General features: G+C 71.5%; 52 protein-coding genes, 4 tRNA genes and 3 pseudogenes. 29 read left to right on the forward strand and 30 right to left on the reverse strand.

Annotated elements, in window-relative coordinates:
- Positions 1-415: 415 nt before the first annotated feature.
- The 10 genes from ABGA99_RS33090 to ABGA99_RS33135 form a co-directional block, all read right to left on the reverse strand.
- Positions 416-1,255: a hypothetical protein gene (locus tag ABGA99_RS33090; RefSeq protein WP_347581170.1), complete on the reverse strand. Its 840-nt coding sequence runs from the start codon at positions 1,253-1,255 to the stop codon at positions 416-418.
- Positions 1,256-1,288: 33 nt separating this feature from the next.
- Positions 1,289-2,428, reverse strand: a complete 1,140-nt coding sequence (locus ABGA99_RS33095; RefSeq protein WP_347584087.1) for a family 43 glycosylhydrolase — start codon at positions 2,426-2,428, stop codon at positions 1,289-1,291.
- 89 nt (positions 2,429-2,517) lie between these two features.
- The gene (locus ABGA99_RS33100) at positions 2,518-2,937 is read right to left on the reverse strand and encodes a YccF domain-containing protein (protein WP_347581168.1); all 420 of its coding nucleotides are present in this window, start codon (positions 2,935-2,937) and stop codon (positions 2,518-2,520) included.
- Between the two features lie 159 nt (positions 2,938-3,096).
- Entirely contained in the window at positions 3,097-4,554 is a 1,458-nt protein-coding gene (locus ABGA99_RS33105) for a DHA2 family efflux MFS transporter permease subunit (RefSeq protein ID WP_347581167.1), read from the reverse strand.
- A 74-nt stretch (positions 4,555-4,628) separates the two neighbouring features.
- A complete protein-coding gene (locus ABGA99_RS33110) occupies positions 4,629-5,177 on the reverse strand; it encodes a helix-turn-helix domain-containing protein (RefSeq protein ID WP_347581175.1) in 549 nt (182 codons plus the stop codon).
- Positions 5,178-5,258: 81 nt separating this feature from the next.
- A complete protein-coding gene (locus tag ABGA99_RS33115) occupies positions 5,259-5,693 on the reverse strand; it encodes a MaoC family dehydratase (RefSeq protein WP_047017514.1) in 435 nt (144 codons plus the stop codon).
- A 6-nt stretch (positions 5,694-5,699) separates the two neighbouring features.
- Positions 5,700-6,152 (reverse strand): MaoC family dehydratase N-terminal domain-containing protein, encoded by a 453-nt coding sequence (locus ABGA99_RS33120; RefSeq protein WP_347581165.1) that lies wholly within the window; start codon positions 6,150-6,152, stop codon positions 5,700-5,702.
- A 139-nt stretch (positions 6,153-6,291) separates the two neighbouring features.
- Positions 6,292-6,456, reverse strand: a complete 165-nt coding sequence (gene rpmG, locus ABGA99_RS33125) for a 50S ribosomal protein L33 (RefSeq protein ID WP_003948671.1) — start codon at positions 6,454-6,456, stop codon at positions 6,292-6,294.
- A gap of 91 nt (positions 6,457-6,547) precedes the next feature.
- Positions 6,548-6,620: transfer RNA gene (locus tag ABGA99_RS33130), tRNA-Met, on the reverse strand.
- 46 nt (positions 6,621-6,666) lie between these two features.
- Positions 6,667-6,739, reverse strand: a tRNA-Thr gene (locus ABGA99_RS33135).
- Positions 6,740-7,038: 299 nt separating this feature from the next.
- Here ABGA99_RS33135 and ABGA99_RS33140 point away from each other — a divergent pair.
- From ABGA99_RS33140 to ABGA99_RS33155, 4 genes and pseudogenes are all read left to right on the forward strand, one after another.
- A complete protein-coding gene (locus ABGA99_RS33140) occupies positions 7,039-8,343 on the forward strand; it encodes an amidohydrolase family protein (protein WP_347584088.1) in 1,305 nt (434 codons plus the stop codon).
- A gap of 276 nt (positions 8,344-8,619) precedes the next feature.
- The gene (locus tag ABGA99_RS33145; protein ID WP_347581163.1) at positions 8,620-9,291 is read left to right on the forward strand and encodes an SDR family oxidoreductase; all 672 of its coding nucleotides are present in this window, start codon (positions 8,620-8,622) and stop codon (positions 9,289-9,291) included.
- A gap of 275 nt (positions 9,292-9,566) precedes the next feature.
- Complete coding sequence (locus ABGA99_RS33150; RefSeq protein ID WP_347584089.1) at positions 9,567-9,728, forward strand: hypothetical protein; 162 nt, start codon at positions 9,567-9,569, stop codon at positions 9,726-9,728.
- 69 nt (positions 9,729-9,797) lie between these two features.
- Positions 9,798-10,295 (forward strand): annotated as a pseudogene (locus ABGA99_RS33155) (amidase family protein); the annotation flags it as partial.
- Positions 10,296-10,334: 39 nt separating this feature from the next.
- Here ABGA99_RS33155 and ABGA99_RS33160 read toward each other — a convergent pair.
- The 7 genes and pseudogenes from ABGA99_RS33160 to ABGA99_RS33190 all read right to left on the reverse strand — a co-directional run.
- The gene (locus ABGA99_RS33160) at positions 10,335-10,808 is read right to left on the reverse strand and encodes an SRPBCC domain-containing protein (protein WP_347584090.1); all 474 of its coding nucleotides are present in this window, start codon (positions 10,806-10,808) and stop codon (positions 10,335-10,337) included.
- Positions 10,805-11,221 (reverse strand): metalloregulator ArsR/SmtB family transcription factor, encoded by a 417-nt coding sequence (locus ABGA99_RS33165; RefSeq protein WP_347584091.1) that lies wholly within the window; start codon positions 11,219-11,221, stop codon positions 10,805-10,807. The genes ABGA99_RS33160 and ABGA99_RS33165 overlap by 4 nt, the downstream gene beginning before the upstream one ends.
- A gap of 26 nt (positions 11,222-11,247) precedes the next feature.
- Complete coding sequence (locus ABGA99_RS33170) at positions 11,248-11,610, reverse strand: VOC family protein (protein ID WP_347581160.1); 363 nt, start codon at positions 11,608-11,610, stop codon at positions 11,248-11,250.
- A 33-nt stretch (positions 11,611-11,643) separates the two neighbouring features.
- Positions 11,644-12,141 (reverse strand): hypothetical protein, encoded by a 498-nt coding sequence (locus ABGA99_RS33175; protein WP_347584092.1) that lies wholly within the window; start codon positions 12,139-12,141, stop codon positions 11,644-11,646.
- Between the two features lie 175 nt (positions 12,142-12,316).
- Positions 12,317-13,516: an MFS transporter gene (locus tag ABGA99_RS33180; RefSeq protein WP_347581158.1), complete on the reverse strand. Its 1,200-nt coding sequence runs from the start codon at positions 13,514-13,516 to the stop codon at positions 12,317-12,319.
- 69 nt (positions 13,517-13,585) lie between these two features.
- Positions 13,586-14,065 carry an Rrf2 family transcriptional regulator gene (locus ABGA99_RS33185; protein ID WP_347581157.1) on the reverse strand — a complete coding sequence of 160 codons (480 nt, stop codon included), beginning with the start codon at positions 14,063-14,065 and terminating at the stop codon, positions 13,586-13,588.
- Positions 14,066-14,114: 49 nt separating this feature from the next.
- Positions 14,115-14,294 (reverse strand): annotated as a pseudogene (locus ABGA99_RS33190) (nucleoside deaminase); the annotation flags it as partial.
- A 178-nt stretch (positions 14,295-14,472) separates the two neighbouring features.
- Between ABGA99_RS33190 and ABGA99_RS33195 the strand changes: the two are divergent.
- Positions 14,473-15,426 carry an ATP-binding cassette domain-containing protein gene (locus ABGA99_RS33195; protein WP_347581156.1) on the forward strand — a complete coding sequence of 318 codons (954 nt, stop codon included), beginning with the start codon at positions 14,473-14,475 and terminating at the stop codon, positions 15,424-15,426.
- Positions 15,423-16,214 (forward strand): ABC transporter permease, encoded by a 792-nt coding sequence (locus ABGA99_RS33200; RefSeq protein WP_347581155.1) that lies wholly within the window; start codon positions 15,423-15,425, stop codon positions 16,212-16,214. Before ABGA99_RS33195 ends, ABGA99_RS33200 begins: the two co-directional genes overlap by 4 nt.
- Here ABGA99_RS33200 and ABGA99_RS33205 read toward each other — a convergent pair.
- From ABGA99_RS33205 to ABGA99_RS33225, 5 genes and pseudogenes are all read right to left on the reverse strand, one after another.
- On the reverse strand, positions 16,195-19,422 hold the full coding sequence (locus tag ABGA99_RS33205) for a BTAD domain-containing putative transcriptional regulator (protein WP_347581154.1): 3,228 nt from the start codon (positions 19,420-19,422) through the stop codon (positions 16,195-16,197). The two genes, ABGA99_RS33200 and ABGA99_RS33205, sit on opposite strands and share 20 nt — an antisense overlap.
- Entirely contained in the window at positions 19,419-19,541 is a 123-nt protein-coding gene (locus ABGA99_RS33210; protein WP_347581153.1) for a hypothetical protein, read from the reverse strand. The genes ABGA99_RS33205 and ABGA99_RS33210 overlap by 4 nt, the downstream gene beginning before the upstream one ends.
- 37 nt (positions 19,542-19,578) lie before the next feature.
- Positions 19,579-20,157, reverse strand: a pseudogene (locus ABGA99_RS33215) (SAM-dependent methyltransferase); the annotation flags it as partial.
- Positions 20,158-20,188: 31 nt separating this feature from the next.
- Positions 20,189-20,569, reverse strand: coding sequence for a DUF2255 family protein (locus ABGA99_RS33220; RefSeq protein ID WP_347581152.1), 381 nt, complete (start codon positions 20,567-20,569; stop codon positions 20,189-20,191).
- Between the two features lie 320 nt (positions 20,570-20,889).
- A tRNA-Tyr gene (locus tag ABGA99_RS33225) sits at positions 20,890-20,971 on the reverse strand.
- A gap of 185 nt (positions 20,972-21,156) precedes the next feature.
- Between ABGA99_RS33225 and ABGA99_RS33230 the strand changes: the two genes are divergently transcribed.
- Positions 21,157-21,645 carry a YajQ family cyclic di-GMP-binding protein gene (locus ABGA99_RS33230; protein ID WP_347581132.1) on the forward strand — a complete coding sequence of 163 codons (489 nt, stop codon included), beginning with the start codon at positions 21,157-21,159 and terminating at the stop codon, positions 21,643-21,645.
- A gap of 138 nt (positions 21,646-21,783) precedes the next feature.
- Here ABGA99_RS33230 and ABGA99_RS33235 read toward each other — a convergent pair whose 3' ends face one another.
- From ABGA99_RS33235 to ABGA99_RS33250, 4 genes are all read right to left on the reverse strand, one after another.
- A complete protein-coding gene (locus ABGA99_RS33235) occupies positions 21,784-22,863 on the reverse strand; it encodes an esterase-like activity of phytase family protein (protein ID WP_347581131.1) in 1,080 nt (359 codons plus the stop codon).
- Positions 22,864-22,888: 25 nt separating this feature from the next.
- Entirely contained in the window at positions 22,889-25,000 is a 2,112-nt protein-coding gene (locus ABGA99_RS33240; RefSeq protein ID WP_347581130.1) for an esterase-like activity of phytase family protein, read from the reverse strand.
- A gap of 147 nt (positions 25,001-25,147) precedes the next feature.
- Positions 25,148-25,783, reverse strand: a complete 636-nt coding sequence (locus tag ABGA99_RS33245) for a response regulator transcription factor (protein WP_347581174.1) — start codon at positions 25,781-25,783, stop codon at positions 25,148-25,150.
- On the reverse strand, positions 25,783-26,937 hold the full coding sequence (locus ABGA99_RS33250; protein WP_347581129.1) for a sensor histidine kinase: 1,155 nt from the start codon (positions 26,935-26,937) through the stop codon (positions 25,783-25,785). Before ABGA99_RS33250 ends, ABGA99_RS33245 begins: the two co-directional genes overlap by 1 nt.
- Before the next feature lie 225 nt (positions 26,938-27,162).
- Between ABGA99_RS33250 and ABGA99_RS33255 the strand changes: the two genes are divergently transcribed.
- The gene (locus tag ABGA99_RS33255; protein ID WP_347581173.1) at positions 27,163-27,765 is read left to right on the forward strand and encodes a DedA family protein; all 603 of its coding nucleotides are present in this window, start codon (positions 27,163-27,165) and stop codon (positions 27,763-27,765) included.
- A 25-nt stretch (positions 27,766-27,790) separates the two neighbouring features.
- On the opposite strand, the gene ABGA99_RS33260 is transcribed toward ABGA99_RS33255, so the two are convergent.
- Positions 27,791-28,252 (reverse strand): MarR family winged helix-turn-helix transcriptional regulator, encoded by a 462-nt coding sequence (locus ABGA99_RS33260; RefSeq protein ID WP_347581128.1) that lies wholly within the window; start codon positions 28,250-28,252, stop codon positions 27,791-27,793.
- Between the two features lie 107 nt (positions 28,253-28,359).
- Here ABGA99_RS33260 and ABGA99_RS33265 point away from each other — a divergent pair, with 107 nt between their 5' ends.
- Together ABGA99_RS33265 and ABGA99_RS33270 are read left to right on the forward strand one after the other, a co-directional pair.
- Positions 28,360-29,328 carry a nitroreductase/quinone reductase family protein gene (locus tag ABGA99_RS33265; protein ID WP_347581127.1) on the forward strand — a complete coding sequence of 323 codons (969 nt, stop codon included), beginning with the start codon at positions 28,360-28,362 and terminating at the stop codon, positions 29,326-29,328.
- A gap of 10 nt (positions 29,329-29,338) precedes the next feature.
- On the forward strand, positions 29,339-30,394 hold the full coding sequence (locus ABGA99_RS33270) for a UDP-N-acetylmuramate dehydrogenase (RefSeq protein WP_347581126.1): 1,056 nt from the start codon (positions 29,339-29,341) through the stop codon (positions 30,392-30,394).
- A 15-nt stretch (positions 30,395-30,409) separates the two neighbouring features.
- Here ABGA99_RS33270 and ABGA99_RS33275 read toward each other — a convergent pair whose 3' ends face one another.
- Positions 30,410-31,153 (reverse strand): NAD(P)H-binding protein, encoded by a 744-nt coding sequence (locus ABGA99_RS33275; protein WP_347581125.1) that lies wholly within the window; start codon positions 31,151-31,153, stop codon positions 30,410-30,412.
- A gap of 49 nt (positions 31,154-31,202) precedes the next feature.
- Between ABGA99_RS33275 and ABGA99_RS33280 the strand changes: the two genes are divergently transcribed.
- Positions 31,203-31,853 (forward strand): TetR/AcrR family transcriptional regulator, encoded by a 651-nt coding sequence (locus ABGA99_RS33280; protein ID WP_347581124.1) that lies wholly within the window; start codon positions 31,203-31,205, stop codon positions 31,851-31,853.
- Here the strand turns inward: ABGA99_RS33280 and ABGA99_RS33285 are convergent.
- Positions 31,748-32,902 carry an adenosine deaminase gene (locus ABGA99_RS33285; protein WP_347581123.1) on the reverse strand — a complete coding sequence of 385 codons (1,155 nt, stop codon included), beginning with the start codon at positions 32,900-32,902 and terminating at the stop codon, positions 31,748-31,750. The genes ABGA99_RS33280 and ABGA99_RS33285 overlap by 106 nt on opposite strands.
- 104 nt (positions 32,903-33,006) lie before the next feature.
- Complete coding sequence (locus tag ABGA99_RS33290) at positions 33,007-34,242, reverse strand: pyridoxal phosphate-dependent aminotransferase (protein ID WP_347584093.1); 1,236 nt, start codon at positions 34,240-34,242, stop codon at positions 33,007-33,009.
- Positions 34,243-34,431: 189 nt separating this feature from the next.
- Here ABGA99_RS33290 and ABGA99_RS33295 point away from each other — a divergent pair.
- The 18 genes from ABGA99_RS33295 to ABGA99_RS33380 all read left to right on the forward strand — a co-directional run bounded on the left by ABGA99_RS33295 (position 34,432) and on the right by ABGA99_RS33380 (position 56,332).
- Positions 34,432-34,504: transfer RNA gene (locus tag ABGA99_RS33295), tRNA-Trp, on the forward strand.
- Between the two features lie 105 nt (positions 34,505-34,609).
- Complete coding sequence (secE, locus tag ABGA99_RS33300; protein WP_347581121.1) at positions 34,610-34,882, forward strand: preprotein translocase subunit SecE; 273 nt, start codon at positions 34,610-34,612, stop codon at positions 34,880-34,882.
- 87 nt (positions 34,883-34,969) lie between these two features.
- Complete coding sequence (gene nusG, locus ABGA99_RS33305) at positions 34,970-35,875, forward strand: transcription termination/antitermination protein NusG (protein WP_347584094.1); 906 nt, start codon at positions 34,970-34,972, stop codon at positions 35,873-35,875.
- 177 nt (positions 35,876-36,052) lie between these two features.
- Entirely contained in the window at positions 36,053-36,487 is a 435-nt protein-coding gene (gene rplK / locus ABGA99_RS33310) for a 50S ribosomal protein L11 (protein ID WP_018834878.1), read from the forward strand.
- Between the two features lie 85 nt (positions 36,488-36,572).
- On the forward strand, positions 36,573-37,289 hold the full coding sequence (rplA, locus tag ABGA99_RS33315) for a 50S ribosomal protein L1 (RefSeq protein ID WP_347581119.1): 717 nt from the start codon (positions 36,573-36,575) through the stop codon (positions 37,287-37,289).
- A gap of 168 nt (positions 37,290-37,457) precedes the next feature.
- Entirely contained in the window at positions 37,458-38,357 is a 900-nt protein-coding gene (locus tag ABGA99_RS33320; RefSeq protein ID WP_347581118.1) for a hypothetical protein, read from the forward strand.
- Between the two features lie 80 nt (positions 38,358-38,437).
- On the forward strand, positions 38,438-39,334 hold the full coding sequence (locus tag ABGA99_RS33325; RefSeq protein WP_347584095.1) for a DUF1396 domain-containing protein: 897 nt from the start codon (positions 38,438-38,440) through the stop codon (positions 39,332-39,334).
- A 317-nt stretch (positions 39,335-39,651) separates the two neighbouring features.
- On the forward strand, positions 39,652-40,206 hold the full coding sequence (gene rplJ, locus ABGA99_RS33330; RefSeq protein WP_347581116.1) for a 50S ribosomal protein L10: 555 nt from the start codon (positions 39,652-39,654) through the stop codon (positions 40,204-40,206).
- 99 nt (positions 40,207-40,305) lie between these two features.
- Positions 40,306-40,692 (forward strand): 50S ribosomal protein L7/L12, encoded by a 387-nt coding sequence (gene rplL / locus ABGA99_RS33335; protein ID WP_347581115.1) that lies wholly within the window; start codon positions 40,306-40,308, stop codon positions 40,690-40,692.
- A 613-nt stretch (positions 40,693-41,305) separates the two neighbouring features.
- Positions 41,306-44,791: a DNA-directed RNA polymerase subunit beta gene (gene rpoB / locus ABGA99_RS33340; protein WP_347584096.1), complete on the forward strand. Its 3,486-nt coding sequence runs from the start codon at positions 41,306-41,308 to the stop codon at positions 44,789-44,791.
- A 126-nt stretch (positions 44,792-44,917) separates the two neighbouring features.
- Positions 44,918-48,826 (forward strand): DNA-directed RNA polymerase subunit beta', encoded by a 3,909-nt coding sequence (locus ABGA99_RS33345; protein ID WP_347581172.1) that lies wholly within the window; start codon positions 44,918-44,920, stop codon positions 48,824-48,826.
- 344 nt (positions 48,827-49,170) lie between these two features.
- Positions 49,171-49,644: a DUF1707 and DUF4190 domain-containing protein gene (locus tag ABGA99_RS33350; RefSeq protein ID WP_347581113.1), complete on the forward strand. Its 474-nt coding sequence runs from the start codon at positions 49,171-49,173 to the stop codon at positions 49,642-49,644.
- 290 nt (positions 49,645-49,934) lie between these two features.
- On the forward strand, positions 49,935-50,306 hold the full coding sequence (gene rpsL, locus ABGA99_RS33355; RefSeq protein ID WP_003948652.1) for a 30S ribosomal protein S12: 372 nt from the start codon (positions 49,935-49,937) through the stop codon (positions 50,304-50,306).
- 2 nt (positions 50,307-50,308) lie between these two features.
- Positions 50,309-50,779 (forward strand): 30S ribosomal protein S7, encoded by a 471-nt coding sequence (gene rpsG / locus ABGA99_RS33360; protein WP_101422300.1) that lies wholly within the window; start codon positions 50,309-50,311, stop codon positions 50,777-50,779.
- Positions 50,780-50,818: 39 nt separating this feature from the next.
- Positions 50,819-52,939 carry an elongation factor G gene (gene fusA, locus ABGA99_RS33365; protein WP_347581112.1) on the forward strand — a complete coding sequence of 707 codons (2,121 nt, stop codon included), beginning with the start codon at positions 50,819-50,821 and terminating at the stop codon, positions 52,937-52,939.
- A 198-nt stretch (positions 52,940-53,137) separates the two neighbouring features.
- Positions 53,138-54,331 carry an elongation factor Tu gene (gene tuf / locus ABGA99_RS33370; protein ID WP_347581111.1) on the forward strand — a complete coding sequence of 398 codons (1,194 nt, stop codon included), beginning with the start codon at positions 53,138-53,140 and terminating at the stop codon, positions 54,329-54,331.
- A 262-nt stretch (positions 54,332-54,593) separates the two neighbouring features.
- Positions 54,594-55,253 carry a hypothetical protein gene (locus tag ABGA99_RS33375; protein ID WP_347584097.1) on the forward strand — a complete coding sequence of 220 codons (660 nt, stop codon included), beginning with the start codon at positions 54,594-54,596 and terminating at the stop codon, positions 55,251-55,253.
- A 242-nt stretch (positions 55,254-55,495) separates the two neighbouring features.
- Complete coding sequence (locus ABGA99_RS33380) at positions 55,496-56,332, forward strand: hypothetical protein (RefSeq protein WP_347584098.1); 837 nt, start codon at positions 55,496-55,498, stop codon at positions 56,330-56,332.
- The last annotated feature ends 11 nt before the right edge of the window (positions 56,333-56,343 follow it).

The raw sequence follows: 56,343 nt of genomic DNA on the forward strand, positions 1-56,343 counted from the left end.
GCCCCCACCCCCGCTACTCGTGCCCCCCGGCCCGTCCCCCCGCCACCGCCTCCCCCGCCGCAGCGCCTCCGCCTCCGCTCCCAGGCCCTCCCGGATCCGCCCGTGCGCCCTGTTCACGTCCCCCCGTTCCGCCGGCGGCAGCGGCGCTCCCGAGGCGCGGCGGGTCGCCGTCGCGGCGCCCAGGAGTCCGCCAGGGAGGACCCACACGCGCCCCAAGCAGCCAACGCCTTCCGCACCTGCCCCGAGCCTGCCCCACACCTCCGATGCCGCCTCCACTGCCACACCATCACCTCGCCCTGCACGGAGTCGGACTCGTGACGCGCAGGTAATGCGGCGCCTGTCGAGGGCGACCGCAAGGATGAGAACGGCGGGGTCAGGATCGGGGAGGCTTCGGGGGTGCTCTTGGCCCGAGGTCTCAGACTCGGCGTATCTGCATGACCGCCACCCTGGCGTCATGCCCGTCCACGTGCATGGGCACCACCTTCGTCCAGCGCAGCCGCAGTTGGGTGCCGTTCGTGCCCGGGGCCCACCCGATCTGGTCGATCCCGCGGCCGAAGGCGCGCTTCTCGTGGGCGGGCAGGAGCAGCGGCATCGGGCTGCGGTTCACGTCGCCGGTCCAGATCACCGGGAAGCTGCGGGCGCGCCAGTGCCCCAGCACCTCGTCGCGGTGCTTGCGGAAGTGCCGCCTCCACATGTCGTCCCGCCATGCCTCGTGCGGGTCCTGCGTGCCGTTGAATGCACCCGCCACATAGTGGGTGTTGGCGAAGACGAACCTCGACCGGGGATCGTCCGCCCGCGCCAGCACGGCCTCGGTGATCACCCGGTGCGGTGAGACGCCCGCCTTGCCGCCGTGGACGAAGGTGACCCTGCGGTCGACGATGTCGTACGCCTTGGGGATGGACATCGGCACCCGGTGGGCGCTGCTGTCGTACTCGAAGACGTTCCGGTAGGCGGTGCCGAAGTACTGGTTGATCCACCGGGGTTCCTGGTTGTCGCTCCCGTCCCCCTCGCCGATCTCCTGCCAGCCCACCAGCGGTCTGGCCAGTTGTCCGTCGATCGTCACCGCGTGCCGGACGTCCCGGATGGCGCGTTCCCGCTGTCCCATGTTCGTGCGCCCGATGTTGGCGGTGACGACGACGAGCCGCTGCCAGCCGTCGGCCGCGTCGGCGCTGTCGGCCGCGGCCAGTGCACCGGCGGTGCCGACGACGGCCGCGCCGCCGAGCCCGAGAGCGCGCCTCCTGGTGATCCCTTCCACGACTTCTCCCTCCGCGAGCTTCGAGCGCTGTCCCTACTGGACGTAGTAGCCGTCCGCGTTCAGGCGCAGCGCGCCGTTCATCGGGTAGCGGGGGCCGCCGTCCCACCAGTGCCACACCACCCGGAGGCTGCCGTCGGGCACGGCGAAGACGTCCATGCCGCCCGGCCCCCGGTGGTTGCCCGGCAGGCCGCGGTACGGGCCGAGGCCGCCGGAGCCGGTGTAGCCGAAGTACGGGCGTTCCGCGCCGCGGCGGAGGGGTTTGCAGCGGGACGAGGGGAGCGGCGTGGTGCCGCACTCGGCGATGCCCGTGGCGTAGCGGGCGCTGTCCCAGTTGTTGCCGGAGTACATCAGGTACCAGGTGCCGTCGGCCCGCCGCCACATGGCCGGGTTCTCGACGACGTGGGTGCCGCCGCTGGTCCCGCGGGTGTCCCAGGTGATGTCGGTGCTCTTGAGCACGTCCCGGCGGGTGCTCCAGACGGCCCGGCCCTCGCCGTCGGTGCGTACGGTCGAGATGCCGGTCTCGGCGCCGGCCGCGATCGCGTCGTCCCGGTAGGTGACGTACATGGTGCCGCCGCTGACGAAGGGGTTCGCGTCGATCGCCCACCGCCCGCCCGGCGGGCAGGCCCACTCGCCCGCGCTACGGAACGGGCCGCGGGCGGACGTCGCGACGGCCCGGCCGATGCACTTCTGCCCGGAGCCCTTGCGTGAGGCGGTGTAGTACATGAAGTAGCGGTCGCCGTAACGGGCCACCCCGGGGGCCCAGATGGCGCCGCCCGGCTCGGCCCAGGCGCCCGGTCCGCCGGGCAGTGCGTCGCCCGAGGCGCAGTCGGTCATGCCGACCGTGTTACCGGAGCCGTGGACGAGTACCGGGACGGAGAGCCGCCCGGTGGCGCCATCGCAGCGCGTTCCGCGGCCGGCGGGCACCGTGGTGCCGTAGGTGACGTACCGGCCGTCCTTCGCCCGCACGGTGTCCGGATCGGCAAGTGGGAAGGACGACGGGTTCGCCGCGGGGGAGAACGCCCCGTCGGCGGCAGGAGCCGGCGGTGCCTGCGGAGCCGGCGGTGCCTGCGGAGCCGACGGGGCCGGCGGGGCCGCGTCGGCGATCGGCGCCGCGACGGCCAGGGCTGTGGCCGTGCCCGTCACGGCGAGCAGTCGGCGGATACGGGTGCGCACGATTCCCCCCTGTCGTCGGTGTCACCGCCGATTCAAGGGGGTGCGCATACAAAGCAGATACACGCCGCCGGGGCGCCGGGAGCCCGCTGTCACCGCGGGGCGGGCGGCCGGGCGTAGCCGAAGCGTTCGTCCGTGGAGACGATCTCGCGGCCCAGGGGCATCAGGGAGATCGGGATGAGCTTGAGGTTCGCCCAGCCGAAGGGGATGCCGATGATCGACAGGAAGAGCGGGATGCTCGTGAGCAGGTGGCCGAGGGCCAGCCACCAGCCGGCGAAGATCACCCAGATCACGTTGCCGACGACCGAGGGCGTGCCCGCGTCCGGCCGTTCCACCGCCGTGCGGCCGAATGGCCACAGGACGTAGCCGGCGATGCGCAGGGAGGCGATGCCGAACGGGATCGTGATGATCAGGATGAAGCACACCAGCGCGGCGACCGTGTAGGCGATCGCCATCCAGATTCCGCAGAAGATCAGCCACAGGACGTTCAAGAGGAGGTTCAAGGGCTTCATGATCGGCACCTCTCCTGCACACTCGTATGGACCTGGTCCGTCCCCCTCAATTATCGGCACGCCGGCCGCCCGGACGGAAACGCAGCGCGTACGGGACCACCCCGCGCCCTGTGACGCGGGGCGGTCCCGTGGGGCGGGAGCCGGGGGCCGGGAGCCGGGTCAGACCCCCACCGGGGTGGCGTCCCGGTCCTTCTCCGGTCCGGACGACGCGACCCGCGTCTCCGGCCCCCGGTGCTTGTGGATCAGCAGGGCCAGCACCGCGCCCAGCGCCACTCCCGCCGCGCCGACCCACAGCGCCGGCGTCAGGCCGTCGACGAAGCTCTGCCCCGTCTCGTAGCCGCCCTGGGCGGAGAAGACCGCCGCCAGCAGGGCGATGCCCAGCGCGCCGCCCAGCTCGCGCAGCGCGTTGTTCGCGCCCGAGGCGATGCCCTGCTCCTCCGGGGCGACGCTGGACAGGACGACGTTCGCGGAGGGCGCGAAGTACATCGCCATGCCCACGCCGCTCACCGTCAGGGCCGGCAGGATCGCCCCGTAGGAGAAGCCCACCTCGACCGCCACCGCCCAGAGCACCAGCCCCAGCGCCTGCAGCGCGAGCCCGGCGGCGATGATCGGCCGGCCGCCGATGCGGTCGGAGAGCGCGCCGGCGATCGGGGTGACGATCAGCGGCATCGCGGTCCACGGCAGCATGCGCAGTCCGGCCTCCAGCGGCGAGTAGCCGCCGACGCCCTGGAGGAACTGGCTGAGCAGGAAGATCGAGCCGAACATTCCGACGAACATCAGCACGCTCGCCGCGTTGACGGCGCTGAAGCTGCGGTTGCGGAAGAGGCGCATGGGCAGCATGGGGTTCGCGGCGCGCAGCTCGTACGCGACGAAGGCGGCCAGCAGCACCGGCGCCGCGATCAGCCCGGCGAGGACGGGGGCGGCGGTCCAGCCGTCGGCGTTGCCGCGGACCAGGGCGTAGATGAGCCCGAAGAGGGCGGTGCTGGCGAGCACGGTGCCGGGGATGTCGAGGCGGTCGTTGGGGCCGTGGCTCTCGGCCAGCTTCAGCCGGACCAGCGGGATGAGGGCGATGCCGACGGGCACGTTCAGCCAGAAGATCCAGTGCCACGAGATGTGCTCGGTCAGCGCCCCGCCGACCAGCGGCCCGGACGCGACGGCCAGCCCCTGCACCGCGCCCCACACGCCGAGTGCCATCCCGCGGCGGGCGGCGGGTACGGCGGCGGAGAGCAGGGTCAGCGACAGCGGCATCAGCAGCGCGGCGCCGACGCCCTGGACGGCGCGGGCGGCGACGAGGCCGTCGATGCCGGTGGAGAGCGCGGCGGCGGCGGAGGAGGCGGTGAAGATGCCGATGCCGACGGCGAACATCCGGCGGCGGCCGAAGCGGTCGCCGAGCGAGGCGCCGAGCATCAGCAGGACGGCGAAGGTGAGCGTGTACGCGCTGACCGTCCACTCCAGGTCCTCCATGCCGCCGCCGAGGTCGTCGCGGATGGCGGGGAGGGCGGTGGTGACGACGAGATTGTCGAGCGCGCCCATGAAGCTGGCGAGGCTGGTGAGAAGCAGGGCCCAGAAAGTGGGGCCGAGGCGGCGGCGGTCGCCGGTGTGGGCTGGGGCGGACATGGTTCCCTCCGGATTAGTTATCAGTCAATAACTTTCGCGGGCATGCGTGGGCCGGGTGAGGGCCGGGTGCGGGGCTAGGTGCGGGGCAGGGTCTCGGGCCAGAAGCCGTCCCACACCCGCTCCCGCGGCGCGTAGCCGAGGGCGACGAAGGTGTTGATCAGCATCCCGTACGCGAGGAATCGGGCCGCCGTGTCGGCGTCCCCGTCGAACGTCAGCAGCGTGAAGTCGTAGAGCTGGTCGGACCAGGCGGCCCGGATCGGCTTGCCGAACTCGTGGTCGCCGGACGACTCGGCCGTGGCCACCGCGACGTACATCTGCATCTGCATCATCAGCCGGTCGCGGTCCTCGATCAGCCGCTGGTACGCCACGGCCATCGCCTTCTCCTCCTCGCCCGCGGGCGCCTCCTCGGCGGCGGCGCGGAGCACGGCCGCGGTCTCCTCGATGCAGCGCAGGGAGGCGGCGAGGAAGATGGCGCGCTTGTTGGGGAAGAGCCGGAAGAGGTACGGCTGCGAGACGCCGACCCGCTTGGCGATCGACTCGGTGGACGTGCCGTGGTAGCCACCCCGGCCGAACTCCGTGATCGCCGCGCGGATGACGCTCTCGCGTCGCTCTTCTGCGCTCATCCTTGCCATGACGGGTAAGTTATTGGCTACTCACTAACCTGTCAAGCCGGGAGCCCACGCACGGATCCGGCCCCGGTTCCGCTACGCCAGCCGGACCACGGCCCGCGACATCCCCAGCACCTTCTGCCCGGCGCTCGTCGCCGTCAGATCCACCCGGACCGTCCGCGCCTCGTCGTCCAGCTTCTGCGCGACCTTGCCCGAGACCTCGATCACCGCGCCCACGCCGTCGTCCGGCACGACCACCGGCTTGGTGAACCGCACCCCGTAGTCCACCACCGCGCCCGGGTCGCCGACCCAGTCCGTGACCACCCGGATCGCCTCGGCCATGGTGAACATGCCGTGCGCGATCACGTCCGGCAGCCCGACCTCCTTGGCGAACCGCTCGTTCCAGTGGATCGGGTTGAAGTCCCCGGACGCGCCCGCGTAGCGCACCAGCGTCTCGCGGGTCACCGGGAACGACTGCGCCGGCAGCTCCGTACCGGCCTCGACGGCGTCGTACGCCACCTTCGCCACCATCGGCCCTCAGCCCTCCCCGGCGGCGCGGGCCACCAGCTTGATGATCGTCGTCACCACGTGCTCGCCCGCCTCGTCACGGATCTCGCCGCGCACGTCCATGATGTCGTTCCCGGCCATCGACCTGATCGACTCGATCGTCGACGTCACCGAGAGCCGGTCCCCGGCCCGTACCGGACGGCTGTACGCGAACTTCTGGTCCCCGTGCACCACGCGGCTGTAGTCCAGCCCCAACTGCGGGTCCTCGATCACCTGTCCCGCAGCCCGGAACGCGATCGCGAACACGAACGTCGGCGGCGCGATCACATCGGGGTGGCCCAGGGCCTTCGCGGCGTCCGGGTCGGTGTACACGGGGTTCGCGTCGCCGACCGCCTCCGCGAACTCGCGGATCTTCTCCCGGCCCACCTCGTAGGGGGCGGTGGGCGGATAGCTCCGGCCCACGAAGGACTGATCGAGCGGCATGAACCCTCCTGTCGCGCGGGCGGGGGCGGGGTGGGGCGTGGCGAAGGGGTGGGCACGGCCGGGGAGGCGGCGCCGGGTGCGGAGTGAAGCGCGGCGAACCCCTCGCCCCGGAGGGGACGAGGGGTTCGATGGCCTGCGTTCAGCGAGTCTCGCGGTGCGCCGTGTGGGCGTTGCAGCGAGGACAGTGCTTCTTCATCTCAAGACGGTCCGGGTTGTTGCGCCGGTTCTTCTTGGTGATGTAGTTCCGCTCCTTGCACTCCACGCAGGCCAGCGTGATCTTCGGGCGGACGTCTGTGGCAGCCACGTGAGTGCTCCTTGACGAACGGACAACTTCTTCAACGCAGAAAGAGTAGCCGATCGAAGGTCCGAGCCTGCAATCGGCTACTTGAGGTGAGTAGCGGTGACCGGACTTGAACCGGTGACACAGCGATTATGAGCCGCTTGCTCTACCGACTGAGCTACACCGCTGCGATGCTCTGCTCCTCCCAGGATAGCGAGGTGCAAACCACATCAGAGCCCCAAAACGGAATCGAACCGTTGACCTTCTCCTTACCATGGAGACGCTCTGCCGACTGAGCTATTGGGGCGAGCGATGAAGACACTACACGCTGAGCGGCCGAAGGTGAAATCAGTAACCCGCCCTTGATCGCGCCCGCTCGTACGCGACGATCACCGCCGGTGGGCGGACCTGCGCCGCCGCCGGGTGGGCCTGCCGGTTGCCACGCCGGTACGACTTATCGCTCCTCTTGTCCCTCCTCCACGGCGGGCGCGTCCGCCCCACCTAGGCTCGTTCGCGCCGTCTGGTGCAGTCTGATGCTTTCTGATCATGTCTGTGCGAGTTTGCTCACATCGGCGATGTTTACCCTGACCTGCACGCAGGAGTCACATGCCCGCCAGCAGCCCTCCGCAGCAGCCTCGGCACGGATCCGCCCCGGGGGGTGACGGAACACCTGTGCTGTGCGACGCGCGGCTCGCGGACGGCAGGACGGTGGACGTACGCCTCGGGGGCGGCCGGATCCTGGCGGTGGGGACGGCGGGCAGCCTGGCGGGGCAGGCGGGCGGGTGCGGGGCGCGGGTGGATCTCGGGGGGTATGTGCTGCTGCCGGCGCCGGTGGAGGCGCATACGCACCTGGACACGGCGCTGACGGGGGTGGGGGGTGCGGGACCTGCGGGGGGTTTCCGGGGCGCGGAGGGTGTCGCTGCCGGAGTGCAGCGGCGGGCCGTCGAGGCGGTACTCCTCCAACTCGGGCACGGCGCCACCGCCTTGCGCACGCACGTACGGGTCGGCGGCGGCGCCGGGCTCGACGACCTCCGCGCCGTGCTCGCCGCCCGGGCCTCGCTGCGGGGGCTCGCCGACGTCGCGGTGGTGGCCGCGGCCCCGGTGCTGACCGGCGTCGCGGGGGCCGGGGGGCGGGCGCTGCTCCACGACGCCGTCGCGATGGGCGCGACGGCGCTCGGCGGTTGCCCGGACCTGGACCCGGACCCGGCGGGGTATGCGGAGGCGGTGCTGCGGGTGGCGGCGGAGTACGGATGTGCGGTCGATCTGCACTGCGACGGTACGGACCCCGCACGGCTCGACCGGGTGGCGGCGGTGGCGGGGGAGCTGCGCTGCGGGGTGGCCGTCGGGCCGTGCGGCGGGCTGGCGCGGGTGCCGTACGAGACGGCGGCGGGGGTGGCGGAGCGGCTGGCGGGCGCGGGGGTGGCGGTGGTGTGTCTGCCGCAGGGGGACTGCGGTGCGGTGAGGGGGGTGGGGAGCGGGTCGCCTCGCGGCGCGCGGCCGTTTGCGTACGCCCCCGTGCGGTTGCTGCGCGCCGCCGGCGTGCGCGTCGCGGCGGGGACCGGATCCGTACGCGACACCGCGAACCCCGTGGGGCGCGGCGATCCGCTGCTGTCCGCGTACCTCCTCGCCTCGGCGGGCGAGGCCGACCCGGCGGCGGCGTACGCGGCGGTGGCCGGGCAGGCGCGCGCGGTGCTCGGCCTGCCGGAGGTGCGGGTGGAGGCGGGCTTTCCGGCGGAGCTGCTGGCGGTACGGGGCGACTCCGTCGCGGGTGCGCTGTCCCTGGGGTACAGCCGGATCGTGATCCACCGCGGCCGGGTGGTGGCCCGTACGAGCGCCGTACGGGAGTACTGCGACTCGGGCGCCGCGGACCTGGACCTGCCCCGCCAGGGCCTGCGGCCCACGGCGGGCTGAGGGGCCCGCCTTCGCGCGACATGGACGGGGGCGGCCCCGGGCTCGCCTGCACCGGCGTTGTCAGAGGAGCCGCATACCCTTGGGCGGGCGTGAGGGAGAAGGCGTGCGGGTGCGTGCGCGCTGATGAGGGCGCGCGGGCCAGGGCATGAGGGCGCGGCCACGGTGTGAGGGCGCGCGCCACGGTGTGAGGGCGCGCGGGGGATGTGAGGTTGTCCCCGGTCTGCCGGGGTGCTACGCGCCGCGCGTTGCGGGCGGTCAGGCGTTACCGTCGGAGCCATGCGCATCGTCATCGCTGGAGGACACGGTCAGATCGCCCTGCGGCTGGAGCGGTTGCTCGCCGCCCGGGGCGACGAAGTCGCCGGAATCATCCGCCGCCCGGAGCAAGCCGACGACCTGCGGGCCGCCGGTGCCGAACCCGTCGTCTGCGACCTGGAGTCCGCGGGTGTCGACGAGGTCGCCCGGCATCTCCAAGGCGCCGACGCCGCGGTGTTCGCCGCCGGCGCCGGACCCGGCAGCGGTGAGGCGCGCAAGGACACCGTCGACCGCGGTGCCGCCGTGCTCTTCGCCGACGCCGCGGTGGCCGCCGGTGTGCGGCGCTTCGTCGTCGTCTCGTCCATGGGCGCCGGCAGCGAGCCGCCGGCCGGCCGGGACGAGGTGTTCGCCGCGTACCTGCGGGCGAAGACCGCCGCGGACGCGTACGTGCAGGCCCGGGACGGCCTGGACTGGACGATCCTGCGCCCCGGCATGCTGCGCAACGACGCCGGCACCGGCCTGGTCAACCTCGCCGCGAAGACGGGCCGTTCGGCGGTTCCACGCGACGACGTGGCAGCGGTGCTGGTCGCACTGCTGGACGAGCCCGGGACGGTGGGCCTGACGCTGGAACTGGTCGAGGGCGACACCCCGGTGCTGGACGCGGTCGCGGCCGTGGCGGGCAAGGCGCAGGGGTAGCCGGGGGGCCGGCGGGTCCACATACAGGCGCCGGTACGCGTGGGACGCACCGCGCGTCGTGCCCGTGCCGCCGGCGTCCCGCGGCGTACACAAGCAGACCGGTCCCACGGGAAGGCCCTCGCGCGGCCTGCGCCGCGTACGGGAGCGCCGCCCCGCCGTACGCGCCCCCCTCGGCCCGGCCCTCGCGGCACCGGCCCCGGGGCACCCCCCTCACCCTCCGCCCATACCGCCGTGCGCCCTTGTGCTCCCCCCGGGGCTGTAGTGCGCTGTGGCCCATGGGGAACAGGAGCACCGCCACACTCGTCGCCGTCCTCGCCGCCGGGACCCTCCTCGCCGGGCCCGGCGGCCTGCCCGGCCCGTCCGCCGCCCAGGCGGCCCCCGCCGTCGACCCCCGGCTCGACTCCGTCCTCCGCACCGACCCCACCGCCCTCCGCTGACCGAGTTCCACCGGGACATCGACGCCTACCTCGCCACCCGCGAGGGTCCGGCGGACCTCGCCGAGCGGCGACGCCTACCTCGCCACCCGCGAGGGTCCGGCGGACCTCGCCGAGCTGATCGAGTTCACCCGTACGCATCCCGAGGAACAGAGCTGCTTCGCCGGCCAGGAGCTGTTCGAGGAGGCGCTCGCCGCGCCGCCGCCCACCGACCCGGCGTACCGGGCGATGCGCGCCGAACTGAACGACCTGTCGAGGCGCTCCCTCGACGAGACGATGGCCGCCCACCGCCTCGACGCCGTCGCCGCGCCCACCAACCCGCCCGCCTGGACCACGGACTGCGCGCGCGGTGACAACGACGTGATCCCGTCGTCCACGCCCGCCGCGGTGTCGGGGTATCCGTCGCTGTCGGTGCCTGCCGGGTTCGTGGGCGAACTGCCGGTCGGGCTGCTGCTGATGGCCGGCGACCGCCAGGACGGCGCGCTGCTGACGCTGGGGGCGGCGGTGGAGGGGCGGTTGGACGCGTGGCGGGCGCCGCGGTATCTGCCGTCGGTGGGCGCGGGGGAGTGAGTACGGGCCCGGGGCCGGGCCGCGGCTCCGGGCCCCGGGTCATCCCTCGCCCAGCACCTCCGCGAGTGCCGGGAGCACCTGAGAGGACCAGCCGCCGCCCATGATCCGGTGGGCCCGGCGCTGGAGCGGGTCGTCGGGGTCGAAGCCGGCGTGGACGAGGAAGAGGCGGGTGCCGCGGCCCTCGGGGGCGAGGGTCCAGGTGATCGTCCAGTCGGCCGTCCCGCCCTCGGCGCCGGGCTCCGCGTCGGTCCAGCGGACGCGGAGCATCCGCTCCGGTTCGTACGCGAGGACCTCCTCCGCCACCGTGCCCGAGAAGCCGGTGCCGGGGCGGGGGAGTGCCCGCATCGTGGTGCGGTGGCCGACTTCGAGGCGGAAGTCGCCGGGCATGAGCCAGCGGGCGCGGAGCCCGGGCTCGGTGAGGGCCCGCCACACCTTGCGGGGCGGGTGGGGGAGGAAGGCGTCGAGCCGGATCTCGGTGGGGTCCTGGGGCCCGGGGAAGGCGGGGACGCTCATGTCCCGGCCCCGGAGCCGTCCGTACGGTCCGTGCCGTCCGTACGGTCCGTGCCGTCCGTACGGTCCGTGCCGTCCGTCTCCGGCAGGTCGTCCAGCAGCTCCGCCAGGCCCGCCAGCTTCGTCCGCCAGAACCGCTCGTACGGTCCCAGCCAGTCCCGCACCTCCGTCAGCGGCTCCGCCTCCAGCCGGTAGATCCGCTGCCGCCCCGCCCGCTCCTCGCTGACGAGCCCGGCCTCCCGCAGCACCTTCAGATGCTCCGAGAGGCTGGGCCGCCGCATGTCGAAGTGCGCCGCCAACTGCTGTACGGGCTGGGGGCCCTCGTCGCGCAGCAGCCGCAGCACCTCGCGCCGGACGGGACTGGACAGCGCGCCGAAGACGCGGTCCTCGCCGCGGGTCTCCTGTGTCGCAGGCACGTCCGCCGTCTCCTCTCTCCCGGGCGTCAGCCCTCCGCGGAGAGCAGGAACCGGTTGCCGTCGGGGTCCTCCAGGGTCGCCTGACGGCCCCACGGCTGGTCGTCCGGGCCCTCGACCTTAGCGCCCGCGGCGCGCAGAGCAGCGCAATCGCCGTCGAGGTCGGCGCTGACGAGCGCCGTGCCGTGGCCGCTGCCGGGGGTGAAGCCCTGTTCCGCGGCGGCGAGCACGAAGTGGGTCTGCGCGCCCTTGGGCGCGACGGCGAGCCAGCGGACGGGGCCCGTCTGCCGGTCGGCGACGACGTCGAAGCCGAGGGCGTCGGTGTAGAAGGTCTTGGCCCGGTCCTGGTCGGCGACGGGCAGGGTCACGAACTGCGCATGGGTGATGTTCATGCGGCAGATGATACGTAGGAAATTTCCTACGTATCAAGCCGGGCCGGGTACGGCGGGCGGCGGCGGGCCCGGCGGCCGGGGGTTCTCGTCGCCGTCGTACGCCGCGAGCGCCGTCTGCCGCAGCTCGAACAGCCCGGCCAGATCCGCCGCGCCGATCCGCTCCCGCGCCAGCAGCACGGCCGCCCGCGCCTCCACCGCGCCCCACGCCTGCCGCGAGCACTTGTTCGCCAGCCGCCGCCGCTCGCTCCGCAGGAACGCCGCCCCCGCCGCGAACCCCGCCGAGACCAGCGTGCCCAGCGCCGCCGGCACCCGCGCATCCGCGGACGCCAGCGCGGCGGCGCCGGAGACGGCGGCGAGGAGGGCGGCGGGGAAGCCGAGGGCGATGTCGGTCCTGGCCCAGAACTCGGCCCTGCGGTGGGCGAGTTTCCGCTGCCGTGTCGCGTCCTCGCGTAACCGCTCCACTTCGGTACGCAGCCGGTGCGCGGGCTCGTCCGGGGTGGCCGGTGGGGTGCCGCCGGTGGTCGTGGCCATAGTCGATTGCAGCACGAGAGGCGCCGCCGCGGCGGTGCGCCGGGGTGACAGTCCTCGGCGCGTCCGGTCGTCGGCTTCCGCCAACGGCGCCCGCGCGCGGGGGAGTCGGGCCCCGCAGGGTGCGGAGGCCCTTGCCCGGCGGGCGCGGCGTCCGGGCCTCCCGCCGGGCCCTCGCTCACCGGTACCGGCGCGTGCCCGCCAGCCACGCCCCCGCCGCCACCGCGAGCGTCGCCCCCGCCGTCGCGGCCTCCGCCGTGCCGAGCGGCAGCAGTACCCCGCCGAGCAGGGTGCCGAGGCCGATGCCGGTGTAGATCGCCGAGGCGTTGAGCCCGACCACGAGCGCCGTCTCCTGCGGTGCGGCGGAGATGAGCCGGTGCTGCTGCGGCGGGGTTTGGCACCAACTGCTCGCGCCCCACGCCACCATCGCCGCCGCCGTCAGCGGCAGGAAGCGCAGCCCCGCCGCGGCGGACAGCGCGATCACGCCGAGTCCCGCCGCCATCAGCGCGTAGCCGGCGGCCAGCACCCGCACCGCCCCCCAGCGGTCGGTGGCCAGGCCGGCGGCGAAGTTGCCGCCGATCGCCCCGACTCCGTACAGGCACAGCATCCACACCGCGCCCGAGCCGCCGATGCCGACGTCCGCCAGGACGGGCACGGTGTACGCGTAGACGGTGTACCCCGCGCCCATGCCGAGCGCGGTGAGCGGCAGCACGGCGAGCACCCCGGGCCTGCGCAGCGCGCGCAGCCGCGCCCGCAGCGGCACCGGCGGTCCGCCGGGCAGCGGGGGCATGACGGCGTAGACCCCGAGCGCGCACACCGCGCAGAGCGCGGCGACGAGCCCGAGGGCCGTACGCCAGTCCACCGCCCGCTCGGCGAGCGTGCCCAGCGGCACGCCCAGCGCGGTGGCCATGGTCAGCCCGCCGATGACGACCGCCAGCGCCCGCGCCCGCCGCTCGGGCGGCGCGAGCGCGGCGGCGACGGCACCGGCGCCGGGCGTGAACGCCGCCGCCCCGGCGGCGGCGAGGACGCGACTGGCCAGCAGCGCGGGGAAGTTCGGGGCGAGCGCGGAGCCGAGGTTGGCGGCGGCGAGCACGAGCAGGGCGCCGACGAGCAGCGTCCGCCGCGGGACGCGGGCGCAGACGGTGGCGAGTACGGGGGAGAGGACGGCGTACGCGGCGGCGAAGACGGTGACGGACTGCCCGGCGGCGGACTCGGAGACGTCGAGTGAACCGGCCATGGCGGGGAGGAAGCCGGCGACGACGAAGGCGTCGGTGCCGACGGCGAAGGTGCCGAGGGCGAGGACGGGGGTGGCAAAGAGCCCGCGCGCCGGGGCGGCTCCGGCCGGTCCCGCGGATAGCTTGACCGGGATATCTGGCATCCCCATTCCTCTCGTGCGTCGCGTACGGGATACGGCGTAAGGGAGGCGGCGTCGCGGGGTGCGGCCCGCTCAGCCCGCCAGCCGGGCGTACTGCCGCCGCGTGCGCTCCGCGCTCGCCTTCGGCGCGGCGGCCATCAGATCCGCGACCGTCTGCCCCGCCAGCTCACGCCGCCAGGCCAGCTCCGCGCGGCGCATCGCGGTGGCCACCCCGCACGGCCTGGCGAACTCCCGCCCCGCGCCCTGCCCTCCGTGCCCCTGCTGCCGGATCTCGGTGCAGACGAACGGTTCGAGCGGGCCCTCCAGGGCGGTCACGACGTCCATGAGCGTGATCCGCTCGGGCGCCCGCGCGAGCGAGAACCCGCCGCGCGCGCCGGGCGTGGAGTCGAGGATCCCGGCGCGGGCGAGGGCCTGGAGGCGCTTCTTCAGATACTCCTGCGGCAGGTCGAACCAGACGGCCAGCTTGCGGACGGGCACCGGCCCCGCGTCCCGCAGCCAGGCCAGGGTCAGACAACTGTGCAGCCCCCACTCGACGCCTTCGCCCATGTTCATAAAGGGATGCTACACATCCCGATTATCTGCAGGTGCGGCCACCGCCTACGAGCTTCAGCTCGGGGTGCGCGGTGATGTCGTCGTCCGTGACGGCGGTGTTCCGGTCCTCCGCCGGCACCTCCCCGCCGGGCCCCACCAGCAGCGAGCCGAACGGCCCGTTCCCTGCGCCCCGCGCCTCCACGGCCAGCTCGAACGCCCGCCGCAAAAACCGCTCCTCACCCCGCTCCACCGTCACCGCTCCTTCGCGTCCGCCCGCGCCGACCCAGGGGATTCAACCCGAAGCCGCCGCTCCGCGACACCCGCCGCGCCCGCCGTGACCTGCGGATTTCATCGGCTTTCAGGCCCCCGCCGGATGTGGAAACGGCGCTGAAAGGCCGTTGAGCGCCGTGCCCCGCAAGCTTCGGGGCATGACGACGACCACCGACACACCCGCCATCGCCGCCACCGGGCTGCGCAAGTCGTACGGCGACAAGACCGTCCTCGACGGCATCGACCTGCACGTGCCGGAGGGCACCGTCTTCGCCCTCCTCGGCCCGAACGGCGCCGGCAAGACCACCGCCGTGAAGATCCTCTCCACCCTCATCACCGCCGACGCCGGCGCCATCCGCGTCGCCGGCCACGACCCGGCCGCCCACGCCGACGCCGTACGCGCCGCCATCGGGGTCACCGGCCAGTTCTCCGCCGTGGACAACCTCATCACCGGCGAGGAGAACATGCGCCTCATGGCGGACCTGCACCACCTGCCGCGCGCCGAGGGCCGCCGGGTCACCGCCGAACTGCTGGAGCGCTTCGACCTCACCGACGCCGCCACCCGGCCCGCCGCCACCTACTCCGGCGGCATGCGCCGCCGCCTCGACATCGCCATGACCCTCGTCGGCAGCCCGCGGATCATCTTCCTCGACGAACCGACCACCGGCCTCGACCCGCGCTCCCGCCACAACATGTGGCAGATCATCCGCGAACTGCTGACCGACGGCGTCACCGTCTTCCTCACCACCCAGTACCTCGAAGAGGCCGACGAACTCGCCGACCGCATCGCCGTGCTGCACGGCGGCAGGATCGTCGCGCAGGGCACCGCCGCCGAGCTGAAGCGGCTCGTCCCCGGCGGCCACGTGCGGCTGCGCTTCGAGGACCCCGGGGCGTACGAGCGGGCCGCCGGCGCGCTGCGCGAGACCGTACGCGACGACCAGGCGCTGACGCTGCAGATACCCAGCGACGGCACGCAGCGGGAGCTGCGCGCGATCCTCGACTGGCTGGAGGCCGCCGACGTGCACGCCGACACCCTCACCGTCCACACCCCCGACCTGGACGACGTCTTCTTCGCCCTGACCGCCACGCCCGAGAAGGAAGCCGCCCGATGAGCACCCTCGCCCTGGCCGTACGCGACTCCTCCACCATGCTGCGCCGCAACCTGCTGCACGCCCGGCGCTACCCCTCCTTGACCCTCAACCTGCTGCTCACCCCGGTCATGCTGCTCCTGCTCTTCGTCTACGTCTTCGGCGACACCATGAGCGCGGGCCTCTCCGGCGGCGCCCCCGACCGCGACGTCTACATCGCCTACGTGGTGCCGGGACTGCTGCTCATGACCATCGGCAGCACCACGATCGGCACCGCCGTCTCCGTCGCCACCGACATGACCGAGGGCATCGTCGCCCGCTTCCGGACGATGGCGATCCACCGCGGCTCCGTGCTCATCGGGCACGTCCTCGGCAGCGTCCTGCAGTGCCTGGCCAGCGTCGTCTTCGTCGGCGCCGTCGCCGTGGCCATAGGCTTCCGCTCCACCGACGCGACCGTGCTGGAGTGGCTCGCCGCCTTCGGGCTGCTGATGCTCTTCGCGATGGCGCTGACCTGGATCGCCGTCGGCATGGGGCTCGTCAGCCCGAACGCGGAGGGCGCCAGCAACAACGCCACGCCGCTGATCCTGCTGCCGCTGCTGTCCAGCGCGTTCGTGCCGCTCGACGCGATGCCGGGGTGGTTCCGGCCGATCGCCGAGTACCAGCCCTTCACCCCGGCCATCGAGACCCTGCGGGGGCTGCTGCTCGGCACGGAGATCGGGCACGACGGCTGGCTGGCCGTCGCCTGGTGCCTGGGTCTGATCGTCCTCGGCTACCTGTGGTCCAAGGCGTCGTTCAACCGCGACGCGAAGTAACCGGGATGAGCCCGCGGGCCACCTCGCGCAGCTCCCCCCGCCCCAGGGCGGCGTACTCCGACACCGCGTCGGCGTACGCCGCCCCGTCGGCGTCCTGCGCGGCACGGCGGGCGCGGTCGACGGAGAGCGTGGGGTGGAAGGCCTGCGGGACGTACAGCCGCTCGGCGAGCGCCAGGAGCCGTACGGCGGAGGTGTCGCCCCTGGCGAGGCGGACGAGGCCGAGGCAGAGCACGACGGTGCCGTCGACTCCGACCTCCGCGGGGACCTCCGTCGCGGGGAGAGGTCCGGTGAGGAGCAGCGCGCGTATCCGGCTCTCCAGCAGGGCCACCAGATCGGCGACGGGCTCCAGGCGGCCCGCGTAGGCGTGGGCGGCGACGGCGGCGGCTGCGACGTGCAGGCCCCAGGAGTCGTCGAGTGGGTCGGCGGGCGGCGCGTCGGGCCGGGCGCCGGGCGGGCCCTCGTCCGGTGGCGTGGACAGCGCCACCGGCGCCGCGACCGGCGGGTACGTCGTGCCCTGCGGTCCTCCGGGGCGGAGCTTGTCCACCGCCGTACGCCAGTGCTTCAGCCCCAGCTCCGTCAGCCCGCGCGACAGCGCGATCTCGCCCCACGCCGCCTCGTACCCCGCCAGCAACTGCGGCTGCTCCGCCGCGGACCGCTCCGCCTCCACCCGCCGCAGCCACATCTCCGCCTCGTCCGGCTCCCCGCGCTGCAGGCACGCCAGCACCAGCCCGCGCCGCAGTCCTGTCGTCGGCGACTGGTCGCCCAGGTGCGCCAGCGCTTCCAGCGCCGCCAGCAGATGCCCGTACGCCTCCTTGCCCAGCCCGGCCTCCATGCACAGCTCGCTGCACCTGGAGTGGCCGAGGAGGCTGAGGGACGGATTGGGTACGGCGTCGACCGCGGCGAGCACCCGGCGGGCGGCGGCCAGCGCGCGCTCCGGCTCGTGCGCGTGCTCCAGCAGGTAGCTGGCGACGCAATCGGCGATGCCGGCGAGCAACGGGGCGTCGCTCGCGCGGAGTTCGTCGAGGGCGCCGAAGCCGGGGGCGCGCATGCCGGGTACGGCGCACAGCACGACGGCGAGCGCCCGCAGGAGGGTGTCCGGCTCGGCGGGGGGCAGACGGCGCAGGGTGGCGAGGTGGCGCGGGTGGAGCGGGCCGTAGCCCATGAACGGGGCGGCCGTGGCCAGGGCGCACAGGGTGCGGGTGACCTCGGTGTGGCGGGGGTCGGGGCGGTAGTGCGACAGCGGGCGGGCGGTGTCGGCGGCCAGGCTGAAGGTGCGGTGGAAGCTCGCCGAGTCGGTGGTCCAGACGCCGGCGAGGACGGCGCCGGCGGCGGCGGTGGTGTCGTGGTCTCCGCGGGCGAGGGCGTAGCGCAGGGCGAGGACGAGGTTGTCCTGCTCCGCGCGCAGGCGGGGCCAGTGCCGGAGGGGCTCGCGGCCGAACAGCGCGTCGTGGTGGGCGACTCCGAAGTCCCGCGCCCACCCCAGGAAGCGGGCGGTGACCGCCTCCTCCTCGCCGGCCGCCGCGCGCCGGGCGGCGCTGAACTCCCGCACCGTCTCCAGCATGTGGAAGCGGATCCCGGCGGCGGTGTCGGTGGCCTTCAGCAACGACTGGTCGACCAACTGCTCCAGCAGCTCCAGCGCGTCGCCGTCGTCCAGCAACTGATGCGCCGCTTCCGCGGTGAAGCCGTCGGGGAAGACCGACAGCGCCCGCAGCGCGGCCCTGGCGTCCTCCTCCAGCAGGTTCCAGCTCCAGTCGACGACCGCGTGCAGCGTACGGTGCCGCTCCGGCGCGTCCCGTGCCCCGCCGCGCAGCAGCGCGAACCGGTCGCCGAGCCGCCGCGCGATCTCCGCCACGGACAGCACCCGCACCCGCGCCGCCGCCAGCTCCACGGCCAGCGGCAGCCCGTCGAGGTGCCGGCACAGCTCCGCCACGGCGGCGGGCGGGAGTTCGGCGTCGGGGCGGGCGGCGCGGGCGCGCTGGGCGAAGAGCTCGGCGGAGGTCGCGGGGGTGAGCTGGGGGAGGTGGTAGACGGCCTCGGAGCTGAGCCCGAGGGGCGCGCGGCTGGTGACGAGCACGCGGAGGTCCGCGGCGCTGGTCAGCAGGTCCCGTACGAGAGCGGCGGCGCCGCGCACGACCTGCTCGCAGTTGTCGAGGACCAGCAGCGCGGGCTGTCGGCCGAGGGCGGCGACGAGGGTGGCGTGGACCTCCCCGCCGGGGGTGCCGCTGCCGCCGCCCACCGCCGAGGCCACCTCGCCGGCCACGTCCTCGTCGGCGCGGACGCCGGCCAGCGAGACGAAGTGCACGAGCTGCTGCTCCGCGCGCCGGCTCACGGTGTACGCGAGCCGCGTCTTGCCGAGGCCGCCGGGTCCGACGATCGAGGTGAGCCGCGAGGAGTGCAGCAGGGCGTCGACCGCGGCGAGGTCGCCGTCGCGGCCGAGCAGCGGGTTCGGGTCGTGCGGCACGCCGTGCCGGACGGCGGGGGCCTCGGCCCGTAGCAACTCCTGGTGGACGGCCTTCAGCGCGGCGCCCGGGTCGGTGCCGAGGTCGTCGCGGAGCCCCCGCCGGTACGCGTCGTAGCGGGCGAGCGCCGCCGCGGGCCCGGCCGACGCCGCCTCGGCGCGGAGCAGTTCGGCGAGCACCTCCTCGTCGCGGGGCGCGCCGGCGTGGACCCGGGCCAGCGGCGCGGCGGCCTCCGCGCGCCGGCCGACCCGCGCGAGCGCGAGGGCCCGGACCCGTACGAGATCGCCGTACACCGGCGCCCGCGCCGCCCGCAACTCCGCCACCGGATCCCCCGGCACGGCCTCCGTCTCCGGCGCCGCGTCCCAGCACCCGAGCCCTTCCTCGGCGGCGGCCAGCGCCGCGGCGTGATCCCCGGCCCGTAGGGCCCGCGCCGCGTCCTCGGCACACCGCTCGACGGCCGCGGTGTCGACCTGCTCCGCCGCCAGCGCCAGCCGGTACCCGGTCGGCGTACTGGCGACGACGTCCGCCCCGACCTGGGCCCGCGCCCGGGACACCAGGATCCGCAGCGCGTTCGCCGGATCCGCCGGCAGCTCCTCGCCCCACAGCCCGTCCACCAGCCGCCCCACGCTGCACCCGCCCCGCAGCTCCCCGGCGAGCAGGGCGAGCAGGGCGCGTACGCGAGGCGCGGTGATCTCCCGCCCGCGGAAGGCGACGCGCGACAGGAAGGTCAGCTCGACGCGGGCGGTCACGGCTTGCGACCGGATCCGCCGTCCCCGAAGCGGGGCGGCGGCGCGCCGAACGGCGTGGTCCCGGGGCGCCGCGGCGACACGGACACCGGCGCGAGGTGCGGAACGGTGGTGTCGATCACGGCGGCTCCCTCCAGGAGGAACGGGTGTGCGGGCAGCCTATAGCGAGGGCTTACGGGCCACCGCGCCGAAATCGTCGACGGCGGCGGGGGCGCCCACATCGGCGGCGTCGGGACGCCACAGCGACACGGACACCAGCCCCGGCTCCAGCATCTCCAGCCCGTCGAAGAAGCGGACGAGCTCGGCGGGACTGCGGTTGATCCGGGGATTCTCCCCGGCCTCGTTCCACTGCCGGATCTTCTCCCGCATCTCGGCGGGCCGGAGGACCTCGGTGTCGTCGCACAGCACGAGAAAACTGCCGGACGGCAAGGCGGCCATCAGCCGCCCGACGATGTCGTACGCGGTGGCGTCGGTGACGTGCGCGGTGATCCCCAGCAGCACGAGGGCGACGGGCCGGCTGAGGTCCAGCGTGTTGCCGGCCTGGGCCAGGACGGCGTCGGGGTCGTGCAGGTCGGCGTCGATGTAGTCGGTGGCGCCCTGGGTCGCGGAGGCGAGCAGCGCGCGGGTGTGGGCGAGGACGAGGGGATCGTGGTCGACGTAGACGATCCGCGACCCGGGGGCGACGCGCTGGGCGACCTCGTGGGTGTTGTCGGCGGTGGGCAGCCCGGTGCCGATGTCGGGGGCGGGGGCCGGGTGCCGGAGCCCCCGGTCAGCGCGGCACGAGCCGGATCGTGGCGGCCTGCGCCTGCGGCGTCACGACGCCGCCGAAGATGTCGGCGGGGTAGCGCCCGTACTTCGCCCGGTACGCGGCGTCCAACCGCGGCGTGGTCTCGCCCCCGTCCCCCACGTCGACGAAGGCGACCTCCTTGTCGACACCCCCGGCCCGGATCCGCCCCTCATGCCGCGACTGAGTCCCCCGGAACCACGGCCCCTGCGAGCCCTTCACGGACCGGACGTAGACGTCGTCCCCGTCCCGTACGACCCACATGGTCACGGGGTCCCGCAGACTGCCGTCGCCCCGCAGGGACTGCAGATTCAACTCCTCCGCGGTCTCGATCCGCTCCAGCTCGTCATCGGTCCAAGCCGCCATAATCCGCGCCTCCACTCCGTCACCCGAGCAAAGCCCATACAGCGTGAATCTAAACGAACCAGACATTCCCCGCACTCCCGCCAGTCCAATCGGGTCCCGGCAGCGGAGGGCCCAGCCCACCCGGACGCCGGACACGGGCGGAAAGCACGCCAGGATCTCGCCACGGATCTGTCCACGGCCGAGCCACTGCTCGCCGACCGGCCCTCGCCGCAACGGCTGGTCAGGGCACGGCACTTAGCGCGATACACCGCATCACCGGAGACCGGCATGCGAAAGGGCCCGGTCAGCACGCATGCTGGTCACGGGCCCTTTTCCATGTGTGGCGGCGCCAGGATTCGAACCTGGGAAGGCTGAGCCGGCAGATTTACAGTCTGCTCCCTTTGGCCACTCGGGCACACCGCCTGGGGATGTCGCCTGGTCCGGCCGCTGGGGCTGCCTGGCAACGTCGCCAACCATACCCGATGGCCGGGGGTGGTTCGCCACTCGGTTGTGGGGCTCGTGGGTCGGGTGGGGTGGCTAGGCTGGGTTACGGCCCCGGGGACCGGGGTGCGGTATCAGGGAACCAGTGCACGAGGAGCGCACCGAAGATGGCCGACTCCAGTTTCGACATCGTCTCGAAGGTCGATCGGCAGGAGGTCGACAACGCTCTCAACCAGGCGGCCAAGGAGATCTCGCAGCGCTACGACTTCAAGGGCGTCGGCGCCGCCATCGCCTGGTCCGGGGAGCGGATCGAGATCCGGGCCAATGCCGAGGAGCGGGCCAAGGCCGTGCTGGACATCTTCCAGTCCAAGCTGGTCAAGCGGGGGATCTCGCTGAAGGCTCTGGAGTCGGGGGAGCCGCAGGCGTCCGGGAAGGAGTACAAGCTGTACTCCACCGTCAAGGAGGGCATCTCCCAGGACGACGCGAAGAAGCTCGCGAAGATCGTCCGCGACGAGGGGCCCAAGGGGGTCAAGGCGCAGGTGCAGGGGGACGAGTTGCGGGTGACCTCCAAGAGCCGGGACGCGCTGCAGGAGGTCATCTCCCTCCTCAAGGGCAAGGACCTCGACTTCGCCGTGCAGTTCGTCAACTACCGGTAGGCCAGGCTGCTGACCTGTGAAGATTCTGCTTCGGGTGGAGCCAAAGGCACGTTGAGGGCACGTGCGCGAGCGTGGCTTCCACCGCGGAACGGGTGATGTCCTGCGGCTGGGCACGATCGAGAGTCGAGGCCGGCGTGATCACTCCAGGCGGAGGACGTAAACGCGGGTGACCTGCCGGGCCGATGCGTTGTCGTCCGATACGAGCAACAGGGTGCGGGGATCGGGAAGGGTCATGCCTTCCACGTTGTCCAGCAGCGGGTTGGGCTGCGGCTGCGGTGAAGTGGCACCGGACGGCGGGCAGCCGGCCAGGTCCACCAGGAGCCGCTTGGTGAGGAAGACACCGGTGCCGGCCTCGGTGAGCGAAGGGAGGCCGGTGACGTCCGGCGCCCTGTGGAGCGACACCCGGTAGACGCGGACGGTGTTGCCGACTCCTGCCGTGTAGCCGCGTTCCAGGGCCAGCAGGTGGTGACGGTCCAGTGCGGCCAGTTCGGCCAGGCCGAGGCCGGGGTCGGTCCGGTAGGCGTGCTGGGCGTCGGGGGCGAAGGGGCCGCCCAGGGTGCTGCCGTAGCGCAGGATGCGCAGCAGGCCGCGGTCTGCCGCGTCGTGGCCGTCGGCATCGAGCGGGCCTTCCATGCCGGCGTAGAGGGTGCGGCCGTCGGGCGTGGTGGTCAGGGACTCGAAGGTCTCGTTGGCCGGGGCCTGCCCGGCGGGGGCGACCCGGAAGCGCGGGGGCACCGGCAGTTCGGCGGTCTGCCTGCCGTCGGACAGGCGGAACCGGCGGATGGAGGGCTCGCGTTCCGAGGAGGCGAGTACCGTGCCCGCGGGTTCGGTGGCCAGGCCCTCTCCGTCGAAGTCGGCCCCGGTGTACGGAGTGCCGTCCGGGCGGCGCAGGACGGTGACGTCGCGTACCGCCGCCCCGACGTGCCCGGGGGCGTTGCGCACGGCCAGCCGGTAGAGCCTGGCCTCGTCGTCGGTGTTGTCCGCGAGCGCCAGGACCGGCGCGTGCGGCCGGGCGCTCAGTGCGGAGAGACCGGCGACCCGGGTGCCGGCGAAGGTGGCCTTGTCCAGGGCATCGGAGAAGCCGGTCAGCGACGTGCGCGGCGAGCAGGCAACCGGCCGGCCGGCCGGCTCCGCGGCGGGCTCGGCGGGATCCGCCGGGGCGGTCGGCGAGACCGCCAGCAGCAGCGCGGGAAGCCCGGCACCCCACCATCTGTTCATCGGTTCCTCCGGGAGTCTCGGGACGTCAGGACAGGTCCACGCTCATCTTGTAGAACCTGGTCGTCTGGGTCTCCGTGTTGGCGTTGTTGTCGCTGACCAGGTAGAGGGCGCGGCGGCCGTCCGGCAGGTGCTCGCCCAGGGCCATGCCCTCGATGTTGTCCAGCAGGGGATTGAGCTGCGGCTGCTTGTGAGGTGCTCCTGCGGTGGGGCAGTGCACCAGATTGGCCAGCGGCGTCTTCTGCACCCAGGAGTCCTCGGTGATGTCGGAGATCGACTTCGTTCCGCTGATGTCCGGTTTCTTCGCCAGCGAGAGCAGGAAAAGGTGGACCGAATTGCCCTCCGGCATGTAGCCGCGCTCCAGCGCGAGCAGCCGGTCGCCGCCGAGGGCGATCAGCTCGGTGAGGAAGAGACCGTATTCGGTCTTGTACGCGTACTGCTGGGGCTTGGCGCCGAACTCTCCGCCCGGAGAACGGGTGTAGCGCAGGATCCGTACCTGGCTGCGGCCCGCCGCCTCGCCGTCGGCGTGCAGCGGCCCTTCCATCCCCGCGTACAACCGGGTGCGGTCCTCGCTCACGCTCAGGGATTCCAGCCGCCGTGCGGGGCTGGATGCGTCGAAGGCCTTCGGCAGGTGGATCTCTCCGTTCTGCACGCCGTCGCTGAGTCGGTACGACCGGATCGACGGCCCTGCCTCCGAGCTGATCAGGACGTTCTTCCCGTCCACCGCCATCCCCTCGCCGTCGATGTCGGCGGCGGAGAGCTTGTCGTCCCGGGGGTGCAGGATCGTGGCGTGTCCGGCCGCGGGGACGACTCGCTCGGCGTCGAGAGTCAGGGAGTGGAGGCGGGGAGGGCGGTTGTCCCCCAGGGCCAGGAGGCTGCGGTCCCCGGTGACGGCGAGGGCCGAGAGCCCTTGGACCGGCGTGGGGTCCGCGAGGGTGTCCAGGGCGTCGGAGTAGCCCAGCAGACCGACCTTTTCCGAGCAGGGGCCGGTGGTGCCGGTGCCGGAGGAGCCCTTCCAGACCCCCGCGGCGCTGATGATCGCGAGGGCGACCGCCGAGGCCGTCAGGGCCCTGGAGTGCCGGCGGGGCCAGGAGGAGTGCGCGGTGCCCGGCTTGGCACGGAGGTTCCGGACGAAGGGCCGGCTGCCGACCGTGTGCGGGTCCAGGGTGTGCGGTGCGGGGCCGCCCTGGCCGGGAACGATCCGGCGCAGCTCCGCGGCGATGTCGTTCGGGGTCAGGAAGTCCTGGCGGTTGCCGATACCGGCCCGGACGCTTTCGACCAGGGCCTGGGTGAACGCGGTGAGACCGGTGCCGGTGGTGCCGACCGCGTCTCCGCCGGGGGGCGAGGCCGCCAGTACGTAGATGTCGCGCAGCTCGGCGGCTTCGACCTCCCTTCGTACGGCATCGAAGGCGACACTGCCCTGGCAGCAGTCCAGGATGACGATCGTCCGGGACGGCGGGTCGGGGGCGGCGCCGAGCCGCCGGAGCAGGTCGGTGAACGGAACCGCGGTGCCCGGGATGTCGGCCTCGCGGCTGTCGGGCAGGGTCAGATGGAGCGCGCCGTCGTGGGTCAGGCCGTGGCCCGCCCAGTAGACGACCAGGCAGTCCGATGCTTGCCGCGCGGCGTGGGCCACCGGGTCCAGGAGCTGCGCGCGGTTCTGCGGGCGGACGATCTGGCACCGACTGGTCGGCAGGCCCCAGATCCGGGCGTCGCCCAGTACGTCCCGCAGCTCCAGGCAGCCGCGGTCCACGGCCCGCAGGGAGCGGAGGCCGCTCTCGGGGGTGTGGTCGGCGACACCGATCAGCACGGCGTACGAGAGGTGGGGCAGCGGCAGCCGGGGGCGCAGGGCCGCGTCGGTCGTCTGGGGGTTGGCGAGTGCCTGCGGGGAGAGTTGGACGGTGCGCTCGTCCTGCTGCACCTCCAGAGTCGAACTCACCGGGCGCGATGCCCGCCAGGCGGACAGCGCCAGGACCAGGTTGGCGAGGTCGAAGGAGCTTCCGGTGACGAACTCGATGGCCTCCAGGCTGAGTCCCATAGTGGGGCTCAGCGGGATGGCCGGGTCGTCCTCCAGATGCCTGCGTAAGGAGCGCAGCTCCTCCTCGCCCTCCGGCCCGCCCTGTGCCGTGATCTTGATGTGCATGGGATCCCCCTGCCGGCCGGCGGACTTTCGCTCGCCGGCCGGTACCGTAGTGCCGCTGCGTCACAGGGTGTACCTGAATGGTCGCACATCGCAATGTGCGACTCGCGCCGTCCGCGACGTCTTTCGTCGACCACCCCGTGGGGCGGGTCACGGCTCCAGGTAGCGCAGGATCGCCAGGACCCGGCGGCTGTAGCCCTCGGTGTGGCCCAGGTCGAGCTTGTCGAAGATCGCGTTGACGTGCTTTTCCACCGCGCTCTGCGAGACGTGGAGGCGGGTGGCGATCGTGGCGTTGGTATGGCCCTGGGCCATGCGGTCCAGGACCTCGCGTTCGCGCGGGGTCAGGCGGTCCAGGGGGTCCGTGCGGGTGCTGTGTGCCAGGAGGCGGCGTACGACCTCGGGGTCGAGGGCCGTGCCGCCCGCGGCCACGCGGTCCAGGGCGTCGAGGAACTCGTCCACCTGCACCACGCGGTCCTTCAGCAGGTAGCCGACGCCGCCCGTGCTGCCGGTGACCAACTCCGCCGCGTAGCGCCGCTCGACGTACTGCGACAGCACCAGCACCCCCGTCTCCGGCCACCGTTCGCGGATCTCCAGTGCCGCGCGCAGGCCGTCGTCGGAGTGGCCCGGGGGCATGCGGACGTCGACGACCGCGACGTCCGGGGGGTCGGCGGCGACGGCCGCGACCAGGGCCGGAGCGTCGCCGACGGCGGCGGTGACGTCGTGGCCCTCGTCGGTGAGGAGGCGGGCGAGGCCCTCGCGGAGCAGCGTCGAGTCGTCGGCCAGCACTACGCGCACGGCAGCTCCGCGGTGACGGTGGTGGGCCCGCCGGGCGGGCTGGAGACGGTGAGCCGGCCGTCGAGTGCGGCGACGCGGCGGGCGAGGCCCAGGAGGCCGCCGCCCGACGGGTTCGCGCCGCCGGTGCCGTCGTCCTCGATGCTCACGCGCGCCATCGTCGCATCCCGCGTCAGCCGTACGGTCACCAGCGTGGCGGACGCGTGCTTGATCGCGTTCGTGACGGCCTCGGAGACCGTGAAGTACGCGACCGTACGCACCGCTTCCGGCAGCGGGTCGGCGAGCGCGTAGTCGATGCGTACGGGCAGCTCCGAGCGCTCCGCCAGCGCCTCCAGCGCCGCGTGCAGGCCCGTGTCGTCCAGCGCCGCGGGGTAGACGTGCCAGGCGACCTCGCGCAGGTCGGTGAGCGCCAGTTGGGACTGTTCGTGGGCCTGGCGGAGCAGGTCCCGTGCCTTGTCCGGGTCGGCGGCCCCGGTGCGCCGGGCGCGGCCCAGGAGCAGGCCGAGGACGACGAGGCGCTGCTGTACGCCGTCGTGGAGGTCGCGTTCGATGCGGCGGCGCTCGTCGTGTACGGCGGCCACGATGCCGGCGCGGGTGGCGGCGAGTTCGCCGATGCGGCGCTCAAGGAGGTCGGCGGGGCTGGGGCCGAGGAAGCGGTGGGCGAGGTGGTTGTCGAGGGCGGCGACACCGTCGATGCCCTGGATGGAGAGGAACAGAAGAAACAGGCCGCCCAGACCGGAGGCGAGCATCACGAAGGGGTTGGCGTCCCTCGCGACGAACCAGATCCACAACAGCGTCGAGCCGTACAACGCGCCGATCAGCGCCGTCAGCAGCACCGCGCCCCCGAGCGCGCCGACGCCCCAGCGCAGCGCGAGGTACTGCAGCGCGCGGGGGGTGGCGCGGGGCGGGGCGAGTTCGCTGCCGTAGAAGTACGTCATGCGTCTGCGCTCCGCCGTCGCCAGGCGGGCGGCGGCCTCGTACGGGAGGCGCGTCCCGCGCGGGGCGCCGCCGGCGGCGGCCTGCCACGGCCACGTGGCGAGGAGCCACAGGCCGCACAGGGCGACCAGCGGCAGCTCGGCGAGGGCGGTGAGGCCGCCGGTGAGGACCCCGGCCGCGGTACGCAGGCGGCGGAGCAGGATCGGACGCATGATGCGATCACGCTAACCGCGGGCGGGGGAGGGGCGCACTGCGGCTTTCCGCACGAATCTCCGGTGTGCGGTCCGGCACAGCCCGGGGGGTGTGGTTTTCCGTACGGGCTTGGGTGGGACCCCGGATTCCGGTTGTCGGAGGGGCCACGTAACGTCATCGCCATGATCGGAATCGCTGCCGGAGAAGCGCCCAGCGGCGGCGTCGCGGGGTGGGCCGCCGGGCTCATGGAGGATCTCGGGGCGCCGGGGGCCGGGCTGGCCATCGCGCTGGAGAACCTCTTCCCGCCGCTGCCCAGCGAGGTCATCCTCCCGCTCGCCGGATTCACGGCCAACCAGGGCGGGTTGAACCTGGTGGCGGTCCTCGTCTGGACCACCGTCGGCTCCGTCGTCGGCGCCCTCGCGCTGTACTGGGTCGGCGCGCTCCTCGGCCGCGAGCGGACCGTCGCGCTGGCGGCGAAGCTGCCGCTGCTGAAGGTGCGCGACATCGAGCGTACGGAGGCGTGGTTCGCCCGGCACGGCACGAAGGCGGTGTTCTTCGGCCGCATGATCCCGATCTTCCGCAGCCTCATATCGGTGCCCGCGGGCGTCGAACGGATGCCGGTGCCGGTCTTCCTCGGCCTCACGGCCGCGGGCAGCGCCCTGTGGAACACGGTGTTCGTGCTCGCGGGCTACTGGCTGGGTTCGCGCTGGCACGAGATCAGCGACCTGGTCGGCGTGTACTCGAAGGTGGTCCTGGGCGTCGTGGCCCTGGCCGCGGTGGTGTTCCTGGCCGTACGGGCCGTGGCCGCCGGCCGCGGCCGCCACCGCGCCCCGCGCCGGCGCGCGTAGCCCCGCCCACTCGCGCGTAGCCCCGCTAGGGCTGCTCGCCCTCGCCCAGGTGCCGCTCGTACGCCGCCAGCGTCTCCACGAACGTTCGCCGCTCGTCCGCCGTCAGCGGCCCCAGCGCCTCCCGCCACGCCGCCGCGCTCCGCCCCAGCCACCCGTCGATCGCCGGGCGGCGCTCCGCCGTGATGCTGACCAGCTTCCGCCGCCGGTCCGCCGGGTCCTCGCGCCGCTCCAGGACGCCCTTGCGGCTCAGCTCGCCGACCATGAGGCTCACCGTCGTCGGGGCCACCTCCAGCCGCTCGGCCAGCTCGTTGACGCTCGACTCGCCGTCGAAGAGCAGATAGGCGAGGAGGGAGAGGTGCCGCGGGGCGAGCGCGAGGGAGCGCAGCTCGCCGGGGACCGGCAGCCGTTTCGCGCGCCCGACCATGCGCGGCATGAGCAGCAGCAGCGTACGGATGGCGTCGTCGACGTCCGGCCCGGCGGTTGACACCGCGGCGCTCCCCTCTTTAGCTTTGCGCTCAAAGCATCTTTGCTTTAAAAGCAAAATCTTCTACGGCGTGAGCGCGATGCTACCCGCGAGCGCGAGAGGCGGTCCCCGTGACGACCGAGCAGCAGCAGCCGAGCCCGGCGGAGTTCAACCGGCGGGTCATCGAGGAGTTCCGGGCGAACGGCGGCCGCGTCGGCGGCATGTTCGAGGGCGCACCCCTCGTGCTCCTCACCACCACCGGGGCCCGCAGCGGCACCCGCCGCACCAACCCCGTCGTCTACCTCCGCGACGGTGCCCGCCTGCTCGTCTTCGGCTCCAACGGCGGCGCCGACCACCACCCCGCCTGGTACCACAACCTCCTCGCCCACCCCCGCGTCACCGTCGAGATCCGCGACGCCGACGCCCCCGGCGGCACCGTGGCGTACGAGGCCGACGCGGTCCCGCTGCCCGCCGCGGAACGCGACCGGGTGTACGCGGTGCAGGCCGGCCTCGACCCCGCCTTCGCCGCGTACGAGCGCGGCACCGCCCGCACCATCCCCGTCGTCGCCCTGCACCCCAACCTCTTCGCCGACCCGCAGCGCCGCCGGGCCGCAGCGGAGCAACTGCTCCGGGCGCACGACGAGCTGCGCCGCGAGCTGGCCGGGGTGCTGGCCGCCGCCGAGGCCGGCCCCGCGGGCCCCGAAAGCCCCACCGGCCCCTCGCCCGCCGCGCCCGCCCTCCGCGACCTCCGCCGCCACTGCCTCGCCTACTGCGCCTCCCTCGAAGACCACCACGGCGCGGAGGACGGCCACCTCGGCGCCATGGAGCGGCAGTTTCCCGCTCTCGCCCCCGCCGTCGCCCGCATCCGCGACGAGCACCGCGCGGTCACCGCGATGCTGGAGCGCGTACGCGACCTCGCCGCCACCCTGCCGCCCGCGGCGGCTCCCGCCTCCCACCACGCGCAGACCGCCCCCGTCCGCGCCGAGCTCCACGCCCTCGCCGCCCGCCTCGACGCACACTTCACCTACGAGGAGCGCGAACTGCTCCCCGCCCTCGGCGTCCCGGCACCGGCTACCCGCGGTGCCGGCTCCGGCCCGTAACCTTGGCCCCGTGCAGGTACGCCACGACGCCCCCCTCGCCCCGCTGACCACCCTCCGCCTCGGCGGCCCCGCCGCCCGGCTCGTCACCGCCACGACCGACGCCGAGGTGGTCGACGCCGTGCGCGCGGCCGACGCCGCCGGGACCCCGCTGCTGATCGTCGGCGGCGGCAGCAACCTGGTCGTCTCCGACGCCGGCTTCCCCGGCACCGCGCTGCGCATCGCCACCGCCGGCTTCGCCCTCGACGGCACCGCGCTCGAACTGGCCGCCGGCGAGAACTGGTCCGACGCCGTCGCCCGCACCGTCGACGCCGGACTCGCCGGCGTCGAGTGCCTGGCCGGCATCCCCGGCTCGGCCGGGGCGACGCCGATCCAGAACGTCGGTGCGTACGGCCAGGAGGTCGCGGAGACGATCACCGAGGTCGTCGCGTACGACCGCACCACCGGCGAGACCGTCACCGTCCCCGGCGCCGACTGCGGCTTCTCGTACCGGCACAGCCGCTTCAAGGCCGATCCCGACCGCTTCGTCGTGCTGCGCGTCCGCTTCCGGCTCGCCGACGAGGGCGGGCTTTCCGCGCCCATCCGGTACGGGGAGGCGGCGCGCATGCTCGGCGTCGCGCCCGGCGAGCGGGTGCCGGCCGCGCAGGCGCGTGACGCCGTGCTGAAGCTGCGCGCCGGCAAGGGCATGGTGCTCGACCCGGAGGACCACGACACGTGGTCGGCCGGCTCGTTCTTCACCAACCCGATCCTCGACGAGCAGGCCCACGCCGCCTTCCTCGACCGCGTCGCCGGCCGTCTCGGCCCCGACGCGCGCCCGCCGGCGTTCCCGGCGGGGGAGGGGCTGACGAAGACGTCCGCGGCCTGGCTCATCGACCACGCCGGCTTCACCCGCGGCTACGGCACGGGCCCGGCCCGTATCTCCACCAAGCACACCCTGGCCCTGACCAACCGCGGCTCGGCGACCACCGAAGACCTGCTCGCGCTCGCCCGCGAGGTGCGCGACGGCGTACGGGACGCCTTCGGCGTCACGCTGGTCAACGAGCCGGTGACGGTCGGCGTCAGGCTGTAGCGGCGGTACGGGGCCTCAGCCCCGCGCCGACCCCAGCCCCACCGTCCGCCCCCGCGCCGCCGGGTCGTCCATCAGGTCGAGCACCGCCCGCGCCAGGTCCGCCCGCGCCAGCGTCCCCGTGCCGGGGACGTTGCCGCCGACCCGGCGCCGGTAGCGCCCCTTACCCCGCCGGTTCGTCAGCTTGCCCGGCCGCAGCACCGTCCAGTCAAGTCCGCTGTGCGCCATCTCCGACTCCATCGCGGCGGCCTCGGCGTACACGTCCTTGAAGACCGTCCGCAGCACCGGCGACACCGCCCGCCCCAGCACTCCCTCGTCCGGCGCCGGCGGTCCGACCGGCGCCGTACTGACGACCAGCAGCCGCCGTACGCCCGCCGCCCGCGCGGCCCGTACGAGCGCGTGCGCAGCGGCGCCGAGGCGGCCCGTGGGCCTCCCGCCGCCCGACAGGCCGGGGCAGAACAGCAGCGCGTCGCGGCCCCTGACGACGGGACCGAGGGCCGCGGGGTTCGTCAGGTCCTCGACGGTCGTCACCGTCAGCCGCCCGCGCCCGCCGCCGGGTCCGGCCCGGCGCGCACCGCCCGCCGCGCCGCCACGGCCCTTCCCCTCCGATGCCGCGCCGTCCCCGGAGTCCGCACCGGGCCCTGCGGCCAGGCTCCGTGCCCCCTTGCGCACCACTGCCGTCACCTCGTGCCCGGCGGCCAGCGCCTGCCGGACGACCTCCCGGCCGGTCAGGCCGGACGCGCCCAAGACCGTGAGCTTCATGGTCCCTCCCGTAAGTGGGTGCTCACCCACCCCCTGTTAGGGTGAGTGAATGCCCACCTCGCCGTCAAGGCCGGCTCCGGAGCGCATCGTCGACGCCGCGGAGCGCCTCATCCGCACCGCCGGGTTCGTGCACGCGACGACCAAGGAGATCGCGCGCGAGGCGGGCTGCTCGGAGGCGCTGCTCTACAAGCACTTCGTCAACAAGGAGGACATCTTCCTGCGCGTCCTCTTCGAGCGGCTGCCCCGCCTCGGCGCGCTCCTCACCGAGCTGGCAGAGGACCCGGGCGGGCGCGACGTCGAGGAGTGTCTGGAGGCCGTCGCCCACAAGGCCGCGGACTTCTACCAGGAGATGCTGCCCATGGTGGGCGCGCTGCTGGTCGAGCCGGGGCTGCTCGCGCGGTTCGCCGAAGGGCTCGCCGCGGTCGGGCGCAAGGGGCCGTACGAGGCGGGCGACGCGCTCGCGGCCTATCTGGCACAGGAGCGCGAGCGCGGCCGTATCCGCGCCGACGCGGACCCGCGGGCCGCGGCGGTGATGCTGCTCGGCGCATGCTTCCAGCGGGCGTTCTTCGTGGCCTTCGGCGGGCCCGCGGCGGTTCAGCCGGTGGACGACTTCGCCGCGGCGCTGTCCCGTACGCTCTGGGCCGCGCTCGCCCCGCCGCCCGCGGCGGCCCCGTCGGCGGCGCCCCCGCCGGCCGCCTGACGGCCGGTCTCCGGCTCTCCCGACAGCCAGTCGTCCACCTGGGCCAGCAGGCCCCGCCGCACGTCCTCAGGCGCCACCGAGGCCCGTACCGACTGCCGCGCCAGCTCCGCCAGCTCCTCGTCCGTGAACCCGTGGTGTGCACGCGCCAGTTCGTACTGCGCCGCCAGCCGCGACCCGAACAGCAGCGGGTCGTCCGCCCCCAGCGCCATCGGCACCCCCGCGTCCCACAGCGCCCGCAGCGGCACGTCCTCCGGCCGCTCGTACACCCCCAGGGCGACGTTCGACGACGGGCACACCTCGCACGTCACCCCCGCCGCCGCCAGCCGCGACAGCAGCCGCGGGTCCTCGGCGGCGCGGATGCCGTGCCCGATGCGGCTCGCGTCCAGGTCGTCCAGGCAGTCGCGGACGCTCGTCGGCCCGGCCAGCTCGCCGCCGTGCGGGGCGGCCAGCAGGCCGCCCTCGCGGGCGATGGCGAAGGCGCGGTCGAAGTCGCGGGCGAAGCCGCGGCGCTCGTCGTTGGACAGCCCGAAGCCGACGACGCCGCGGTCCGCGTAGCGCACGGCGAGACGGGCGAGGGTACGGGCGTCGAGCGGGTGCTTCATCCGGTTCGCGGCGACCAGTACGCGCATCCCGAGGCCGGTGTCCCGGGCCGTGGTCTCGACCGCGTCGAGGATGATCTCCAGCGCCGGGATCAGCCCGCCCAGGCGCGGCGCGTACGACGTGGGGTCGACCTGGATCTCCAGCCAGCCCGAGCCGTCCGCGACGTCCTCCTCGGCGGCCTCGCGCACCAGCCGCTGGATGTCCTCGGGCGTACGCAGACAGGAGCGGGCCAGGTCGTACAGCCGCTGGAAGCGGAACCAGCCGCGCTCGTCGGTCGCGCGCAGCTTGGGCGGCTCGCCGCTGCTCAGCGCCTCGGGCAGGTGCACGCCGTACTTCCCGGCCAGCTCGATCAGCGTGGCGGAGCGCATGGAGCCGGTGAAGTGCAGGTGCAGATGAGCCTTCGGCAGGCGGCGGACGTCTCGTGCGACGGGGCGGTGGTCGTGCTCCATGGAGAGATCTTGCCGCATCCGCGGGGGGCGGCGACACCGGCACCTACGAACGAGGGCTTGCCCGGACTGTTGTCCGGACAGGCCCCGCCCGCTCACGTGCGCGCCTACTCGGCCTCCGCCAGCAGCTTCTGCATCCGCGAGACGCCCTCGACCAGGTCCTCGTCCCCCAGCGCGTACGACAGCCGCAGATACCCCGGCGTCCCAAACGCCTCACCCGGCACCACGGCCACCTCGGCCTCCTCCAGGATCACCTCGGCCAGCTCCACCGAGTTCGCCGGCCGCCGGCCGCGGATCTCCTTGCCGAGCAGCCCCTTCACCGACGGGTACGCGTAGAACGCGCCCTCCGGCTCGGGGCACTCCACGCCCTCGATCTCGTTCAGCATCCGCACGATCGTCCTGCGCCGCCGGTCGAACGCCTCGCGCATCTTCGCCACCGCGTCCAGGTCGCCCGAGACGGCCGCCAGCGCGGCGGCCTGCGCGACGTTGGAGACGTTGGAGGTGGCGTGGGACTGCAGGTTCGCCGCGGCCTTGATCACGTCCTTCGGGCCGATGGCCCAGCCGACCCGCCAGCCGGTCATCGCGTACGTCTTGGCCACGCCGTTGACCACGACGCACTTGTCGCGCAGCTCCGGCACGACCACCGGCAGCGAGTGGAACTCGGCGGTCCCGTACACCAGGTGCTCGTAGATCTCGTCGGTCAGCACCCACAGCCCGTGCTCCGCCGCCCAGCGGCCGATCGCCTCGACCTGCTCGCGGGAGTAGACCGCGCCGGTCGGGTTCGACGGGGAGACGAAGAGCAGCACCTTCGAGCGCGGGGTGCGCGCGGCTTCAAGCTGCTCGACGGAGACCCGGTAGCCCGTGGTCTCGTCGGCGACGACGTCGACGGGCACGCCGTCGGCCAGCCGGATCGACTCGGGGTAGGTGGTCCAGTACGGCGTCGGGACGATGACCTCGTCGCCCGGGTCGAGCAGGGCGGCGAACGACTCGTAGATCGCCTGCTTCCCGCCGTTGGTGACGAGCACCTGGGCGGGCTCCACCTCGTAGCCCGAGTCGCGGGCGGTCTTCGCGGCGATGGCGGTCTTCAGCTCGGGCAGCCCGCCGGCGGGGGTGTAGCGGTGGTACGTCGGGTTGGTGCACGCTGCGATCGCGGCCTCGACGATGTAGTCGGGCGTCGCGAAGTCGGGCTCGCCGGCGCCGAAGCCGATCACGGGCCGGCCGGCCGCCTTCAGGGCCTTGGCCTTGGCGTCCACGGCGAGCGTCGCGGACTCGGAGATGGCGCCGACGCGGGCCGACACCCGTCGTTCGGTCGGGGACTGGGACGCGGTGTTTGCAGCGGTCATGGGCCCATCGTTCCAGACGGGCGGGGGGCCGGGCACGTGGGTTGCACGGCTCGTACGCGGGGCGCGCGGCGTACTCGTTCGACGGCGGGGCGTGAAACCCGTACACTCAACCACCGTGCCAGCCCTGGTGCAGATCTTGCACGCGCTCGTGAAGCCCCTGCAGGAATGCGTTAGGTTGGGATGACACAAAGGGTCGTAGCTCAATTGGTAGAGCACTGGTCTCCAAAACCAGCGGTTGGGGGTTCAAGTCCCTCCGGCCCTGCTAGGCGCATCCCCTCAGGGGGTGCGTACGCAGTTCACAGCAGCCCCGCCGTGCTGCACCACCGGGCGCGGCAGGTCAACGAACCGGGATCCAGGTGAGGGACGAGTGACGGAAGCCTCCACCGCGACGCCTGACCGCCCCGAAGGCGACGCGCGACCCGCTCGCCGCGGCGGCAAGCGCGGCCGGAAGGGCCCGTTCGGCCGCCTGGCGCTCTTCTACCGCCAGATCGTCGCGGAGCTGCGCAAGGTCGTCTGGCCGACGCGGAATCAGCTCACGACGTACACGACCGTGGTGATCATCTTCGTGGTGGTCATGATCGGCATCGTGACGGTGATCGACTTCGGGTTCACCGAACTCATGCAGTACGTCTTCGGCTGACCGATTCGCGTACGCCGCCCCGTAAGGTACGTAAGGTAGGCGACTGCATGTGCACATCCCCTTTTGAGCCAGGAAGAAGCAGCTACCGTGTCTGACCCGAACCTGAACGACGCAGTCGCGACCGACGAGGTCGCCGACGCTGCGCAGGCTGAGCCTGCCGAGCAGGTGGAGGCGGCCGAGACGGCGGCGGCGGAGGCCGGCCGCGACGACGCCGAGGACGCCGAGGACGACGCCGAGAGCGCGGCCGACGAGGCGGAGGACGCCGAGGCCGTCGACGAGGAAGACGTCGACGAGGCCGGCGACGAGGCGGCCGCGGAGGCGGACGAGAAGCCCGACGAGACCGACGACGCCGCCGAGCCGGCCGAGGAGGCCGTCGACCCCGTCGAGGCGCTGCGCCAGGACCTGCGCGGCCTGCCCGGCGAGTGGTACGTGATCCACACCTACGCGGGCTACGAGAAGCGGGTCAAGGCCAACCTCGAACAGCGCGCCGTCTCCCTGAACGTCGAGGACTTCATCTACCAGGCCGAGGTGCCCGAGGAAGAGGTCGTCCAGATCAAGAACGGCGAGCGCAGGAACGTCCGGCAGAACAAGCTCCCGGGCTACGTCCTGGTGCGGATGGACCTGACGAACGAGTCGTGGGGCGTCGTGCGCAACACCCCGGGCGTCACCGGCTTCGTCGGCAACGCCTACGACCCGTACCCGCTGACGCTCGACGAGATCGTCCGGATGCTCGCCCCGGAGGCCGAGGAGAAGGCCGCCCGCGAGGCCGCGGAGGCCGAGGGCAAGCCGGCGCCGTCCCGCAAGGTCGAGGTGCAGGTGCTCGACTTCGCCGTGGGCGACTCGGTCACCGTCACCGACGGCCCGTTCGCGACGCTGCAGGCGACGATCAACGAGATCAACGCCGACTCGAAGAAGGTCAAGGGCCTGGTGGAGATCTTCGGCCGGGAGACCCCGGTCGAGCTGAGCTTCGACCAGATCCAGAAGAACGACTGAGGGCATCCCGCCCGCCACGCTTCCGACCAGGTCAGAGGGCTTCACAGCCGCTCTGACCTGCTCGGTTTCAGGACCCGTGCCCGAGACGGCTATCGTGGTGCGGTATGCCTCCGTCCGGGCGATCGGCAGATCACCGGACCGAGGCGCAAAACCTCTCATTCAAGGACCCGGAGAGACATGCCTCCCAAGAAGAAGAAGGTCACGGGGCTGATCAAGCTCCAGATCCAGGCCGGTGCCGCGAACCCGGCCCCGCCGGTCGGCCCCGCGCTGGGCCAGCACGGCGTGAACATCATGGAGTTCTGCAAGGCGTACAACGCCGCGACCGAGTCGCAGCGCGGCTGGGTCATCCCGGTGGAGATCACGGTCTACGAGGACCGTTCGTTCACCTTCATCACCAAGACGCCGCCGGCCGCGAAGATGATCCTCAAGGCCGCGGGCGTCGAGAAGGGCTCCGGCGAGCCGCACAAGACCAAGGTCGCGAAGATCACCCGCGACCAGGTCCGCGAGATCGCCACCACCAAGATGGCCGACCTCAACGCCAACGACCTGGACGCCGCCGAGAAGATCATCGCCGGCACCGCCCGCTCCATGGGCGTCACGGTCGAGGGCTGAGCGCACCCCGCCACCCGCAGCACCCAGTGGCAGGGCCGTGCGCCGGCCCGGACCACGACTCCGTACCGACACCTCAGGAGCAGCAGTGAAGCGCAGCAAGGCACTCCGCAGCGGCGACGCCAAGGTCGACCGCACGCGGCAGTACGCACCCCTCGAGGCCGTCCGCCTCGCCAAGGAGACGTCCGCGACGAAGTTCGACGGCACCGTCGAGGTCGCCATGCGGCTGGGCATCGACCCGCGCAAGGCCGACCAGATGGTCCGCGGCACCGTGAACCTCCCGCACGGCACCGGCAAGACCGCCCGGGTCCTGGTCTTCGCGACCGGTGACCGTGCAGCGGCCGCGGAGGCCGCGGGCGCCGACATCGTCGGCGCCGACGAGCTGATCGAAGAGGTGCAGAAGGGCCGCCTCGACTTCGACGCGGTCGTGGCCACCCCGGACCTCATGGGCAAGGTCGGCCGCCTCGGCCGGTTCCTCGGCCCGCGCGGTCTGATGCCGAACCCGAAGACCGGCACGGTCACGCCCGATGTGGCGAAGGCCGTCACCGAGATCAAGGGCGGCAAGATCGAGTTCCGCACCGACAAGCACTCCAACCTGCACTTCATCATCGGCAAGACCTCGTTCGACGAGCGTCAGCTGGTGGAGAACTACGGTGCGGCGCTGGAGGAGGTGCTGCGGCTCAAGCCGTCGGCCGCCAAGGGCCGTTACATCAAGAAGGCCACGATCACCACGACGATGGGCCCCGGCATCCCGGTGGACCCCGCGCGTGTGCGGAACCTCCTGACGGAGGACACCGCGGTCTGACGGGCACGCCCGTTCGACGAGCACGCATCATCTGTCACGGCCCTGCAACGGGTCGGATCCGGAACGCCCTTGGGGCACCGGGTCCGGCCCGTTTCTGGTGTTCACTGGCCGTACGGGCAGAACGCCTGTCCGTACGAGAACGACCACCACGAGGGGGCGGGGATTCCCATGCACACGACCGTGAAGCGCGCAGGTGTCTCTCTGGGGGCGGCGCTGCTGCTCGCATTCGCGGCGGCCTGCGGGTCCGACTCCGGCGGCGGTGACGGCGGTTCCGGCAACGGGGGCGGCGACGGCGGCGGTAACGGCGGCAGCGGGACCATACGGGGCGCCCAGGCCGCGCTGAAGGCGATCGACGAGAAGACCACGGGCGCGGAGTCGTCGAAGTTCGAGAGCACCATGGTCATGGGCGACGCGATGACCACCGAGAACGAGGGCGAACTCGACTGGGCCGACGGCGCGATCGGCACCGCCACCGTCAAGTACACCGACGGTCAGATGGCCTCCTCGATCCAGATGATGGACGACGACGGCACGCTGGACGCCCGCTACCTGCCGGACGCCTACTACGCGGGCGTCGAGGGCGCGTTCCAGACCCAGTACCCGGACAAGAAGTGGATCCGCTACGACTACGACGACCTGTCGGAGTTCATGGGCCCGTCCGGGGACTACATGAAGGACCAGATGCAGAACAGCACCCCGGGGCAGGCCGTGAAGCTCCTGCTGGCCTCCGAGGACGTCGAGGAGGTCGGCCAGGAGGACGTGCGCGGCGTCCAGACCACGCACTACTCCGGCACCGTCGACGTCTCCGACCTGGCGCGCGCGTCGTCCAAGACGCTGAGCGAGCAGCAGCTTTCCGATCTGGAGGACCAGCTTGAGGCCTCCGGCGTCACCACGCAGACCGTCGACATCTGGGTGGACGAGAACGACCTGATGATCAAGCGCGAGGAGTCCGGGAAGATGACGGGCGGCGAGTTCAGCACCACCGTCTACTACTCGGACTACGGCGTCGACGTGAACGTCGAGGAGCCGTCGGCGGCGGAGAGCATCGACTTCACCGAGATCCAGTAGCGGCAGGCCGGTTCACCCGGTCCGATAGCGTGTTCCCTTCCATGTCCCGGGACACGTGTACCCGGAGGGAAAGGATGACGATGCGCTCGACGTTCGTACGGGGCGGAGCCGCGCTCGGCGCGGCCGCCCTGGCCCTGACCGCCTTCACCGCCTGCGGCGACGACGAGGGAAACGGCAAGGCGGGCGGCAGGAAGGGCGGAGACGCCGCTCAGCCTGTCGACGTCACGCCCGCAGCCGCCGTCCGCAAGGCCACGGAGAAGGCCGAGGAGTTCACCTCCCTCGAGTACCGGATGGCCGGCGAGGTGCCGGGTGAGGGCGTCATGGAGGGCACGGGGGCGATCAGCATGGAACCGCCCGCCATGCAGATGACGATGACGGTCGACGGGGCGACCCCCGACGAGAGCGGCGAGATGGAGATACGTCTCGTCGACGACGCCATGTACATGAACCTCGGCGAAGAGGCCGCCGCCCAGATGGGCGGCAAGACCTGGCTGAAGATCGCCATGTCGGACGCGGAGGGGGGCGAGGGCGGGAACCCGCTGCTGGAGATGAAGCAGGCGGACGACAACCCCGCCGAGGAAGCCCAGATGATGAACGCGGCCGACGACCTGAAGAAGGTCGGCGAGGAGGAGATCGAGGGAGTGGAGACCACCCGCTACACCGGGACGGTCACCCTCGACGACCTCCGCGCGGAGCTGACGGGCCTGGACGCGAAGGCGAAGAAGAACCGCCAGGAGAAGATCGACGAGATGGCGGAGCAGGGCGTCGACGAGTTCACCATGGACATGTGGATCGACGGCGAGGACCACACCAAGCAGTTCCGCATGCAGGCCGAGACGAAGGAGGGTCCGCTGGACACCACCATGACCTTCCTCAGCTACAACGAGCCCGTCACGGTGAAGGCCCCGCCGGCGTCCGAGACGACGGACATGAACGGCATGATGCAGGACATGGAGGGCGCCGAGGGCGGCGCGTAGCACCGCACGTCACGTCGCGTACGGCCCGGCCGTCCCGGGGGCGATTTGCCCGCGGGACGGCCGCTGCCGTACGCTTCCTCCTCGTAGCCAAAGACCGCTGGCCGCCGCCGTACGCCCGCAGGGGAGTGCGGTGGCCGAAGGTTCCGCGTACACCGCGGACGGCCCGCGCAGGTGAATGAGGAAGACCCTCCCGCCGGGCCCCCGGGTCCGTACGGTCGAGTCACGCCCCGTGCGCCTGCGCCGGGGCGTTTGTCGTGTGTGCAGGGGCCTCGTGCATGCGAAGGGCGGTCCCATCACCCGGAAGGAGGCTGAGGCTCATGGCGACGCCGGACAAGGTCGAGGCCGTCAAGGAGATCGCGGACAAGCTCCGTGGCTCCAACGCGGCCGTCGTGACCGCGTACACCGGACTGAGCGTGGCGCAGCTGAAGGATCTGCGCCGTTCTCTCGGCGAGAACGCGCAGTACCGAGTGGTGAAGAACACGCTGACCAAGATCGCGGCGAAGGAGGCCGGGCTCGAGCAGCTCGACGAGCACCTCCAGGGCTCGACCGCTGTCGCCTTCGTGACCGGTGACCCGGTCGAGGCGGCCAAGGGACTGCGTAACTTCGCCAAGGACAACCCCGCGCTCGTCATCAAGGGCGGTGTCCTCGACGGCAAGGCCCTGACCGCCGCGGAGATCAACACGCTCGCGGACCTCGAGTCCCGTGAGGTGCTGCTCGCCAAGCTGGCCGGTGGCATGAAGGCGTCCATGGCGAAGGCCGCGGCGACCTTCCAGGCCCCGCTCACGAAGTTCGTCCGCACCGCGGACGCGCTGCGCGACAAGGTCGAGCAGGGCGGTGCCGGTACGCCGGCTCCCGCCGACGCCGCGGAGTAGCAGAAGCGCTCCCCGTGGCTCAGCGGGCACCGCGAACGCCCGCCGTACCGATGCATCAGCACAACCGGCACCAGCCGACTTAGTGGAAGGACCGCCACCATGGCGAAGCTCAGCCAGGAAGACCTGCTCGCGCAGTTCGAGGAGATGACCCTCCTCGAGCTCTCCGACTTCGTCAAGAAGTTCGAGGAGAAGTTCGACGTCGAGGCCGCCGCCCCGGCCGCCGTCGCCGTGGGCGTCCCGGGCGCCCCCGCCGGTGCGGAGGCGGAGCCGGAGAAGGACGAGTTCGACGTCGTCCTGCTCGGCGCCGGCGAGAAGAAGATCCAGGTCATCAAGGTCGTGCGCGAGCTGACCTCGCTCGGCCTGAAGGAGGCCAAGGAGCTGGTCGACGGCACGCCGAAGGCGGTTCTGGAGAAGGTCAACAAGGAGGCCGCGGACAAGGCCAAGGAGTCCCTCGAGGGCGCCGGCGCCTCCGTCGAGGTCAAGTGACCTCGTCCCGGCCGGCCAGGGCGCTGTGAGCCCGGCCCGCCGGGTCTGACGGCCCCAGTGCCGCCACCGAGGGCGATCACCCATCCGGGTGGTCGCCCTCGCTGCGTTGCCGGGCCCCCGGCCGGAGCGCTTGCCCCGCGGGCACCGGCGGGTATGGTGATCTTCACCGGCCGGGGCGGCCGACATGATCTCCCTGGGGCAGGGGGGCCTTGACGAACGGCCAGCGGCGCGCGATTCTCAGGTCGTCACATCTCAGGTCGTCACATCGGTCCGTACTCCGAGGCATGGATCGGTGACGGAGTGGGAATGGCTTCAAGCGCGAAGGCATCCGGTATTCGGCATAACTTCAGGGGAGGCCCCACGCGAGGCGGGCACTCCTCAGGCAGGGAGAGATCGACGATTTGCTGGTCTCCAGCCTCCGCTGGACATCAGTGTGGCGAGTCGCTACACTGACCCTTTGCGCTGCCTGTTAACTGCCCCTGCCCGTCACCAGGGGTCTGTCCAGAGCTCGTACGATCTTGAGAGACACGCTTTGACCTGGGCGTTCTCCTCCCCGTGTGGGTTTTGGGACCGGTACGCGCGTAGTGAGTCCGAGCCCTCGGAAGGACCCCTCTTGGCCGCCTCGCGCACCGCCTCGACCGCTAGTTCGAACAACGGCGCCAGCACCGCCCCGCTGCGCATCTCTTTCGCGAAGATCAAGGAACCCCTCGAGGTTCCGAACCTTCTTGCGCTCCAGACCGAGAGCTTTGACTGGCTCCTCGGCAACGACGCCTGGAAGGCTCGTGTCGAGGATGCCCTGGATCATGGACAGGACGTCCCCACCAAGTCCGGCCTCGAGGAGATCTTCGAGGAGATCTCCCCGATCGAGGACTTCTCCGGGTCGATGTCGCTGACCTTCCGCGACCACCGCTTCGAGCCCCCGAAGAACTCCATCGACGAGTGCAAGGAGCGCGACTTCACGTACGCCGCCCCGCTCTTCGTCACCGCCGAGTTCACCAACAACGAGACCGGGGAGATCAAGTCCCAGACGGTCTTCATGGGCGACTTCCCGCTCATGACGGACAAGGGCACCTTCGTGATCAACGGCACCGAGCGTGTCGTGGTCTCGCAGCTCGTCCGGTCCCCGGGCGTCTACTTCGACTCCTCCATCGACAAGACCTCCGACAAGGACATCTTCTCCGTCAAGGTCATCCCCTCCCGGGGCGCCTGGCTGGAGATGGAGATCGACAAGCGCGACATGGTCGGTGTCCGCATCGACCGCAAGCGCAAGCAGTCGATCACCGTGCTGCTCAAGGCCCTCGGCTGGACGAACGAGCAGATCCTCGAGGAGTTCGGCGAGTACGAGTCCATGCGCGCCACCCTGGAGAAGGACCACACCCAGGGGCAGGACGACGCGCTGCTCGACATCTACCGCAAGCTGCGTCCGGGCGAGCCGCCGACCAAGGAGGCCGCGCAGACGCTGCTGGAGAACCTGTACTTCAACCCCAAGCGCTACGACCTCGCCAAGGTCGGCCGCTACAAGATCAACAAGAAGCTGGGCGCCGCCGCGCCGCTCGACGCCGGCACGCTGACGGTCGAGGACATCATCGCCTCGATCAAGTACCTGGTGAAGCTGCACGCCGGTGAGGTCGAGACCGTCGGGGACAACGGCCAGTCCGTCGTCGTCGAGACCGACGACATCGACCACTTCGGCAACCGCCGCATCCGCAACGTCGGCGAGCTGATCCAGAACCAGGTGCGTACGGGCCTCGCCCGCATGGAGCGCGTCGTGCGCGAGCGCATGACGACCCAGGACGTCGAGGCGATCACGCCGCAGACCCTGATCAACATCCGGCCGGTCGTCGCCTCCATCAAGGAGTTCTTCGGCACCAGCCAGCTGTCGCAGTTCATGGACCAGACGAACCCGCTGTCCGGGCTCACCCACAAGCGCCGGCTCAACGCGCTCGGCCCCGGTGGTCTGTCCCGTGAGCGGGCCGGCTTCGAGGTCCGCGACGTGCACCCGTCGCACTACGGCCGCATGTGTCCGATCGAGACGCCGGAAGGCCCGAACATCGGCCTGATCGGCTCGCTCGCCTCGTACGGCCGGGTCAACGCGTTCGGCTTCATCGAGACCCCGTACCGCAAGGTCGTCGACGGCGTCGTCACCGACGACGTGGACTACCTGACGGCCGACGAGGAGGACCGCTTCGTCATCGCGCAGGCCAACGCGCCGCTGACGAACGACCTGCACTTCGCCGAGAACCGCGTCCTGGTCCGCCGCCGCGGCGGCGAGGTCGACTACATCCCCGGCGACGACGTCGACTACATGGACGTCTCGCCGCGCCAGATGGTGTCGGTCGCGACCGCGATGATCCCGTTCCTGGAGCACGACGACGCCAACCGCGCGCTCATGGGCTCGAACATGATGCGCCAGGCCGTGCCGCTGATCCGGGCCGAGGCCCCGCTCGTCGGCACCGGCATGGAGTACCGCTGCGCGGTCGACGCCGGCGACGTCATCAAGGCCGAGAAGGACGGCGTGGTCCAGGAGGTCTCCGCGGACTACGTCACCGTCGCCAACGACGACGGCACCTACACCACGTACCGCGTCAACAAGTTCCACCGCTCCAACCAGGGCACCTCCTTCAACCAGAAGGTGCTCGTGGACGAGGGCTCCCGCGTCATCGAGGGCCAGGTGCTCGCCGACGGCCCCTCGACCGACGAGGGCGAGATGGCGCTCGGCAAGAACCTCCTGGTGGCGTTCATGCCGTGGGAGGGCCACAACTACGAGGACGCCATCATCCTCAGCCAGCGCCTCGTGCAGGACGACGTCCTGTCCTCGATCCACATCGAGGAGCACGAGGTCGACGCCCGCGACACCAAGCTGGGCCCCGAGGAGATCACCCGGGACATCCCGAACGTCTCCGAGGAGGTCCTCGCCGACCTCGACGAGCGCGGCATCATCCGCATCGGCGCCGAGGTCGTCGCCGGCGACATCCTGGTCGGCAAGGTCACGCCCAAGGGCGAGACCGAGCTGACCCCGGAGGAGCGGCTGCTGCGCGCGATCTTCGGTGAGAAGGCCCGCGAGGTCCGTGACACGTCCCTGAAGGTCCCGCACGGCGAGACCGGCCGCGTCATCGGCGTCCGCGTCTTCGACCGCGAGGAGGGCGACGAACTGCCGCCCGGCGTGAACCAGCTCGTCCGGGTCTACGTCGCCCAGAAGCGCAAGATCACCGACGGCGACAAGCTCGCCGGCCGGCACGGCAACAAGGGCGTCATCGCCAAGATCCTGCCGATCGAGGACATGCCGTTCATGGAGGACGGCCACCCGGTCGACATCATCCTCAACCCGCTCGGCGTGCCCTCCCGGATGAACCCGGGTCAGGTGCTGGAGATCCACCTGGGCTGGCTCGCCGCCCAGGGCTGGGACGTCTCCGGCATCAAGGAGGAGTGGGCCGAGCGTCTGCAGGGCATCGGCGCCGACCAGGTCGCCTCCGGTACGAACGTGGCGACGCCGGTCTTCGACGGCGCCCGTGAGGACGAGCTGGCCGGCCTGATCCAGAACACGCTGCCCAACCGCGACGGCGACCGCATGGTGCAGCCGTCCGGCAAGGCGCAGCTCTTCGACGGCCGCTCCGGCGAGCCGTTCCCGGAGCCGATCTCCGTCGGTTACATGTACATCCTCAAGCTGCACCACCTCGTGGACGACAAGCTCCACGCCCGGTCCACCGGCCCGTACTCGATGATCACCCAGCAGCCGCTGGGCGGTAAGGCGCAGTTCGGCGGCCAGCGGTTCGGCGAGATGGAGGTGTGGGCCCTGGAGGCGTACGGCGCCGCCTACGCACTGCAGGAACTGCTCACCATCAAGTCGGACGACGTGACCGGCCGCGTGAAGGTCTACGAGGCCATCGTCAAGGGCGAGAACATCCCCGAGCCGGGCATCCCCGAGTCCTTCAAGGTGCTCATCAAGGAGATGCAGTCCCTGTGCCTGAACGTGGAGGTGCTCTCCTCCGACGGCATGTCCATCGAGATGCGCGACACGGACGAGGACGTCTTCCGTGCCGCGGAAGAGCTTGGCATCGACCTGTCCCGGCGCGAGCCGAGCAGCGTCGAAGAGGTCTGACGGGTCCGGCGGGAGCTTCCTTCGAAGCTCCCGCCTCCCCCTCGGCCCTAGCGGGCCTGGGAGGCACCCCCTCCCGCGACCCGCGATCAGACCATTGACACACGACCCTGAGAGGGATTGACGAGAGTGCTCGACGTCAACTTCTTCGACGAGCTGCGGATCGGCCTGGCGACCGCGGACGACATCCGGACCTGGTCCCACGGCGAGGTCAAGAAGCCCGAGACCATCAACTACCGCACCCTCAAGCCCGAGAAGGACGGCCTCTTCTGCGAGAAGATCTTCGGCCCCACCCGGGACTGGGAGTGCTACTGCGGCAAGTACAAGCGCGTCCGCTTCAAGGGCATCATCTGTGAGCGCTGCGGCGTCGAGGTGACCCGCGCCAAGGTGCGCCGTGAGCGGATGGGCCACATCGAGCTCGCCGCGCCCGTCACGCACATCTGGTACTTCAAGGGCGTCCCGTCACGCCTCGGCTACCTGCTCGACCTGGCGCCGAAGGACCTGGAGAAGGTCATCTACTTCGCCGCCTACATGATCACGTGGGTGGACGACGAGCGCCGCCAGCGCGACCTGTCGTCGCTGGAGGCCCAGATCTCCGTCGAGCGCCAGCAGATCGAGCAGCGCCGCGACGGCGACCTGGAGGCCCGGGCCAAGAAGGCGGAAGCCGACCTGGCCGAGCTGGAGGCCGAAGGCGCCAAGGCCGACGTGCGCCGCAAGGTGCGCGAGGGCGGCGAGCGCGAGATGAAGCAGCTCCGCGACCGGGCCCAGCGCGAGCTGGACCGCCTGGACGAGGTGTGGAACCGCTTCAAGAACCTCAAGGTCCAGGACCTGGAGGGCGACGAGCTGCTCTACCGCGAGCTGCGCGACCGCTTCGGCACGTACTTCCAGGGCGGCATGGGCGCCGCGGCGCTGCAGAAGCGCCTGGAGTCCTTCGACCTGGACGAGGAGGCGGAGAAGCTCCGCGAGATCATCCGCACCGGCAAGGGCCAGAAGAAGACCCGTGCCCTGAAGCGGCTGAAGGTCGTCTCCGCGTTCCAGCACACCCGCAACAGCCCCAACGGCATGGTCCTGGACTGCGTCCCGGTGATCCCGCCGGACCTGCGTCCGATGGTGCAGCTCGACGGTGGCCGCTTCGCGACCTCCGACCTGAACGACCTGTACCGCCGCGTCATCAACCGCAACAACCGGCTGAAGCGGCTGCTCGACCTCGGCGCGCCCGAGATCATCGTCAACAACGAGAAGCGCATGCTGCAGGAGGCCGTCGACGCGCTGTTCGACAACGGCCGCCGCGGCCGGCCGGTGACCGGTCCGGGCAACCGCCCGCTCAAGTCGCTGTCCGACATGCTCAAGGGCAAGCAGGGCCGCTTCCGGCAGAACCTGCTCGGCAAGCGCGTCGACTACTCGGCCCGTTCCGTCATCGTCGTCGGCCCTCAGCTCAAGCTGCACCAGTGCGGTCTGCCCAAGGCCATGGCGCTGGAGCTCTTCAAGCCGTTCGTGATGAAGCGCCTGGTCGACCTGAACCACGCGCAGAACATCAAGAGCGCCAAGCGCATGGTCGAGCGCGGCCGCACGGTCGTGTACGACGTGCTGGAAGAGGTCATCGCCGAGCACCCGGTGCTGCTGAACCGGGCGCCGACGCTGCACCGCCTCGGCATCCAGGCGTTCGAGCCGCAGCTCGTCGAGGGCAAGGCCATCCAGATCCACCCGCTCGTCTGCACCGCGTTCAACGCGGACTTCGACGGCGACCAGATGGCCGTGCACCTGCCGCTCTCCGCGGAGGCGCAGGCCGAGGCCCGCATCCTCATGCTGTCCTCGAACAACATCCTCAAGCCGGCCGACGGCCGGCCGGTGACCATGCCCACCCAGGACATGGTGCTCGGGCTGTTCTTCCTCACCACCGACGAGATCGAGGGTGAGAAGAAGGGCGAGGACCGCTCGTTCGCCTCGGTCGCCGAAGCGATCATGGCCTTCGACGCCGGCGAGCTGTCGCTCCAGGCGAACGTCGACATCCGCTTCCCCGTCGGCTCCGTGCCGCCGCGCGGCTGGACGCCGCCGGTGCCCGAGGGCGAGGCCGCGGCCGACTCGGACTGGCAGCCGGGCGACCCGTTCCGGCTCCGTACGACCCTGGGCCGCGCGCTCTTCAACGAGCTGCTGCCCGAGGACTACCCGTTCATCCACTACACCGTCGGCAAGAAGCAGCTCTCCGAGATCGTCAACGACCTCGCCGAGCGCTACCCGAAGGTCCTGGTCGCGCAGACCCTGGACAACCTGAAGTCCTCGGGCTTCTACTGGGCCACCCACTCCGGCGTCACCATCGCCATCTCGGACGTGGTCGTGCCGGAGGCGAAGAAGGAGATCATCGCCGGGTACGAGGCCCAGGACGAGAAGGTCCAGAAGCAGTACGAGCGCGGCCTGATCACCAAGGACGAGCGCACCCAGGAACTCATCGCGATCTGGACCAAGGCGACCAACGAGGTCGCCGAGGCCATGAACGAGAACTTCCCGAAGACCAACCCGATCTTCATGATGGTCAACTCGGGTGCGCGCGGAAACATGATGCAGATGCGCCAGATCGCGGGTATGCGCGGCCTGGTGTCCAACGCCAAGAACGAGACCATCCCGCGGCCGATCAAGTCCTCGTTCCGTGAGGGCCTGTCCGTGCTGGAGTACTTCATCTCCACGCACGGCGCCCGCAAGGGTCTCGCCGACACCGCGCTGCGCACCGCCGACTCGGGTTACCTGACCCGGCGTCTGGTGGACGTCTCGCAGGACGTGATCATCCGCGAGGAGGACTGCGGCACCGACCGCGGCCTGAAGCTGGAGATCGCGTCGGTCGGCGCCGAGGGCGTGCTGCGCAAGGCGGAGGACGCCGAGACCTCGGTGTACGCGCGCTGCCTCGCCGAGGACATCGTCGTCGACGGCAAGGTGCTGGCCCCGGCCGGCACCGACCTGGGCGACGTGCTCATCGACGAGCTGATCCGGCACGGCGTGGCGACGGTCAAGACCCGCTCGGTGCTCACCTGCGAGTCCGCCGTCGGCACCTGCGCCATGTGCTACGGCCGTTCGCTGGCCACCGGCAAGCTGGTGGACATCGGCGAGGCCGTGGGCATCATCGCCGCCCAGTCCATCGGCGAGCCCGGCACCCAGCTCACGATGCGCACCTTCCACACCGGTGGTGTGGCGGGTGAGGACATCACCCAGGGTCTGCCGCGTGTCGTCGAGCTCTTCGAGGCCCGTACGCCCAAGGGCGTGGCGCCGATCTCGGAGGCCGCGGGGCGGGTGCGGATCGAGGAGACGGAGAAGACCAAGAAGGTCGTCGTCACCCCCGACGACGGTTCCGACGAGGTCGCGTACGGCGTGTCCAAGCGCGCCCGTCTCACCGCCGGCGAGGGCGACCACGTCGAGGTCGGCCAGAAGCTGACCGTCGGTACGGAGAACCCGCACGACGTGCTGCGCATCCTCGGTCAGCGGGCCGTGCAGGTCCACCTGGTCGGCGAGGTGCAGAAGGTCTACAACAGCCAGGGCGTGTCCATCCACGACAAGCACATCGAGATCATCATCCGGCAGATGCTGCGCCGGGTGACGATCATCGAGTCCGGCGACGCGGAGCTGCTGCCGGGGGAGCTGGTCGAGCGCTCGAAGTTCGAGCAGGAGAACCGGCGCGTCGTGGCCGAGGGCGGCCAGCCGGCCTCCGGCCGGCCGCAGCTCATGGGCATCACGAAGGCGTCGCTGGCCACCGAGTCGTGGCTGTCGGCGGCGTCGTTCCAGGAGACGACCCGGGTGCTGACCGACGCGGCGATCAACGCCAAGTCGGACTCCCTGATCGGCCTCAAGGAGAACGTGATCATCGGCAAGCTGATCCCGGCCGGTACGGGCCTGTCCCGCTACCGCAACATCCGGGTGGAGCCCACCGAGGAGGCGAAGGCCGCGATGTACTCGACCGTCGGCTACGACGACATCGACTACTCGCCCTTCGGCACGGGTTCCGGCCAGGCGGTCCCGCTGGAGGACTACGACTACGGCCCGTACAACCAGTAAACGCGGCCGGCGTCACCGCACGGCCCGCAGGGCGGCTCTCCACCCCGGAGAGCCGCCCTGCGGCGTTTCACGGGCCCCTCCGGCGGCTGCGCGGGCACGGGCGGTCCGGCCGTCCCGGGGGACGCTGTCCGTGCGGCACGGGGCTACCATGAAACGGCGTGCGAACCGGGCAACGTGGCGGCAAGGGGGCGCACGGCGGCGACGCGAACTTCCCGGCGCCGCACCGGAACTCCCTCGGCGTCCCGTGCGTCGAGCACAATAGAAGGCACGCGGTCCGCGGAGACCGCGGGTGGGGAGGTTCCTGAGTGTCCATGCAGCCGTGGGACCAAAGCCGGCCTCCGTCGATGCGTGCCTCGCATGCCGACCGGGAGCGGACCGTCGATGTGATCAAGGCCGGGTTCGCGGAGGGCAGGCTCACCCAGCCGGAGTACGAGCAGCGCATGTCGCAGGCGTACGAGGCGCAGACCTACGGCGAGCTGCACCTGCTCATCTCCGACCTGCCGCAGGGCCCCATCGGCATCCCGACCATGCCGGCCGTGGTGCCGCATACGTTCCAGCCCGTGCCCGTCCTGCCGCCCCCGCAGCGTACGAACAGCTCGGCGATCGGCGCGATGGTGTGCGGGGCGCTGGTGCCGGTGGTCGGTGTGACGTTCATCCCCGCGATCATCCTGGGGCACAAGGCGCGCGCCGAGATCCGCAGGACCGGCGAGCAGGGCGACGGCATGGCACTCGCGGGCCTGGTCATCGGCTATCTGGCCCTCAGCTTCGTGGCGTTCATCGCCCTCATCGTGGCCGCCGTGGCCAGCAGTGGAGCGTAACTGTACCCACGGGCGTCGTCCCTTATGTCTTTTTGTTTTGACCGGAGCGGGTGGCTGTAGGTACCCTCTGACCTTGTGCCTGGGGTGTCCCCGGGTCTTCGCGTGCGCGGGGGCGCTCCCGCGAAGGCGCCGAGGCTGTGACACCGAAGAGCTGCACTTCCCCGTGAGACTGGCGGGGACGTACGGGGCTTGCGACACACCCGACCGCGTGGGTCGGGGGCCGGCGGGTCTTCACGGACGAAACCCCAGGTTAGAAGTATCGAGATCGGCACACAGAAACCGGAGAAACGGTGCCTACGATCCAGCAGCTGGTCCGCAAGGGCCGGCAGGACAAGGTCGAGAAGAACAAGACGCCCGCGCTCGAGGGTTCGCCCCAGCGCCGCGGCGTTTGCACGCGTGTGTTCACCACCACCCCGAAGAAGCCGAACTCGGCCCTGCGTAAGGTCGCGCGTGTGCGTCTGACCAGCGGGATCGAGGTTACCGCTTACATCCCGGGTGAGGGGCACAACCTGCAGGAGCACTCGATCGTGCTCGTGCGCGGTGGCCGTGTGAAGGACCTGCCGGGCGTTCGCTACAAGATCATCCGCGGTTCGCTCGACACCCAGGGTGTCAAGAACCGCAAGCAGGCCCGCAGCCGCTACGGCGCCAAGAAGGAGAAGTAAGCATGCCTCGTAAGGGCCCCGCCCCGAAGCGACCGGTGCACATCGACCCGGTCTACAACTCTCCTCTGGTGACCTCCCTGATCAACAAGGTGCTCCTGCACGGCAAGCGCTCCACCGCCGAGCGCATCGTGTACGGCGCCATGGAGGGCCTGCGCGACAAGACCGGCAACGACCCCGTCATCACGCTGAAGCGCGCCCTGGAGAACGTCAAGCCGGCCATCGAGGTCAAGTCCCGCCGCGTCGGCGGCGCCACGTACCAGGTCCCGGTCGAGGTGAAGCCCGGCCGGTCCGCCACGCTCGCGCTGCGCTGGCTCGTGGGCTACTCCCGCGCCCGCCGCGAGAAGACGATGACCGAGCGGCTCATGAACGAGCTGCTGGACGCCAGCAACGGCCTGGGCGCCTCCGTCAAGCGCCGCGAGGACACCCACAAGATGGCCGACGCCAACAAGGCCTTCGCGCACTACCGCTGGTAGTCGAGAACCCCGTATTACGAGAGAGAAGACTGAGCCAACATGGCCACCACTTCACTTGACCTGGCCAAGGTCCGCAACATCGGGATCATGGCGCACATCGACGCGGGCAAGACGACCACCACCGAGCGGATCCTGTACTACACCGGTGTCTCGTACAAGATCGGTGAGGTCCACGACGGCGCAGCCACGATGGACTGGATGGCGCAGGAGCAGGAGCGCGGCATCACGATCACGTCTGCCGCGACGACCTGCCACTGGCCGCTCGACGAGGTCGATCACACCATCAACATCATCGACACCCCGGGCCACGTCGACTTCACCGTCGAGGTGGAGCGCTCGCTGCGCGTGCTCGACGGTGCGGTGACGGTGTTCGACGGTGTGGCCGGTGTCGAGCCGCAGTCCGAGACCGTGTGGCGCCAGGCCGACCGCTACGGCGTCCCGCGTATCTGCTTCGTCAACAAGCTGGACCGCACGGGCGCCGAGTTCCACCGCTGCGTGGACATGATCACCGACCGGCTGGGCGCGACCCCGCTGGTGATGCAGCTCCCGATCGGTACCGAGGCGGACTTCAAGGGCGTCGTCGACCTGGTCCGGATGAAGGCGTTCGTCTGGTCGCCCGAGGCCAAGCTCGGCGAGGCGTACGACGTCGTCGACATCCCGGAGACGCACCTCGAGGCGGCCGACGAGTGGCGGGGCACGCTGCTCGAAGCCGTCGCCGAGAACGACGAGGAGATGATGGAGCTGTACCTGGAGGGCGAGGAGCCCACCGAGGAGCAGCTCTACGCGGCCGTGCGCCGTATCACCATCAACTCCGGCAAGGGCGAGGGCACCACCGTCACCCCGGTGTTCTGCGGCACCGCGTTCAAGAACAAGGGCGTACAGCCCCTGCTGGACGCGATCGTGCGCTACCTGCCGTCGCCGCTGGACGTCGAGGCCATCGAGGGCCACGCGGTCGGCGACCCCGACGAGGTCATCGTCCGCCGGCCCTCGGAGGAGGAGCCGCTCTCCGCGCTCGCCTTCAAGATCGCCAGCGACCCGCACCTGGGTAAGCTGACGTTCATCCGGGTCTACTCGGGCCGGCTGAACTCCGGCTCGCAGGTGCAGAACTCGGTCAAGGGCCGCAAGGAGCGCATCGGCAAGATCTACCGGATGCACGCCAACAAGCGCGAAGAGATCGACTCGGTGGGTGCCGGCGACATCGTCGCCGTCATGGGTCTGAAGCAGACCACCACCGGTGAGACCCTGAGCGACCCGGCGAATCCGGTCATCCTGGAGTCCATGGACTTCCCGGCTCCGGTGATCGAGGTCGCCATCGAGCCGAAGTCCAAGGGCGACCAGGAGAAGCTGGGTGTCGCGATCCAGCGCCTCGCCGAGGAGGACCCGTCGTTCCGGGTCAAGACGGACGAGGAGACCGGCCAGACCATCATCTCGGGCATGGGCGAGCTGCACTTGGACGTGCTGGTCGACCGTATGAAGCGCGAGTTCAAGGTCGAGGCGAACGTCGGTAAGCCGCAGGTGGCGTACCGCGAGACGGTGCGCCGGCCGGTGGCGAAGCACGAGTACACGCACAAGAAGCAGACCGGCGGCTCCGGCCAGTTCGCGCGCGTCATCATCGCGCTCGAACCGCTGGAGGGCGACGGCTACGAGTTCGTCAACGAGGTCACCGGCGGCCGCATCCCCAAGGAGTACATCCCCTCGGTGGACGCGGGCAGCCAGGAGGCCATGGAATTCGGCATCCTCGCCGGATACCCGCTGACGGGCGTGCGTGTGCGCCTGCTGGACGGTGCCTACCACGAGGTGGACTCGTCCGAGATGGCCTTCAAGATCGCCGGCTCGATGGCCTTCAAGGAGGCCGCCCGCAAGGCCGCTCCGGTCCTGCTGGAGCCGATGATGAAGGTCGAGGTCACGACGCCCGAGGACTACATGGGCGACGTGATCGGCGACATCAACTCGCGCCGTGGACAGATCCAGTCCATGGAGGACCGGAGCGGTGCCAAGCTGGTCACCGGTCTGGTCCCGCTGTCGGAGATGTTCGGCTACGTCGGCGACTTGCGCAGCAAGACGTCCGGCCGGGCGAGCTACTCCATGCAGTTCGACTCCTACGCCGAGGTTCCCAAGAACGTGGCCGAGGAGATCATCGCGAAGGCCAAGGGCGAGTGAAGCCGTAGGCTGTAGCAAACGGCATACGGGTCATACCGCCGCAGATCCTCCGGGAGCTGCGGCGGGTGCCCCGGCCGCCGACCACAGGCGGACAGGTCAAGGGCATCCCCCTAGGGGTCCTGACCGGTTCGGAACGACCACCTGAACCCCTCCGTAGAAGGCGGGGGGCGTACAGCACCAGTCCACAGGAGGACCCCAGTGGCGAAGGCGAAGTTCGAGCGGACTAAGCCGCACGTCAACATCGGCACCATCGGTCACATCGACCACGGCAAGACCACTCTTACCGCGGCGATCACCAAGGTGCTGCACGACGCTTATCCGGACATCAACGAGGCTTCGGCCTTCGACCAGATCGACAAGGCTCCGGAAGAGAAGCAGCGCGGTATCACGATCTCCATCGCGCACGTCGAGTACCAGACCGAGTCGCGGCACTACGCGCACGTCGACTGCCCCGGTCACGCGGACTACATCAAGAACATGATCACCGGTGCCGCCCAGATGGACGGCGCGATCCTCGTGGTCGCCGCCACCGATGGTCCGATGCCGCAGACCAAGGAGCACGTGCTGCTCGCCCGCCAGGTCGGCGTGCCGTACATCGTCGTCGCGCTGAACAAGGCCGACATGGTGGACGACGAGGAGATCATGGAGCTCGTCGAGCTCGAGGTCCGTGAGCTTCTCTCCGAGTACGAGTTCCCGGGCGACGACGTCCCGGTCGTCAAGGTCTCCGCGCTGAAGGCGCTGGAGGGCGACGCCGAGTGGGGCAAGACCGTCCTCGACCTGATGAAGGCCGTCGACGAGTCCATCCCGGAGCCGGTCCGCGAGATCGACAAGCCGTTCCTGATGCCGATCGAGGACGTTTTCACGATCACCGGTCGTGGCACCGTCGTCACCGGCCGCATCGAGCGCGGCATCCTCAAGGTCAACGAGGAAGTCGCGATCATCGGCATCAAGGAAGAGACGACCAAGACCACGGTCACGGGCATCGAGATGTTCCGCAAGCTGCTGGACGAGGGCCAGGCCGGTGAGAACGTCGGTCTCCTCCTCCGCGGCATCAAGCGCGAGGACGTCGAGCGCGGCCAGGTCATCATCAAGCCGGGCACCGTCACCCCGCACACCGAGTTCGAGGCGACGGCGTACATCCTGTCGAAGGACGAGGGCGGTCGGCACACCCCGTTCTTCAACAACTACCGCCCGCAGTTCTACTTCCGCACCACCGACGTGACCGGCGTCGTGCACCTCCCCGAGGGCACGGAGATGGTCATGCCGGGCGACAACACCGACATGAAGGTGGAGCTGATCCAGCCCATCGCCATGGAGGAGGGCCTGAAGTTCGCCATCCGCGAGGGTGGCCGGACGGTGGGCGCCGGCCAGGTCACGAAGATCCTCAAGTGACCTGACGGTACGCGTTTCCAGGGCCCCGGCCCGCCTTACGGCGGACCGGGGCCTTTGGCGTGGGCGGGGTCCGCCTATGCCTGTTCAGGCAAGCCGGCTTTGGGGCATGAGGGCTGGAATTCCATTTGCCTGATGAGAGGGGCTGTGGAATACGTCAACGCGCGGTGTTATCCACAGCCCCGAAAGCGGGGGTGGTGAACGCCGCGGGGATTCCTATAGCGTCGGCTTCCTCACGTACCGTCACCGTAACCGGGAGTTGATCGTGTCCCCCCGCGCCCTTTCCGCTGCCGCCCTGGCGGCCACCGCCGCCCTGAGTCTGCTGCTGACCGCCTGCGGCAGCGACGAGGAGGACGACGCCACCAAGCCGGACGACAAGATCCAGGGCGCGGAGAAGGGGGAGGACGACTCGCCGTCGCCGAGCGCGGAGGAGGAGGCGGCGGGCAGACCGGAGATAGAGCTGCCGAAGGACATCACGTACGAGTTCGAGTGGGCGAAGACCGGCGACCCGGACAAGGACGCCGTGCTGCGGGACGGGGAACAGCTCGTCAAGGCGATCGACGTAGCGATTGCGGAGCAGGATCCGACCCACGAGGCGTTGCTGTTCTACACCGAGGGCGAGGCTGCTGCCGAAGCAGAGCGGTTCGCGCAGCTGTTCGTGGATGATGAGTCGCGGACAACTGGAAAGTACCGCTTTTACGACGAGCAGGTGGAGGTCAACGACGACGGCACCGCCACGCTCGTCTACTGCGAAGATCAGGGCAAGGCGTACAGCAAGTCCTTGAAGACGGGGAAAGTGGACGTCACGCCCGTGACTGAGGACAGCTACCTGGTCTACAACACCAAGCTTCGCAAGAACGACGACGGGGTGTGGATTACCGAGCAGGTGGTGTCTGAGAGGGGTGCCGCGCAATGTCAGCCTTGAGGATCTTACGCGGGGCTGTGGCCGCGTTATGCGTGTCGGGCATCCTGGTCGCACAGCCGCCCTCCGCGTCCGCGGACGAGACACCCGGTGGCGCCGATTTTGGTGGCGGCAGCGGAGACGATGCCGGGCAGGCCGACGGGGGTGCCGAAGGACAGAACCTGCACGCCGAGGCCGGAGGGGTCGTAATCGACGAGTCCGACAACGGGGCCGGGGGCGGGCCCGGTGGGTCGGGGGGTGGCGCCTTGCAGCCCGTGGGGGACTGGTCGCCGCCGCCTTGTTGGTACGCGCCGCTTTATACCCCCAAGCAGCTGAAGAAGGAGATGGAGCACACCTGGTCGCTGGAGTCCACCGGCTACCAGTGGGACGCCGAGCAGCGCGCGAAGTACGCCGAGGGTGGCGACGAGCCCGGCACCTACGAGGACTTCAACGTGGCCAAGTCCGGTGACGGCTACTGGTGGGACGGCTACGTGCCGGACGGCGGCGAGGGTGTCCCGGGCGCGCTGGATTGTGACGACGGGCCGTTCTGGCTGGACAAGGGCGATCCGCCGCCGGCGGAGTACCAGAACGCCGTGACGCCGCAGGTCCTCTCCGAGATCGCGTACAACCGCATCCGGGTGCCGGATACGGAGATCAACCTCAAGCCCGACGCCGAGCGCGCGCAGAAGGTGAACCTCGCCACCTGGGCCTGGCTGGACGCCGCCACCTTCGAGCCCGTCTCGGTCACCGCCGAGGTGCCGGTACTCGGCATGTGGGCCAGGACCACCGCCACCCCGGTGTCCCTCACCCTCGAACCCGGCACCGATGACGCCGAACTGCACCCCTCCTCGGGCACCTGCCCCTTCAACGACGACGGCTCCATCGGTACCCCGTTCACCGCCGGGTCGGAGGAGGAGATCCCGCCGTGCGGGCTGACGTACCTGCGGGCCACGCCGGACGGCGAGACCTACCCGCTCCGGGCGACGATCACGTGGGACATCGAATGGGAAGGCTCGGGCAACACCGGCGGCGACCTGCCCGACGGTTCCTTCGGCACGACCACGGAGTTGGAAGTCGACGAGATCCAGTCCGTCGTCCGCTGACGTTCACGCCC

It is taken from the genome of Streptomyces sp. B5E4 (assembly GCF_039871555.1).
GTDB lineage: Bacteria > Actinomycetota > Actinomycetes > Streptomycetales > Streptomycetaceae > Streptomyces.

Excerpts from the sequence above, each read along its gene's own strand:
- ABGA99_RS33105 (WP_347581167.1), bottom strand. The coding sequence starts at position 4,554 with ATGTCCGCCCCAGCCCACACCGGCGACCGCCGCCGCCTCGGCCCCACT.
- ABGA99_RS33150 (WP_347584089.1), top strand. The coding sequence starts at position 9,567 with ATGGGGAACAGGAGCACCGCCACACTCGTCGCCGTCCTCGCCGCCGGG.
- ABGA99_RS33235 (WP_347581131.1), bottom strand. The coding sequence starts at position 22,863 with ATGAACAGATGGTGGGGTGCCGGGCTTCCCGCGCTGCTGCTGGCGGTC.
- ABGA99_RS33280 (WP_347581124.1), top strand. The coding sequence starts at position 31,203 with ATGCCCACCTCGCCGTCAAGGCCGGCTCCGGAGCGCATCGTCGACGCC.
- ABGA99_RS33230 (WP_347581132.1), top strand. The coding sequence starts at position 21,157 with ATGGCCGACTCCAGTTTCGACATCGTCTCGAAGGTCGATCGGCAGGAG.
- ABGA99_RS33115 (WP_047017514.1), bottom strand. The coding sequence starts at position 5,693 with ATGGTGGCGAAGGTGGCGTACGACGCCGTCGAGGCCGGTACGGAGCTG.
- ABGA99_RS33325 (WP_347584095.1), top strand. The coding sequence starts at position 38,438 with ATGCGCTCGACGTTCGTACGGGGCGGAGCCGCGCTCGGCGCGGCCGCC.
- ABGA99_RS33160 (WP_347584090.1), bottom strand. The coding sequence starts at position 10,808 with ATGAGCGTCCCCGCCTTCCCCGGGCCCCAGGACCCCACCGAGATCCGG.
- rpsG (WP_101422300.1), top strand. The coding sequence starts at position 50,309 with ATGCCTCGTAAGGGCCCCGCCCCGAAGCGACCGGTGCACATCGACCCG.
- ABGA99_RS33220 (WP_347581152.1), bottom strand. The coding sequence starts at position 20,569 with ATGGCGGCTTGGACCGATGACGAGCTGGAGCGGATCGAGACCGCGGAG.
- ABGA99_RS33110 (WP_347581175.1), bottom strand. The coding sequence starts at position 5,177 with ATGAGCGCAGAAGAGCGACGCGAGAGCGTCATCCGCGCGGCGATCACG.
- rplJ (WP_347581116.1), top strand. The coding sequence starts at position 39,652 with ATGGCGACGCCGGACAAGGTCGAGGCCGTCAAGGAGATCGCGGACAAG.
- ABGA99_RS33250 (WP_347581129.1), bottom strand. The coding sequence starts at position 26,937 with ATGCGTCCGATCCTGCTCCGCCGCCTGCGTACCGCGGCCGGGGTCCTC.
- ABGA99_RS33170 (WP_347581160.1), bottom strand. The coding sequence starts at position 11,610 with ATGAACATCACCCATGCGCAGTTCGTGACCCTGCCCGTCGCCGACCAG.
- ABGA99_RS33185 (WP_347581157.1), bottom strand. The coding sequence starts at position 14,065 with ATGAACATGGGCGAAGGCGTCGAGTGGGGGCTGCACAGTTGTCTGACC.
- ABGA99_RS33175 (WP_347584092.1), bottom strand. The coding sequence starts at position 12,141 with ATGGCCACGACCACCGGCGGCACCCCACCGGCCACCCCGGACGAGCCC.
- rplL (WP_347581115.1), top strand. The coding sequence starts at position 40,306 with ATGGCGAAGCTCAGCCAGGAAGACCTGCTCGCGCAGTTCGAGGAGATG.
- ABGA99_RS33240 (WP_347581130.1), bottom strand. The coding sequence starts at position 25,000 with ATGCACATCAAGATCACGGCACAGGGCGGGCCGGAGGGCGAGGAGGAG.
- ABGA99_RS33320 (WP_347581118.1), top strand. The coding sequence starts at position 37,458 with ATGCACACGACCGTGAAGCGCGCAGGTGTCTCTCTGGGGGCGGCGCTG.
- ABGA99_RS33350 (WP_347581113.1), top strand. The coding sequence starts at position 49,171 with ATGCGTGCCTCGCATGCCGACCGGGAGCGGACCGTCGATGTGATCAAG.
- ABGA99_RS33145 (WP_347581163.1), top strand. The coding sequence starts at position 8,620 with ATGCGCATCGTCATCGCTGGAGGACACGGTCAGATCGCCCTGCGGCTG.
- ABGA99_RS33255 (WP_347581173.1), top strand. The coding sequence starts at position 27,163 with ATGGAGGATCTCGGGGCGCCGGGGGCCGGGCTGGCCATCGCGCTGGAG.
- ABGA99_RS33285 (WP_347581123.1), bottom strand. The coding sequence starts at position 32,902 with ATGGAGCACGACCACCGCCCCGTCGCACGAGACGTCCGCCGCCTGCCG.
- ABGA99_RS33275 (WP_347581125.1), bottom strand. The coding sequence starts at position 31,153 with ATGAAGCTCACGGTCTTGGGCGCGTCCGGCCTGACCGGCCGGGAGGTC.
- rplK (WP_018834878.1), top strand. The coding sequence starts at position 36,053 with ATGCCTCCCAAGAAGAAGAAGGTCACGGGGCTGATCAAGCTCCAGATC.
- ABGA99_RS33120 (WP_347581165.1), bottom strand. The coding sequence starts at position 6,152 with ATGCCGCTCGATCAGTCCTTCGTGGGCCGGAGCTATCCGCCCACCGCC.
- ABGA99_RS33290 (WP_347584093.1), bottom strand. The coding sequence starts at position 34,242 with ATGACCGCTGCAAACACCGCGTCCCAGTCCCCGACCGAACGACGGGTG.
- ABGA99_RS33180 (WP_347581158.1), bottom strand. The coding sequence starts at position 13,516 with ATGCCAGATATCCCGGTCAAGCTATCCGCGGGACCGGCCGGAGCCGCC.
- ABGA99_RS33140 (WP_347584088.1), top strand. The coding sequence starts at position 7,039 with ATGCCCGCCAGCAGCCCTCCGCAGCAGCCTCGGCACGGATCCGCCCCG.
- fusA (WP_347581112.1), top strand. The coding sequence starts at position 50,819 with ATGGCCACCACTTCACTTGACCTGGCCAAGGTCCGCAACATCGGGATC.
- ABGA99_RS33100 (WP_347581168.1), bottom strand. The coding sequence starts at position 2,937 with ATGAAGCCCTTGAACCTCCTCTTGAACGTCCTGTGGCTGATCTTCTGC.
- ABGA99_RS33195 (WP_347581156.1), top strand. The coding sequence starts at position 14,473 with ATGACGACGACCACCGACACACCCGCCATCGCCGCCACCGGGCTGCGC.
- ABGA99_RS33200 (WP_347581155.1), top strand. The coding sequence starts at position 15,423 with ATGAGCACCCTCGCCCTGGCCGTACGCGACTCCTCCACCATGCTGCGC.